This is a genomic window from Enterobacter sp. T1-1 (assembly GCF_000710795.1).
Classification (GTDB): domain Bacteria; phylum Pseudomonadota; class Gammaproteobacteria; order Enterobacterales; family Enterobacteriaceae; genus Enterobacter; species Enterobacter cloacae.
The window spans coordinates 1-57671 of sequence record NZ_JALW01000031.1; the positions used below are offsets into that span (position 1 = coordinate 1).

50 protein-coding genes and 2 pseudogenes (1 of these 52 running past the window's edge) are annotated in these 57671 nt (G+C 56.6%); 24 read left to right on the forward strand and 28 right to left on the reverse strand.

The window, feature by feature from the left end; translation table 11 throughout:
• The 6 genes and pseudogenes from AK59_RS0111965 to rhtA all read right to left on the reverse strand — a co-directional run.
• Positions 1 to 303, reverse strand: a pseudogene (locus tag AK59_RS0111965) (mechanosensitive channel protein); the annotation flags it as partial.
• A gap of 129 nt (positions 304 to 432) precedes the next feature.
• A complete protein-coding gene (gene glnQ, locus AK59_RS0111970; RefSeq protein ID WP_013097465.1) occupies positions 433 to 1155 on the reverse strand; it encodes a glutamine ABC transporter ATP-binding protein GlnQ in 723 nt (240 codons plus the stop codon).
• Positions 1152 to 1811: a glutamine ABC transporter permease GlnP gene (glnP, locus tag AK59_RS0111975; RefSeq protein WP_003858462.1), complete on the reverse strand. Its 660-nt coding sequence runs from the start codon at positions 1809 to 1811 to the stop codon at positions 1152 to 1154. The genes glnQ and glnP overlap by 4 nt, the downstream gene beginning before the upstream one ends.
• A gap of 93 nt (positions 1812 to 1904) precedes the next feature.
• Entirely contained in the window at positions 1905 to 2648 is a 744-nt protein-coding gene (glnH, locus tag AK59_RS0111980; protein WP_013097464.1) for a glutamine ABC transporter substrate-binding protein GlnH, read from the reverse strand.
• 361 nt (positions 2649 to 3009) lie between these two features.
• Entirely contained in the window at positions 3010 to 3513 is a 504-nt protein-coding gene (gene dps, locus AK59_RS0111985; RefSeq protein WP_013097463.1) for a DNA starvation/stationary phase protection protein Dps, read from the reverse strand.
• A gap of 299 nt (positions 3514 to 3812) precedes the next feature.
• Complete coding sequence (rhtA, locus tag AK59_RS0111990) at positions 3813 to 4700, reverse strand: threonine/homoserine exporter RhtA (RefSeq protein ID WP_013097462.1); 888 nt, start codon at positions 4698 to 4700, stop codon at positions 3813 to 3815.
• A gap of 354 nt (positions 4701 to 5054) precedes the next feature.
• Between rhtA and ompX the strand changes: the two genes are divergently transcribed.
• A complete protein-coding gene (gene ompX / locus AK59_RS0111995; protein ID WP_013097460.1) occupies positions 5055 to 5573 on the forward strand; it encodes an outer membrane protein OmpX in 519 nt (172 codons plus the stop codon).
• A gap of 149 nt (positions 5574 to 5722) precedes the next feature.
• Here the strand turns inward: ompX and AK59_RS0112000 are convergent, their stop codons facing one another.
• Both AK59_RS0112000 and mntS read right to left on the reverse strand, forming a co-directional pair.
• Positions 5723 to 7306 (reverse strand): phosphoethanolamine transferase, encoded by a 1584-nt coding sequence (locus tag AK59_RS0112000; RefSeq protein ID WP_013097459.1) that lies wholly within the window; start codon positions 7304 to 7306, stop codon positions 5723 to 5725.
• A gap of 283 nt (positions 7307 to 7589) precedes the next feature.
• Positions 7590 to 7718, reverse strand: coding sequence for a manganase accumulation protein MntS (gene mntS / locus AK59_RS01000000123715; protein WP_013097458.1), 129 nt, complete (start codon positions 7716 to 7718; stop codon positions 7590 to 7592).
• Positions 7719 to 7901: 183 nt separating this feature from the next.
• On the opposite strand from mntS, the gene mntR reads away from it, so the two are divergent.
• The 9 genes from mntR (at position 7902) to AK59_RS0112050 (ending at position 18545) form a co-directional block, all read left to right on the forward strand.
• Positions 7902 to 8375 carry a manganese-binding transcriptional regulator MntR gene (mntR, locus tag AK59_RS0112010; RefSeq protein ID WP_013097457.1) on the forward strand — a complete coding sequence of 158 codons (474 nt, stop codon included), beginning with the start codon at positions 7902 to 7904 and terminating at the stop codon, positions 8373 to 8375.
• Entirely contained in the window at positions 8372 to 9481 is a 1110-nt protein-coding gene (locus AK59_RS0112015; RefSeq protein WP_029882856.1) for an anion transporter, read from the forward strand. The genes mntR and AK59_RS0112015 overlap by 4 nt, the downstream gene beginning before the upstream one ends.
• A gap of 101 nt (positions 9482 to 9582) precedes the next feature.
• Positions 9583 to 10677 carry an HlyD family secretion protein gene (locus AK59_RS0112020; protein ID WP_029882857.1) on the forward strand — a complete coding sequence of 365 codons (1095 nt, stop codon included), beginning with the start codon at positions 9583 to 9585 and terminating at the stop codon, positions 10675 to 10677.
• Positions 10674 to 12245, forward strand: a complete 1572-nt coding sequence (locus tag AK59_RS0112025; RefSeq protein ID WP_029882858.1) for a DHA2 family efflux MFS transporter permease subunit — start codon at positions 10674 to 10676, stop codon at positions 12243 to 12245. The genes AK59_RS0112020 and AK59_RS0112025 overlap by 4 nt, the downstream gene beginning before the upstream one ends.
• Positions 12245 to 13768, forward strand: coding sequence for an efflux transporter outer membrane subunit (locus tag AK59_RS0112030; RefSeq protein WP_029882859.1), 1524 nt, complete (start codon positions 12245 to 12247; stop codon positions 13766 to 13768). The genes AK59_RS0112025 and AK59_RS0112030 overlap by 1 nt, the downstream gene beginning before the upstream one ends.
• A 106-nt stretch (positions 13769 to 13874) precedes the next feature.
• The gene (locus tag AK59_RS0112035) at positions 13875 to 14915 is read left to right on the forward strand and encodes an aldo/keto reductase (RefSeq protein WP_029882860.1); all 1041 of its coding nucleotides are present in this window, start codon (positions 13875 to 13877) and stop codon (positions 14913 to 14915) included.
• 147 nt (positions 14916 to 15062) lie between these two features.
• The gene (locus tag AK59_RS0112040; protein ID WP_029882861.1) at positions 15063 to 16439 is read left to right on the forward strand and encodes a glycoside hydrolase family 1 protein; all 1377 of its coding nucleotides are present in this window, start codon (positions 15063 to 15065) and stop codon (positions 16437 to 16439) included.
• A 51-nt stretch (positions 16440 to 16490) separates the two neighbouring features.
• Positions 16491 to 17813 (forward strand): PTS sugar transporter subunit IIC, encoded by a 1323-nt coding sequence (locus AK59_RS0112045; RefSeq protein WP_029882862.1) that lies wholly within the window; start codon positions 16491 to 16493, stop codon positions 17811 to 17813.
• A 15-nt stretch (positions 17814 to 17828) separates the two neighbouring features.
• Complete coding sequence (locus AK59_RS0112050) at positions 17829 to 18545, forward strand: GntR family transcriptional regulator (RefSeq protein ID WP_013097449.1); 717 nt, start codon at positions 17829 to 17831, stop codon at positions 18543 to 18545.
• Between the two features lie 42 nt (positions 18546 to 18587).
• Here the strand turns inward: AK59_RS0112050 and ldtB are convergent, their stop codons facing one another.
• Positions 18588 to 19508: a L,D-transpeptidase gene (ldtB, locus tag AK59_RS0112055; protein ID WP_020689864.1), complete on the reverse strand. Its 921-nt coding sequence runs from the start codon at positions 19506 to 19508 to the stop codon at positions 18588 to 18590.
• A 221-nt stretch (positions 19509 to 19729) separates the two neighbouring features.
• Here ldtB and AK59_RS0112060 point away from each other — a divergent pair, with 221 nt between their 5' ends.
• The gene (locus tag AK59_RS0112060; RefSeq protein ID WP_013097447.1) at positions 19730 to 21325 is read left to right on the forward strand and encodes an ABC-F family ATPase; all 1596 of its coding nucleotides are present in this window, start codon (positions 19730 to 19732) and stop codon (positions 21323 to 21325) included.
• A 92-nt stretch (positions 21326 to 21417) separates the two neighbouring features.
• Here the strand turns inward: AK59_RS0112060 and AK59_RS0112065 are convergent, their stop codons facing one another.
• Positions 21418 to 23781 carry a glycoside hydrolase family 31 protein gene (locus tag AK59_RS0112065; RefSeq protein ID WP_029882863.1) on the reverse strand — a complete coding sequence of 788 codons (2364 nt, stop codon included), beginning with the start codon at positions 23779 to 23781 and terminating at the stop codon, positions 21418 to 21420.
• 17 nt (positions 23782 to 23798) lie between these two features.
• The gene (locus tag AK59_RS0112070; protein ID WP_023621974.1) at positions 23799 to 25100 is read right to left on the reverse strand and encodes an MFS transporter; all 1302 of its coding nucleotides are present in this window, start codon (positions 25098 to 25100) and stop codon (positions 23799 to 23801) included.
• A gap of 286 nt (positions 25101 to 25386) precedes the next feature.
• Here AK59_RS0112070 and AK59_RS0112075 point away from each other — a divergent pair, with 286 nt between their 5' ends.
• Positions 25387 to 26460, forward strand: coding sequence for a LacI family DNA-binding transcriptional regulator (locus AK59_RS0112075; RefSeq protein ID WP_029882864.1), 1074 nt, complete (start codon positions 25387 to 25389; stop codon positions 26458 to 26460).
• Here AK59_RS0112075 and AK59_RS0112080 read toward each other — a convergent pair.
• The 4 genes from AK59_RS0112080 to AK59_RS0112095 form a co-directional block, all read right to left on the reverse strand.
• The gene (locus AK59_RS0112080) at positions 26457 to 27713 is read right to left on the reverse strand and encodes a DUF1479 domain-containing protein (RefSeq protein ID WP_029882865.1); all 1257 of its coding nucleotides are present in this window, start codon (positions 27711 to 27713) and stop codon (positions 26457 to 26459) included. The genes AK59_RS0112075 and AK59_RS0112080 overlap by 4 nt on opposite strands.
• Before the next feature lie 151 nt (positions 27714 to 27864).
• The gene (locus AK59_RS0112085) at positions 27865 to 28680 is read right to left on the reverse strand and encodes a Cof-type HAD-IIB family hydrolase (protein ID WP_029882866.1); all 816 of its coding nucleotides are present in this window, start codon (positions 28678 to 28680) and stop codon (positions 27865 to 27867) included.
• Positions 28681 to 28845: 165 nt separating this feature from the next.
• On the reverse strand, positions 28846 to 31278 hold the full coding sequence (locus AK59_RS0112090) for a formate C-acetyltransferase/glycerol dehydratase family glycyl radical enzyme (RefSeq protein WP_029882867.1): 2433 nt from the start codon (positions 31276 to 31278) through the stop codon (positions 28846 to 28848).
• 4 nt (positions 31279 to 31282) lie between these two features.
• Positions 31283 to 32182, reverse strand: coding sequence for a glycyl-radical enzyme activating protein (locus tag AK59_RS0112095; protein WP_029882868.1), 900 nt, complete (start codon positions 32180 to 32182; stop codon positions 31283 to 31285).
• 128 nt (positions 32183 to 32310) lie between these two features.
• On the opposite strand from AK59_RS0112095, the gene fsa reads away from it, so the two are divergent.
• Positions 32311 to 32973, forward strand: coding sequence for a fructose-6-phosphate aldolase (fsa, locus tag AK59_RS0112100; RefSeq protein WP_029882869.1), 663 nt, complete (start codon positions 32311 to 32313; stop codon positions 32971 to 32973).
• A 62-nt stretch (positions 32974 to 33035) separates the two neighbouring features.
• Here the strand turns inward: fsa and moeB are convergent, their stop codons facing one another.
• Together moeB and moeA are read right to left on the reverse strand one after the other, a co-directional pair.
• Positions 33036 to 33788, reverse strand: a complete 753-nt coding sequence (moeB, locus tag AK59_RS0112105) for a molybdopterin-synthase adenylyltransferase MoeB (RefSeq protein ID WP_029882870.1) — start codon at positions 33786 to 33788, stop codon at positions 33036 to 33038.
• A 1-nt stretch (position 33789) separates the two neighbouring features.
• Complete coding sequence (gene moeA, locus AK59_RS0112110) at positions 33790 to 35022, reverse strand: molybdopterin molybdotransferase MoeA (RefSeq protein WP_029882871.1); 1233 nt, start codon at positions 35020 to 35022, stop codon at positions 33790 to 33792.
• Positions 35023 to 35211: 189 nt separating this feature from the next.
• Here moeA and iaaA point away from each other — a divergent pair.
• The 5 genes and pseudogenes from iaaA to gsiD all read left to right on the forward strand — a co-directional run bounded on the left by iaaA (position 35212) and on the right by gsiD (position 41434).
• Positions 35212 to 36175, forward strand: a pseudogene (iaaA, locus tag AK59_RS0112115) (beta-aspartyl-peptidase).
• Complete coding sequence (gene gsiA, locus AK59_RS0112120; protein WP_029882872.1) at positions 36162 to 38033, forward strand: glutathione ABC transporter ATP-binding protein GsiA; 1872 nt, start codon at positions 36162 to 36164, stop codon at positions 38031 to 38033. Before iaaA ends, gsiA begins: the two are co-directional and overlap by 14 nt.
• Positions 38034 to 38056: 23 nt before the next feature.
• A complete protein-coding gene (gene gsiB, locus AK59_RS0112125; RefSeq protein WP_029882873.1) occupies positions 38057 to 39595 on the forward strand; it encodes a glutathione ABC transporter substrate-binding protein GsiB in 1539 nt (512 codons plus the stop codon).
• Positions 39596 to 39600: 5 nt separating this feature from the next.
• The gene (gene gsiC / locus AK59_RS0112130) at positions 39601 to 40521 is read left to right on the forward strand and encodes a glutathione ABC transporter permease GsiC (protein ID WP_020689877.1); all 921 of its coding nucleotides are present in this window, start codon (positions 39601 to 39603) and stop codon (positions 40519 to 40521) included.
• 1 nt (position 40522) lies between these two features.
• Positions 40523 to 41434 (forward strand): glutathione ABC transporter permease GsiD, encoded by a 912-nt coding sequence (gsiD, locus tag AK59_RS0112135; RefSeq protein WP_029882874.1) that lies wholly within the window; start codon positions 40523 to 40525, stop codon positions 41432 to 41434.
• A 63-nt stretch (positions 41435 to 41497) separates the two neighbouring features.
• Here the strand turns inward: gsiD and rimO are convergent, their stop codons facing one another.
• Positions 41498 to 42823 carry a 30S ribosomal protein S12 methylthiotransferase RimO gene (rimO, locus tag AK59_RS0112140; RefSeq protein ID WP_013097432.1) on the reverse strand — a complete coding sequence of 442 codons (1326 nt, stop codon included), beginning with the start codon at positions 42821 to 42823 and terminating at the stop codon, positions 41498 to 41500.
• Positions 42824 to 43039: 216 nt separating this feature from the next.
• On the opposite strand from rimO, the gene bssR reads away from it, so the two are divergent.
• The gene (gene bssR, locus AK59_RS0112145; protein ID WP_013097430.1) at positions 43040 to 43423 is read left to right on the forward strand and encodes a biofilm formation regulator BssR; all 384 of its coding nucleotides are present in this window, start codon (positions 43040 to 43042) and stop codon (positions 43421 to 43423) included.
• Positions 43424 to 43529: 106 nt separating this feature from the next.
• Positions 43530 to 44648: a PQQ-dependent sugar dehydrogenase gene (locus AK59_RS0112150; RefSeq protein ID WP_013097429.1), complete on the forward strand. Its 1119-nt coding sequence runs from the start codon at positions 43530 to 43532 to the stop codon at positions 44646 to 44648.
• Here AK59_RS0112150 and AK59_RS0112155 read toward each other — a convergent pair whose 3' ends face one another.
• Positions 44649 to 45275: a glutathione S-transferase family protein gene (locus AK59_RS0112155; protein ID WP_013097428.1), complete on the reverse strand. Its 627-nt coding sequence runs from the start codon at positions 45273 to 45275 to the stop codon at positions 44649 to 44651.
• Between the two features lie 241 nt (positions 45276 to 45516).
• Between AK59_RS0112155 and dacC the strand changes: the two genes are divergently transcribed.
• Positions 45517 to 46722, forward strand: a complete 1206-nt coding sequence (gene dacC, locus AK59_RS0112160; RefSeq protein ID WP_014831210.1) for a serine-type D-Ala-D-Ala carboxypeptidase — start codon at positions 45517 to 45519, stop codon at positions 46720 to 46722.
• 67 nt (positions 46723 to 46789) lie between these two features.
• On the opposite strand, the gene deoR is transcribed toward dacC, so the two are convergent.
• The 3 genes from deoR to AK59_RS0112175 all read right to left on the reverse strand — a co-directional run bounded on the left by deoR (position 46790) and on the right by AK59_RS0112175 (position 48960).
• Positions 46790 to 47548 carry a DNA-binding transcriptional repressor DeoR gene (gene deoR / locus AK59_RS0112165; protein WP_013097425.1) on the reverse strand — a complete coding sequence of 253 codons (759 nt, stop codon included), beginning with the start codon at positions 47546 to 47548 and terminating at the stop codon, positions 46790 to 46792.
• Positions 47549 to 47615: 67 nt separating this feature from the next.
• Positions 47616 to 48224: an undecaprenyl-diphosphate phosphatase gene (gene ybjG, locus AK59_RS0112170; protein WP_020689884.1), complete on the reverse strand. Its 609-nt coding sequence runs from the start codon at positions 48222 to 48224 to the stop codon at positions 47616 to 47618.
• A 7-nt stretch (positions 48225 to 48231) separates the two neighbouring features.
• A complete protein-coding gene (locus AK59_RS0112175) occupies positions 48232 to 48960 on the reverse strand; it encodes a phosphatase PAP2 family protein (protein WP_029882876.1) in 729 nt (242 codons plus the stop codon).
• A gap of 167 nt (positions 48961 to 49127) precedes the next feature.
• On the opposite strand from AK59_RS0112175, the gene AK59_RS0112180 reads away from it, so the two are divergent.
• Positions 49128 to 50360: an MFS transporter gene (locus tag AK59_RS0112180; RefSeq protein WP_013097422.1), complete on the forward strand. Its 1233-nt coding sequence runs from the start codon at positions 49128 to 49130 to the stop codon at positions 50358 to 50360.
• Positions 50361 to 50418: 58 nt separating this feature from the next.
• On the opposite strand, the gene AK59_RS0112185 is transcribed toward AK59_RS0112180, so the two are convergent.
• Positions 50419 to 51231: a Cof-type HAD-IIB family hydrolase gene (locus tag AK59_RS0112185; RefSeq protein WP_023620241.1), complete on the reverse strand. Its 813-nt coding sequence runs from the start codon at positions 51229 to 51231 to the stop codon at positions 50419 to 50421.
• Entirely contained in the window at positions 51221 to 52435 is a 1215-nt protein-coding gene (locus AK59_RS0112190; RefSeq protein ID WP_029882877.1) for an MFS transporter, read from the reverse strand. Before AK59_RS0112190 ends, AK59_RS0112185 begins: the two co-directional genes overlap by 11 nt.
• An 82-nt stretch (positions 52436 to 52517) precedes the next feature.
• Between AK59_RS0112190 and AK59_RS0112195 the strand changes: the two genes are divergently transcribed.
• The gene (locus tag AK59_RS0112195; protein WP_029882878.1) at positions 52518 to 53069 is read left to right on the forward strand and encodes a TetR/AcrR family transcriptional regulator; all 552 of its coding nucleotides are present in this window, start codon (positions 52518 to 52520) and stop codon (positions 53067 to 53069) included.
• 15 nt (positions 53070 to 53084) lie between these two features.
• Here AK59_RS0112195 and arsC read toward each other — a convergent pair whose 3' ends face one another.
• The 4 genes from arsC to AK59_RS0112215 all read right to left on the reverse strand — a co-directional run bounded on the left by arsC (position 53085) and on the right by AK59_RS0112215 (position 57114).
• The gene (gene arsC / locus AK59_RS0112200) at positions 53085 to 53516 is read right to left on the reverse strand and encodes a glutaredoxin-dependent arsenate reductase (protein WP_013097418.1); all 432 of its coding nucleotides are present in this window, start codon (positions 53514 to 53516) and stop codon (positions 53085 to 53087) included.
• Positions 53517 to 53528: 12 nt separating this feature from the next.
• Positions 53529 to 54818, reverse strand: a complete 1290-nt coding sequence (locus tag AK59_RS0112205) for an arsenic transporter (RefSeq protein ID WP_029882879.1) — start codon at positions 54816 to 54818, stop codon at positions 53529 to 53531.
• A gap of 35 nt (positions 54819 to 54853) precedes the next feature.
• Positions 54854 to 55174: a metalloregulator ArsR/SmtB family transcription factor gene (locus AK59_RS0112210; protein WP_029882880.1), complete on the reverse strand. Its 321-nt coding sequence runs from the start codon at positions 55172 to 55174 to the stop codon at positions 54854 to 54856.
• 254 nt (positions 55175 to 55428) lie between these two features.
• On the reverse strand, positions 55429 to 57114 hold the full coding sequence (locus AK59_RS0112215; RefSeq protein ID WP_014169303.1) for an aspartate:alanine antiporter: 1686 nt from the start codon (positions 57112 to 57114) through the stop codon (positions 55429 to 55431).
• A 270-nt stretch (positions 57115 to 57384) separates the two neighbouring features.
• Between AK59_RS0112215 and AK59_RS0112220 the strand changes: the two genes are divergently transcribed.
• Positions 57385 to 57671 carry the 5' portion of an inner membrane protein YbjM gene (locus AK59_RS0112220; RefSeq protein ID WP_013097375.1) on the forward strand. Its footprint extends 97 nt past the window's final position, so the window shows 287 of its 384 coding nt (coding positions 1–287); it begins with the start codon at positions 57385 to 57387; its stop codon lies off the right edge, out of view.

Here is a 57671-nt window from a genome sequence, read left to right on the forward strand (position 1 = left end):
CTCAGTCACATTTTCCAGCACCGTTTTTTGCTCTTCTACCGGCGGCGGGGTGATGGTTGGAACGGGCTCCTGGGGCGGTGTGGCGGCAATTTTTCGCAGCTGATCGACTAACTCTTGCCGGGAGGTGTCGTTTTCCAGCACATCGGCAAGGGCACTGTAGGCGGCTTTTTTCTCTTCTGCATCCGGTTCCGGTGGAGGCGTTTTTTGCTGCGCAGTGGACGTTCCGGTGGTGACGCCGGGGATAGCAACGGCTATCGATGGCGCACTAAACAAGCTAAGCAACAACAGCAGGATCCACGGCACGGTGCCCTCCGGTGAAAATGTCGAACAAAATGATAAGTATAGAGGGCAGGGAGCGAAGGGCGTGTTTTGGGAACAATCTGGCGTAAAAAAGCCGGGCATGCCCGGCTTTGCATTTCAGAGGTCTGGTAATCAGGAGACGTGCTGCAGGAACTCCTGCAAACGCTGGCTTGGCGGGTTTGCAATCAGCGCCTGCGGGTTACCGTCTTCTGCGATACGGCCTTTATCAATGAAGATAAGGCGGGATGCCACTTTCTCAGCGAAGCCGATTTCGTGGGTCACGATCACCATCGTCATGCCTTCTTCGGCCAGATCCTGCATGACTTTCAGCACCTCGTGGCGCAGCTCCGGGTCGAGTGCGGAGGTTGGCTCATCAAACAGCATCATTTTCGGTTTAACCGCCAGCGCGCGGGCGATAGCCACACGCTGCTGTTGTCCACCGGAAAGTTCTGAAGGGTAGTGGTGAGCACGTTCTGCGAGGCCCACTTTCGCCAGCAGATCTTTAGCCAGCGCTTCCGCCGCCGCTTTGTTGGCACCGCGTACGCGCAGCGGGCCAAACATCACGTTTTCCAGCGCCGTCAGGTGCGGGAACAGGTAAAACTGCTGGAACACCATGCCCGCTTCCTGACGAATCAGACGGTCATCCACTTTCGGATCATTCACTTTCAGACCATCGACGATCAGATCGCCACTGGTGATCTCTTCCAGCTTATTGATGCAGCGCAGCAGCGTGGATTTACCGGAGCCAGAGGGCCCGATAATCACAACCACTTCACCCTGTTTGATGCTCAGATCGATATTGTGCAGCACCTGGGTTGGACCAAAGTGCTTGGATACGTTTTTAAATTCAATCACAGGATTTTCATCCTTCTTTCAAGACGACGCAGAACGAAGCTCAGAACCAGAGTGATAATCAGGTAGACAACGGCTACCGCACTCCAGATTTCCAGCGCACGGAAGTTGCCAGCAATGATCTCCTGGCCCTGGCGGGTCAGTTCAGCAACGCCAATAACGATGAACAGCGACGTGTCTTTGATACTGATGATCCACTGGTTGCCCAGCGGCGGCAGCATGCGGCGCAGCGCCAGAGGCAGAATTACGTGACGGATGGTTTCGCGACGCGAAAGACCTAACGCCAGACCCGCTTCACTGAAGCCTTTATGAATCGACAGCACCGCACCGCGCGTAATTTCCGCGATGTAGGCACCTGAGTTGATCATAATGGTCACGACGGCGGCGCTGAACGGGTCGATGCGCAGGTCGGTGAAGGCCATTGGCAGGGCGAAGTAGATGAACATGACCTGTACGACAATAGGCGTGCCGCGGATCACTTCGATGAAAACCAGTGCGATGTGGTTTGCAATCCAGCCACCGTAGGTGCGGGCGAAACCGGCGACAAGACCGATAATCAACCCGCCAACCAGACCGAGGACCGAAATCCACAGGGTCATTTTAGCGCCTTCAAGCAAGAGAGGAATGGCAGGCCAGATGGCGCTCCAGTCAAACTGCATGATGTATTCCTGTATACCGTGGTGAAAAACGAAAAACGTAGGCCCGGCAAGCATGAGCGTCACCGGGCGTTACAAACCTGAATTCAGGTAAAATTATTTAGGCTCGGTACCGAACCATTTTTTGTAGATTTCGTTATACGTGCCGTTCTCTTTCAGGGTTTTCAGCGCACCGTTAACTTTCGTACGCAGGTCGTCGCTGCCTTTCGGGAAGGCAATACCGTACTGCTGTGCTTCCAGAGACTCACCGACCGCTTTGAACTTACCGTTGCCTGCGGTTTTGATGAAATAGAGGATGTTAGGCGTATCGTGCAGAACCGCGTCAGCACGGTTGGTGCCAAGTTCCATATAGGCGTTATCGATGTTCGGGAACTGGCGCAGATCTTTGGTTTTGATGTTCGCTTTCGCGTAATCAACGGAGCCGGTGCCGCTCTTCACCGCCACCACTTTACCGTCGAGATCTTTCACGCTTTTAACGTCGTTATTGTCAGCTTTGACCATCACCAGCAGGCCGCTTTTGTAGTAGCCGTCAGAGAAGTCGATCGCTTTTTTACGCTCATCAGTAATGGTGATGCCTGCCAGGGCCAGGTCTACGTTTTTGGTTTGCAGTGCCGGGATGATACCGCTGAAGTCCATTGGCTTCAGGGTGTAATCCAGTTTGAGTTCTTTTGCGATTGCGGCCCACAGATCCACATCAAAACCAACGTATTTATCACCCTGTTTGAATTCAAACGGAACAAACGCCGTGTCGGTGGCTACAACCAGTTTATCGGCGGCCTGAGAAGAGACCGCAAAAGCCAGGGTAAGTGCAGCCAGTGAAACTTTTAATACAGACTTCATAGCATTTCCTTTTATATCCACGGGGCGATCCCCTGCGAGAACGACAGGCACAATGAAAAAATCGTGCCAACTTTACAAGCTGTTGTTTTGCAAAGGGGAGGATGTCATGCATTGCACAATAAGCGTGGCAATGATGTCTGATTGCACCAAGGTGGAGCACCGTTTTGGTGCGCGTCGTTTGGCTCAACTGACGGGGAGATATTTAGCGCAAATAATGATGAAAAAACAATCTTCCGTTAACGGTTGTGTGAGGTGATTATTACATTTCTTTCACGTTTGCAGCGTCTCAGTGGAAAAGTGTGCACCATAAATGTGCAAAACCCTCACCAGAGGCGAGGGTTTGATAGAAAATTCGTATGGATTATTCGATGTTAGATTCGATAAACCACAGGAATTGATCCAGGTCGCGAGACGCGGCGGTGAAGATATCCGCAGTATCTTCGTCTTTAGCCTGGCTAATTGCTTTACGCACGTCGTTAGCCACAATCGCATAACGGTCTGCCAGCTCTTTCAGGTGATCCTGAACGGTGTGAATATCCAGCGGATAGCTTTTCAGTGGCGTTTTGCTGTTAATCACCTGCGTGGTACCCAACGCCACACCGCCTAACTGCACGGCGCGTTCGGCCATGGTGTCCAGGTGGGTGACCAGTGCTGTGCGGAAGCCATCCAGCATTTCATGAACGGCAATAAAGTTTGCACCGCGCATATTCCAGTGGGCCTGTTTGGTGATCAGCGAAAGATCGATGAACTGGATCACCTGGCGATTCAGCAACTCAATCGTTGCTTTTTTGTCGCTGTCCGATACATCGTTACGGGTATAAAGCAGATTAGACGCTTTCGTTTTCACCAGTTTAGCGGTACTCATAATCTCATATCCTCTTGATGTTTATGTCCCAGGTAATTACGGAACTAAGTATAGCACCGGATTTTTTCCCTGCGGTTTGGCTGTGCCTATTGGTTTAATAGCAAGAAGGGAGTTGAATTATTAACTGGTTGAACCATATGGTATTTTTTAAAATTGACACAGATCAATCTTAATTCTCTATTTCCCATTAAGGGCGAGAGAAATATGACTTTTCGATGACGAAGAATGTAAGAAATTATAAATAATACAGAACTGGCCTTTATTCTGCATGGCACCGAGGCCATGCAGAATATACGGTATTAGCGGATGTCCACTTTCTCAACTTTTGGCTCAGGGCGCATGGTGAGCGTTGACCCCATCGACGCCGCAATAATGGAGCACAGCGCCAGCGTCTGGGTAAAGGTGAGGGTTTCCCCAAGGAATACCATACCGGAGATGGCGGCCAGTGCAGGCTCCATGCTCATCAGGGTACCGAAGATGCGCGTCGGCAGCCGCGTGAGGGCAATCATCTCCAGTGAATAAGGCAGAGCCGTTGAGAGGATGGCGACAGCAAAACCCACCGGCATTACTGACCACTGCCAGATAGAGTCCGTCGCCTGAGCCATACCCAGCGGAACAAAGATGATGGCGGCAATGAGCGAGCCCAGCGCCACGGTCGCCGGGCCGTGCTCTTCGCCGGCGCGCTGACCCGTGAGGATATACACTGCCCAGCAGGCTCCGGCGCCCAGAGCCAGCGCGGCACCCGTCAGGTCGATTTCAGAGACGCTCTGGCCAAGCGGCAAGAGGAACCACAACCCCAGAACGGCTAACACCACCCAGATAAAATCGACAGGCCGTCGGGAGGAGAAAAGGGCCACCGCCAGCGGGCCGGTAAATTCCAGCGCGACGGCAATCCCCAGCGGAATGGTCTGGATAGAGAGATAGAACATATAATTCATGGCCCCCAGCGCCAGCCCGTAGAAAAGCAGCGGGAGGCGCTGCTCTTTTTTGACGCGCAACCGCCAGGGTTTAAAAATGACCACGAGGATCAGGGTACCCAAAGCGATACGCAGGGCAGTCACCCCCGGTGCGCCTACCAGTGGAAAGAGCGATTTCGCGAGGGACGCGCCACTCTGTATAGACAGCATCGCAATCAGAATTACAGCAACCGGCATCCAGACCGATGACGTGCGGGATATCCCTGGCATCCTTTCTCCTGTCAATTTTTGTCAAATAGGGTAAAAGCCGCAGTGTAATTGAAATATGGCGCAACGGTTGAGCTACTGTTGAAAAAAAACCAGGGAAAATCCGTAAAATGGATAAGCGTTGCTGGTTTTATCGCCTGTCAGATTAGGAATAATCTGGATGAATGTAACGGCGTTGACGCGCAGTATGAGTATTTAGCAACAGAAATCCTTTGTGATTTGAACAAGATAACTGATGCTGGAAACGTTCTGTTACAGGAAAGGTCCCGTTAGACATCACGAATCACAAAGAGTTTCGCAAATTTTTTTGATATATTTAAAACTTACGGATTTACTTGAAGCACATTTGAGGTGGTTATGAAAAAAATTGCATGTCTTTCAGCACTGGCCGCTGTACTGGCTGTTTCCGCAGGTACCGCTGTAGCTGCTACTTCCACTGTTACCGGTGGTTACGCTCAGAGCGATATGCAGGGCGTAATGAACAAAGCTAACGGTTTCAACCTGAAGTATCGTTACGAGCAGGATAACAACCCACTGGGCGTGATCGGTTCTTTCACCTACACCGAGAAAGATCGTTCTGAAAACGGCGCATACAACAAAGGCCAGTACTACGGCATCACCGCTGGTCCAGCTTACCGTATCAACGACTGGGCAAGCATCTACGGTGTTGTAGGTGTTGGCTACGGTAAATTCCAGCAGACCGAAAACCAGGGTCTGAACCGCACAGCAAGCAACAGCGACTACGGCTTCTCCTATGGCGCGGGTCTGCAGTTCAACCCAATCGAAGACGTTGCTCTGGACTTCTCCTATGAGCAGAGCCGTATCCGCAACGTTGACGTTGGCACCTGGATCGCGGGCGTAGGTTACCGCTTCTAATCACTTCGGTGAGCCAGTAAAAAATCCGCCCATGTGGCGGATTTTTTTTTGCATGGTAAAAGCAAAACGGCAACCAAGGGTTGCCGTTTTTAGTGTTTTTTCCCTCTCCTGTGAGAGAGGGCCAGGATGGGGGCATCAGACCGCACAGCTTACTTACTCTTTATATCGAAAATATCCGTACCCAAATGGTTATAGTCAACTTTCTGTAACTTGAAGTTGGTAACGTACACTGGGGGAGCTTTCTTGTTTGAGATAAACGGGTAAGCATTTTTGATCTGCTCTGCTGAAATCCCCGTCCACTGCGAGAAGAACGTCAGGAAATCATTGGCCGAGCGGCGCGCGGTGATAATACGATGCTTCTTGTCATCACTCGATAACACCATAAACGGTACCTGGAAGTTTTGCTGGAATTTATCGTCGTGCGCCAGATACTGCACCTCTTTACCGCGCTCTTTAAACGCCAGCCCGTGATCCGAGAAATAAACCATCGAGAAACTCTCACCCGTATTACGTAGCTGATCGTACAGCTTGCTGAGCAGTTCGTCGGTTTGCGTCATGGTGTACAGATAGCAAGAGGTCTCTTTAGATTGCACAAACTCGGCGTATTTCCCCTGCGTGCGGTCACAGGCCTGAGGGTGCGAACCCATCAGGTGCAGGACGATCAGTTGTGGCTGCGTGCGCTGCGTGGCAAAAACCTGTGCCGTCATCTTGAGCAATGCTTCGTCTTTGGTATTTTTATCGGCTTCAAAATCCCCGTTTTTCAGGAACTGCACTTCATCGGCACGCTTCGCGATGCTGGCAATGGCGGTATCGTATTCGCCAATTTGCCCCTGATTAGAGAACCACCACGTCTGAAAACCGGCACGGTTTGCCAGCGTGACAAAGTTATCCTGATACTGTGGTTTGCCGTCGACAACGCGGTTCAGGGTCAGGCCGAGCGATTTCTGCGTCGAGCCGCTGGCCGCAATATAATCGGTAAACAGGGTACCGTTGACGGAGCTGGCGAACGGCGTGTTATCCCAGTGTCCGCCGAACGCGCCCATCGCATCGCGGCGTGCGCTTTCGCCGATGACGACCACATAGGTATGGTACTTCGGCTTCACCGCCAGCACGTTCCAGGTGTCTTTCATATTGGAGAGCTCAGCCATTCGCGCCTGCTCGTCGAGAACTTCCTGGTTATTAACGACAACGTCTTTTACAAAGCGGAACACCGGGTAGCCGGTATCCTTCAGCTTGAACACGCCGCCCCAGGCCAGGTTTTGCACGGGGGTGACAAAGAAGGTCACTACGCTGAATGCCAGGCACAGCGTCTCTATTTTTCCCCACGCTTTTTTCTCTTCGGGTTTACGACGCACCGCTATAACGCCAAGCGCAAAAATAAAGAGGCCGACCACGTAGCTGTACCACGGGAAGATCGTCAGGATCTCGGTCGACTCTTCCATGTTGGTCGAGTGCAGCGCCAGCAGGGTATTAAAGTTTGGCGAACCGTAAGCCTGACCAAACGGGAAATAGAGCGCTGCAATCAGGGAGCAGATGCCCACTAACGTTTTTTGCGCGCGCGGCGCGGTACGCCACAGCAAATGCAGAATGCAGGTAAACGCAACGGCATACAGCAGGCTGAAGGGGTAACCCAGCGCAAAGTTAATCAGCAAGGATTGTAAAAAGTAGAATGCCGTCCACGGACTTAAGGCCCGACTGCGCGTAACAACGGTGTCTATCAGGGTTAAATTCATAGGTCACTATCATGCATAAAAACGCCATGTGCTCACCCTGGCGTCAAGGGTCATAACCTGCCTGACAGTGCGTGGAGAGGGAATGAGGGTCCGCTTCAGCGAGCCGCAAATTGTGCAGGGCTGCAAGAAGATAGTGCGAGCGCTAAATAATATCAACCGTTGCTAAGCAGATGTTTTGCGAAGAGGATTGCAAATCCGTAAAAAAAACCGGGAATAGGGCGGCCGGAGGCCAGTTTACAGCGGGAATATGACGGCAAAATGAAGCGGCGTACCGCAACGCCGCTTAGTGGGAAGGTTTGTCGTCCTGATGTGGCTTGTTGTTAAACATATCGCACAGCATGTTCAACAGCATTAAGCGCACCCTGAAGGGGGAGTGAGTAAACACGGTCATACACCTCTTGAATTCGTTCATAAGACCTCCTGATTTTTGATCCCTTCGATCCGTGAAGGGTGACTGCATTACATACAGATATAGCACAGGCTATATTGTATAGCTATGGCTATTTCGTTAATTTTTTGTGCTTGTAGAGGTATGGTTTACAATGTGCGCTCTCGATACCGGGCGCTGGAAGCGTCACCCCACTGAGGAAGTACAATGAACCGTCGCGCAGGTAAGCCAACAATCAGAAAAACGACGCAACTGGTGAATGTGGAAGAGCACGTCGAAGGTTTTCGTCAGGTGCGTGAAGCCCACCGACGTGAACTGATTGATGATTATGTTGAGCTGATTTCCGATCTGATTCGCGAGGTCGGGGAAGCACGTCAGGTTGATATGGCGGCCAGGCTGGGGGTTTCGCAGCCAACCGTTGCGAAGATGTTAAAACGTCTGGCCTCCGTCGGCTTAATCGAAATGATCCCGTGGCGCGGCGTCTTTCTGACGCCGGAAGGGGAGAAGCTGGCGCAGGAGAGCCGCGAGCGCCACCAGCTGGTGGAGAACTTTTTGCTGGTGCTGGGCGTAAGCCCGGAGATTGCCCGTCGGGATGCGGAAGGAATGGAACACCATGTCAGCGAAGAGACGCTGGTGAAGTTTCGTGAGTTTACGCTTAAATATGGTTCCTCCGCTGAATGAAAATCCCTGGACTGCAGGCCCTCACGCGCGATCGCTTCTTTCATCTCTTATTGATTATTGGTGTAGGTTTAAGCCTTTTTGTGCCGTTTGCGCCCCAGGCCTGGCCTGCGGCGATTGACTGGCGCACTATCATTACCCTGAGCGGGTTAATGATGCTCACCAAAGGGGTGGAGCTGAGCGGCTACTTTGACGTGCTGGGGCGCAAAATGGTGCGCCGGTTTGCCACCGAACGCAGGCTGTCGTTGTTTATGGTGTTCTCCGCCGCGGTGCTGTCGACCTTTCTCACCAACGATGTGGCGCTGTTTATCATCGTGCCGCTGACGCTCACCCTGCGTAAGCTGTGCGAGATCCCGGTGAGCCGGTTGATCATCTTTGAAGCGCTGGCCGTCAACGCGGGCTCGCTGTTAACCCCTATTGGTAACCCGCAAAACATTCTGCTCTGGGGACGTTCAGGGTTATCGTTCGCCGCCTTTACCTGGCAGATGGCGCCGCTGGCGCTGGTGATGATGGCGTCGCTGCTGGCGGTCTGCTGGTTTGCCTTCCCGGATAAAAAACTGCAATACCACAGCGGCACAACCGGCCCGCAGTGGCAGCCTCGTCTGGTCTGGAGCTGCCTGGGGCTGTATATCGTCTTTCTGTTTGCGCTGGAGCTGCGGTATGAACTGGCGGGCGTGCTGCTCGTGGCGGCTGGTTTTGTCGTGCTGGCGCGACGCGTGCTGGTGAGCGTGGACTGGACGCTGTTGCTGGTCTTTATGGTGATGTTCATCGACGTGCATCTGCTTATCCAGCTCCCGGTGCTGCAACACGTGCTGCACAGCGTCAGCGGTCTGTCTCAGCCGGGGCTGTGGCTGACGGCGATTGGCCTCTCGCAGGTCATCAGCAACGTGCCTTCTACCATTTTACTGCTCAACTATGTTCCGCCGGACTCGCTTCTGGCCTGGGCGGTTAACATCGGCGGGTTTGGTCTGCTGCCCGGCTCGCTGGCCAACCTGATTGCCCTGCGGATGGCGAACGATCGCCGCATCTGGTGGCGCTTCCATCTCTGGTCGATCCCCATGCTGCTCTGGGCTGCGGCGATCGGTTTCGGATTATTCCTTCTCATATAGTGCGCAATTTGTCAGTTTTTCCTGGCAAACGTATAGCAACGTCCTAGTTTTAGTGAACGGCATAGTGTGATGCCGCTCACTGACAGGACCGTTGCTGAACTATGGCTGAAGAACAAAACCCGCCTGCTGACGAGCAGGACAAAAACAATAATGAGCGTAAGCGTCCGGGCAAAAAACCGTTAATTATCCTCGGCATTGTCGTGGTGGTGATGGTCATCGTGGCGCTGGTCTGGTGGTTTTTAACCCGTAACGAAGAGACAACTGACGACGCCTTTACCGACGGCGATGTGGTGACGATTGCCCCTAAAACGGCGGGTTATGTCACGGCGTTACATGTGCGTGATAACCAGCGCGTGAAAAAGGGCGATCTGCTGGTGGTTATCGATCCGCGTGATACCACCGCCCAGCGCGATCAGGCTCAGGCCCAGCTTGGCCTGGCTATTGCGCAGCTGCATCAGGCCCAGGCACAGCTGGCGCTCTCGAAAGTGCAATACCCCGCCCAGCGCGACGAAGCCAAAGCGCAGGTGCTGAAAGCGCAGGCAGACCTCGCCAACGCGCAGGCGGAGTATCGCCGCCAGCGCGGGGTCGATCCGCGTGCCACCACCCAACAAAGCATTGATTCCGCCAACGCCCAGCTGCGAAGTGCACAGGCCGCTCTGGCAAGTGCGCAGGCCCAGCTGGAAGTGGCGGAGCAGGTACAGCTGCAAATCCGCCAGCAGGAGACCAACGTCGAAGCGCGTGAGCGCCAGGTCGATCAGGCTAAAGCGCAGCTGGAAACCGCTAACCTCAACCTCTCTTACACCGAAGTTCGCGCCCCGTTCGACGGGTTTGTCACTAAGCGCAACGTGCAGCCGGGTACGCTGGTGCAGGCGGGCACGGCGCTGTTCTCGCTGGTCTCACCCAACGTCTGGGTGGTGGCCAACTTTAAAGAGTCTCAGCTTGAGCGCATGAAGCCAGGCGATAAGGTGGAGGTGTCCGTCGATGCCTGGCCAGATATGGCGCTTGAAGGCCATGTCGACAGTATCCAGCAGGGCAGCGGCTCGCGTTTCTCGGCGTTCCCGTCGGAAAACGCCACCGGCAACTTTGTTAAAATTGTCCAGCGCGTGCCGGTGAAAATTGTGATTGATAAAGGGCTGGATCCGAACAAACCGCTGCCGCTGGGGCTGTCGGTGGAACCGAAGGTCACCGTGGAATGACGGATCACAGCCACGACAACTGGAAGCCCGCCAGCAATCCGTGGGCGGTGGCGATTGTCGTCACGCTGGCGGTGTTTATGGAGATCCTCGACACCACCATCGTCAACGTGGCGCTGCCGCACGTGGCGGGTTCGCTCTCGTCCAGCTATGACGAGTCCACCTGGGTATTAACCAGCTACCTGGTGGCTAACGGCATCGTCCTGCCCATCTCGGCGTTTCTCAGCCGGGTGTTTGGCCGCAAGCAGTTCTTCCTGATTTGCATCGTGATGTTTACCGTCTGCTCGTTCCTGTGCGGGATCGCCACCGAGCTGTGGCAAATCATCTTGTTCCGTGTGATGCAGGGCTTTTTTGGCGGCGGCCTGCAGCCCACGCAGCAGTCGGTGCTGCTTGACTACTTTAAACCGGAAGACAGGGGCAAAGCGTTTGGTCTCTCCTCCATCGCCATTATCGTTGCGCCGGTACTCGGCCCGACGCTCGGGGGCTGGATCACTGACAACTACTCCTGGCGCTGGGTGTTCTTTATCAACATCCCGGTGGGGATAGTGACGGTGCTGGCGATCTACCAGCTGCTGGAAGATCCACCCTGGGAGAGTAAAGCCAAAGAGAAGCTGACTATCGACTGGACGGGGATCGGCCTGATCGCGCTTGGCCTCGGCTGTCTGCAGGTGATGCTCGACCGGGGCGAGGATGATGACTGGTTCTACTCGAACTTTATTCGCACCTTTGCGGTGTTAACGCTGGTCGGCATCATTGGCGCCATTTACTGGCTGATGTATGCCAAAAAACCGGTTGTTGATCTGCACTGCATGAAGGACCGCAACTTTACCATCTCCAGCCTGCTGATGGCGGGGATGGCGATGATCCTTTACGGCAGCTCGGTGGTGATCCCGCAGCTGGCGCAGCAGGATCTGGGCTATACCGCCACCTGGTCCGGGCTGGTGCTGTCGCCCGGCGCAGTGTTGATTGTATTGACCATCCCGCTGGTCCTGAAGCTGATGCCGGTGGTGCAGACGCGCTGGATCATCGCCTTTGGTTTTACCTGTCTGGCTGTGTCGTTCTTCTGGTCGCGCACGCTCACCCCGGATATCGACTTCGAAACGCTGGTGCTGTTCCGCAGCGCCCAGTCGATTGGGCTGGGGTTCCTGTTTGTCCCGCTGACCACCATTGCGTTTATTTCTATCCCGAGGCGGCTGAACGCGGATGCCGCGGCGCTGTTCACCATGTTCCGTAACGTTGCGGGCTCGATTGGCATATCGCTTTCCACGGCGGCCATCACCGAGCGCTCGCAGGCCCACAGCGCGCACCTTGCGTACCACGCCTCGCCGTTTAACGAGCAGTTCCAGCAGGCGATCCGCGAAAGCGCGCAGGCGATCCAGAACTTTACCACTCAGGTCGGCGACCCGACCGGCATTGCCACCGGGCGCATGTACCAGACCATGATTGAGCAGTCGCGCTTCCTGGCCTATATCGACGTATTCACCATTCTGAGCGTGGTGGCGCTGGTCCTGATTCCGTTTTGTTTGTTGCTCTCGCCGGTTAAGAGCGAGGGGAGTGCAGGAGCACATTGATGATACACAGACGTTTACACCCCCTGATGATAATGATGCTGCTGGCAGGTTGCGCCGTGGGGCCGGATTACCAGCCGCCTGCACCGCCTGCCGTCACGCACTGGAACGATAAAGGCGACAGCACGGTGAAATCACAAACCACCTCCGCTGCGACTAACCCGCGCTGGTGGAAAACGTTCGGCTCGCCGCAGCTCGACAGTCTGATTGAACGCGCCATCGCCGGGAATTTGTCCCTGCAACAAACGGTGCTGCGCATCGCTGGTGCGCGCGAACAGATTAACCAGGCGGGCGGGGCGTTTTATCCGTCGGTCAACGGTAATCTGCAGGCGACGCGCCAGCAGCTCGGCCTGGAAGGTGAGTTGAAGTCTCATGGGGTTTACGACCAGCTTGATAACGTCGATCCGGAACTCAGGGGTGCGTTAGGACCGCTGACGCAGCCGATCAACCTCTATCAGGGCAGTTTCGACGCCCAGTGGGAGATTGATCTCTGGGGTAAAGTTCGCCGTCAGGTTGAAGCTGCTGAAGCGCAGCAGAAAGCCGCTATTGAGCAGCGTAACGACGCGCTGGTCTCCCTTGAAGCCGAAGTGGCGCGCGCCTGGCTCCAGCTGCGCGGGGCGCAGAGCATTATTGCCACGCTGAACACCCAGATTAAAAGTGCGCAGCAAACGCTGGATCTGACCGAAAGTCGCCAGCGGGGCGGGCTGTCTCCGCAGATGGACGTAGAAAATGCGCGGGCGCAACTGGGCAACCTTGAAGCGCAACTGCCGCAATATCAGGCGCAGGAGCGGCAGGCGATGAACGGCCTGGCGATCCTGCTCGGCAAGCCGCCGGGGGCGTTGGATGTGGAACTGCAGTCCGCCCAGCCGATGCCTGCGCTGCCGGATATCGTGCAAACGGGTATTCCATCCACGCTGGCGCGACGTCGTCCGGACGTGCGAGAAGCGGAAGTGACTCTCCATGCCGCCACAGCGCAAATTGGCGTGTCGGTGGCCGAGCTGTTCCCGAGCTTTACCCTTTCCGGGCAGTTTGGCCTGCGTAACAGCGAATCCAAATGGCTCACCGACTGGAGCAGCCACTTCTACAGTTTTGGTCCGCAGGTCTCCATTCCCATCTTCCAGGGCGGAAGACTGGTCTCCAGCGTGAAAGTGGCGCGTGCGCAACAGGGGGCGGCGGTGCTGGATTATCGCCAGACGGTACTGACTGCGCTGGGGGATGTTGAGAATGCGCTGGTGAGTTACCGCACCGATCAGCAGCGTGAAGCGGGTCTGGCGAAGACCATCGATGCGCTGCAAAACGCCTTCGATCTGGCCAGCGATAGCTACCGGCAGGGAATTGCCAGCTTTATCGACGTGCTCGACGCCCAACGGCAGCTGGCACAGGCCGAGCAGCAACGTGCCCAGGCGCAGGTGCAAAGCGCGCTCGATCTGGTGGCGCTCTATAAGGCGCTTGGCGGCGGCTGGGAGCCCTATCAGCAGGTGCAGTTACCGGATTACGCCGTCTTTGGCAATGCCCCGCGCGGATAATATTCAGAGGATTGGGCAAGAAACGGACAGGAACGCCACATTCGCATTGGCCAGGGGGCGGGTATAACTATCAGGCACCCATCAAACGACATGTGAGGACTATCTTATGCGTTATCAAAAACTGGGCAATACCGGTCTGTTTGTTTCTGAACTGTGCCTTGGCACCATGACCTTCGGCGGTGAAGGTGGCATGTGGGGCAAGATTGGCCAGCTGCAGCAAAGTGAAGCCGAGCAGCTGGTGGGCCGTGCGCTGGATGCCGGGATCAACTTCATCGACACCGCGAACGTCTATTCCGAAGGCCGCTCGGAGGAGATCACCGGCCAGGCACTCAAGAACCTGAAAATTCCGCGCGAAAACGTGGTGGTTGCCACCAAAGTGTTTGGCGAAACGGGCACGGCGGGGGTGAACTCACGCGGCAGCTCACGCTATCACATTATCAGCAGCGTGAAAGAGAGCCTGCGCCGTATGCAGCTCGACCATATCGATCTCTACCAGCTTCACGGTTTCGACCCCGCAACGCCGATGGAAGAGATGCTTTATGCCCTGGATAACCTGGTGCAGCATGGGCACGTGCGCTACATCGGTGTCTCAAACTGGGCCGCGTGGCAGATCGCCAAAGCGCTGGGCATTTCCGAGCGACTGGGTCTGGCCCGTTTCGCGTCGCTGCAGGCCTATTACACCATCGCCGGACGTGATCTGGAGCGCGAACTGGTGCCAATGATGCAGAGCGAAGGCGTCGGGCTGATGGTCTGGAGCCCGCTGGCGGGTGGCCTGCTGAGCGGGAAATATGGCCGCGACGGGCAAAGTGAAGCCGGTGGCCGTCGTCTGGAGTTTGACTTCCCGCCGGTGGAAAAAGAGCGCGCCTTCGATTGTGTGGATGTGATGCGCACTATTGCCGAAAGCAAAGGCGTCTCCGTCGCGCAAATCGCCCTGGCGTGGCTGCTGCATCAGAAGGCGGTGACCAGCGTCATTATTGGTGCCAAACGGGTCGATCAACTGGATGATAACATCGCCGCAACGGGGATCCGTTTAAGCGAAGACGAGCTGAAACAGCTTGATGCCGTCAGCGCACTGCCGCGCGAATATCCGGGCTGGATGCTGGAGCGGCAGGGGGAATATCGTCGTAATCAGCTCGCACAGCAATAACCCTCCTTTCCCCGGCGGCGCGTCGTTTGCCGGGGCTTTTTTTCCCGCTCTGCTCACAAAATTCGATCCTCCTCTTTGATCGCTTTTACATCTTCGCCTATATGACTAGTCATGAAATTTAAATGACTAGTCATATAGGGAGAGACCATGAATCAATCACTGCCAGCCAACTTTTTATGGGGCAACTCGGTATCCAGCATGCAGACGGAAGGGGCATGGAATGAGGGCGGGAAGGGGATGTCGGTGTACGACATTCGCGAAGCGGGGGAAAACATCTCCGACTGGAAAGTGGCGACCGATTCCTATCACCGCTACCGGGAAGATTTCGACCTGATGCAGGATCTGGGCATGAACTGCTACCGCTTTCAAATCTCCTGGAGCCGGGTCTGTCCGCAGGGCGACGGCGAGTTCAACGATGAGGGCATCGCCTTTTACGACCGCTTTATTAACGATCTCATCGCCCGCGGTATCGAGCCGATGATCTGCCTCTATCACTTCGATATGCCGCTGGCGCTGGCGCAGGAGTACAACGGCTTTAACGATCGTCGCGTCATGGAGGCCTTTATCCGCTATGGCAAAAAGATGATCGACTGCTTCGGCGACCGTGTGAAGTACTGGCTGACCTTCAACGAACAGAACATCTTCCATATGCCGGAAGCGTTTCGTATTTCCGGCTACATGAAAGGTGAGAAAACCCTGCGCGAGCTGTACGAGTTGCAGCATCACACCATGGTGGCGCACATGACGCTGACCGAATACCTGCACCAGACAAAACCGGGTCAGCTGATGGGCGGTATGCTGGCACACCAGCTGGTTTACCCGGCCACCTGCAAACCGCGCGATATCTTCTGCGCCCAGCAGTACGACGAATTCCTCAACCAGAACCTGCTGCGCGTCTTTGCTGGTCAGGGCTATAGCCCGGCGGTGATGGCGGTGGTGGGGCAGGAAGGGTTTGGCGATATCTACCGTGCCGAGGATCTGGCGCTGTTCGCAAGAACCCAAAACGACTTTATGGCCTTCAGCTACTACGCCAGTAAAACGCTGGACAGCGATGCCATTCCGCAGGGAACCCCGGTGAACAATTACCTGCTGTACGGCGATAAAAATAACCCGTACCTGAAAGCCACCGAATGGAACTGGCAGATCGATCCGCTCGGTTTTCGCACCATCATCACCCGCTACGCCAACGACTGGCGCATGCCGGTGTTCCCGATTGAAAACGGCATTGGCGTGATTGAATCCTGGGATGGCGTGAACCCGATTGAGGATACCTACCGCATCGACTATCACCGGGCGCATATCGAGGCCATGAAAGCCGCCATGTTCGAGGATGGCGCAGAGGTAATGGGGTATCTCGGCTGGGGTCTGATCGACATTCTGAGCTCCCAGGGCGACATGCGTAAGCGCTACGGCGTGGTCTACGTCAACCGTGAAAACCACGATCTTAAGGACCTGAAACGCGTGCCGAAGAAGAGCTACGCGTGGTTAAAACAGGTTATCCATACCAACGGACGCGAGATGTAAGCCGTACGCTGCCGGGCCGTTTTTGTGACTGATTGATGGGAACTATCCGCTATGTCTGAAACAAAAATCACACCGCATATGCAGTCCTTTGTCGATAAATTTGTTGAGTTCTCAGCGCGCCTGGCAAACCAGGTGCATCTTCGCTCCCTGCGCGATGCCTTCGCCACGGTGATGCCGATTTTCATCCTCGCCGGACTGGCGGTACTGGTGAACAATGTGGTGTTCCCATGGATTTTTGACGGCGACACGCTCACGCACTTCAAGGTATGGGGCGAGGCGATCATCAATGGCACGCTGAATATCGCCGCGCTGCTGCTGGCGCCGATGATTGCCTGGTCGCTGGCGCGCAACAAGGATTTCGACAATCCGGTCTCGGCAGTGGTTATCGCTGTCAGCAGCTTTATTATCATGATGCCGATGCGTCTGCAGCTCACGCCCATCGGCAGCGACACCACGGTGAATGTCACCCAAGTGCTGACCTTCGCCAACATTGGTTCGACCGGGATTTTCGCCGGGGTGCTGATTGGCTTGCTCTCGACGGAGCTGTTTATCGCCATCTCGCGGCTCAAGGCGCTGCAAATATCACTGGGGGAAAACGTGCCGCCGGCGGTCAGTAAATCTTTTAGCGCCCTGATCCCAACCATCCTGACGCTCTCACTGTTTGCCGTTCTGGCCGCGCTGCTGGCGAACGTATTGCACACGGATCTGATTCACCTGATCACCACCTTTATCCAGCAGCCGCTGCGGCTCATCAATACCAGCCTGCCGGGGACGATTTTTATCTACAGCTTTGGTAACTTCCTCTTCACGCTGGGTATTCATCAGTCGGTAGTCAACAGCGTGGTGCTGGAGCCGTTCCTGTTGATTAACACCAATGAGAACATGCTGGCCTTTGCCAACGGCCAGCCGATCCCGCACATCATCAACAACATCTTCGTGCCGACCTTTGGCATGGTGGGCGGTACCGGTAGCACCATTTCACTGCTGATCGCCATTTTTATCTTCTCGCGGCAACAATCGGCGAAACAGGTGGCACGTCTGTCGCTGGCGCCGGGTCTGTTCAACATCAACGAGCCGGTGATTTTCGGCCTGCCGATCGTGTTTAACCTGCCTTTAATGATCCCGTTTGTCCTGTTGCCCGCCATTGGCATTTACTTCGCCTGGCTCTGCACCACGCTGGGATTAATGTCGCGCTGCGTGGTGATGATCCCGTGGACCACGCCGCCAATTCTGAGCGCCTGGCTGGCAACGGCGGGGGACTGGCGGGCGGTGGTGGTGCAGTTGGCAATCATCGTATTTGGTGTATTCTTCTACCTGCCTTTCCTCAAAATTGCCGAGCGAGTGGCGTTGAAAAACAGCGGGATAGAACATTAAACAGAAGGAAGGACGATGGCGGCGAAGTACATCACCATAGCGCGTGAAATCAAAAAACGCATCATCAGCCAGCAGTATGCCGCCAATGAACCCCTGCCGGACCAGTTTGCGCTGGCGGCGGAGTTCAATACCAGCCGGATGACCATTCAGCAGGCCATGCGTCAGCTGATCGTTGAAGGGCTGGTATATACCCGTCAGGGGCAGGGGACGTTCATCCGCAAAAACTTCCTTCAGCTGTCGCAGTGGGATCTCTCCGGCAGCGACTACTTTGGCGCGACCAAAACCTGGGAGCATCTGGGCACGGTAACGAGCCAGGTGGTGCATTTTGAACTGCGCTTTCCGAACGAAAAAGAGCAGGCCTCGCTGATGATCAATGCCGATACGCCGGTCTATGACTTCATTCGTCTGCGTTTGCTCAACGGTGAACCCATGTCGCTGGACGCGACCGTAATGCCGCTCAACCTGGTGCCCGGGCTGAACAAAAGCCATCTTGAAAGCTCGGTGTTTCGCTATGTGCAGGAGACGCTGGGGCTGAAAATCATGGGATCGTACCGCGTGGTGCGGGCGCTAAAGCCGAATGCGCTGGATATGCAGCATCTGGTCTGCGAGGAGAGCGACCCGGTGCTGGAGGTGGAGCAGGTGATCTATCTGGAAGATGGCACGCCGCTGGAGTATGCGCACTGTCATTATCGTTACGACCACGGCGGGATTGTGATCGTGAATAACGGATAAAAAAAGCGGGCATCGAAGCCCGCTTTTTTCGCTGTATCGCGATTAGTTCAAACGCACCGGCATACCGGAACGGTTCTGCACAGCCTGGTCAACGATAGTCGTTTCCACGTCCGGCTGAGAGGTCACGGACTGCACCGCGCTGGTCAGCGTAATCGGCACGATTTCATTATTGTTGATCTGGTCTTCGCTGGTGGACAGCGGGTTGTGCACTTCAATGTAACGGCTGCCATCCGGCTCAGAGGTCGCTTTAACCGGTTCGTTGATGAACTGGACGCGGGTACCTACCGGCACGTTTTCGAACAGGAATTTGATGTCGTCGTTACGCAGACGCACGCAGCCGTGGCTTACGCGCAGGCCGATACCGAAGTTAGCGTTGGTACCGTGGATGGCGTACAGGCGGCCGATGTACAGGGCGTACAGACCCATTGGGTTATCCGGGCCTGCCGGAACCACGGCTGGCAGCGGTTCACCTGCCGCGATGTATTCCGCGTGCATTTTCGCTGTAGGGGTCCAGGTTGGGCCTGCTTTCTTACGTTCAACTTTGGTGGTCCAGTTCAGCGGGGTATCTTTACCCAACTGACCGATACCGATTGGCAGCACGATTACTGTGTTAGTGCCTTTCGGGTAGTAATACAGACGCATCTCCGCGCTGTTAATCACGATACCTTCATGAACGGTATCCGGCAGGATCAGCTGCTGAGGGATGTTGAGAACGGTACCTGCTTTTGGCAGGTATGGGTCAACGCCCGGGTTCGCTTCCAGCATGTTAGACAGGCCCAGCTGGTACTGAGCTGCAAAATACTCCAGCGGCTGAGTGTTACCCTCAGGCACCGTCACCACCTGGTTTTGACCCACCAGACGGCTACCGTCTGTCGGCAGCGGATAAGTCACCGCAGAAGCGGTTTTGCAAAAACCTACTACGGCTAACGCCGCCGCAAAAAGCGTTGTTAATTTCATGTTCATGTTGTGCGAGGTATCTAAGCCATTCAGGCGTGAGTTGATAAGTCTGAATCTGTGATGGGAGCGCATTATATGTGCATTCCCGCTAACAGGGAATTCAGATGTGTACGAAATCACATTTTTTTCGATTTTGTTAAAGTTTAGCGGAGCGTCGCAACACGGGATCTCAATTCGGAATTGTGGCATAATGCCGTGTTTATCACACTTTTCGCAGGAATCTCCCCGTGTTAGTTACCAGCAACGTCACTATGCAGTTTGGCAGTAAGCCGCTGTTCGAAAACATTTCCGTCAAATTTGGCGGCGGCAACCGTTACGGCCTGATTGGTGCCAACGGTAGCGGTAAATCCACCTTTATGAAGATCCTCGGCGGTGACCTGGAGCCGACGCTCGGCAACGTGTCGCTCGATCCCAACGAGCGCATCGGTAAACTGCGTCAGGATCAGTTCGCCTTTGAAGAGTTCACCGTGCTCGACACCGTGATCATGGGGCACGCGGAGCTGTGGGAAGTGAAGCAGGAGCGCGACCGTATCTACGCTCTGGCCGAAATGAGCGAAGAAGATGGCTACAAAGTGGCCGATCTGGAGACGCAATACGGCGAAATGGACGGTTATTCTGCAGAAGCGCGTGCGGGCGAGCTGCTGCTGGGCGTGGGCATTCCGGTCGAACAGCATTACGGCCCGATGAGCGAAGTGGCACCCGGCTGGAAGCTGCGTGTGCTGCTGGCGCAGGCACTGTTCTCTAACCCGGACATTCTGCTGCTCGATGAACCGACGAACAACCTGGACATCGACACCATCCGCTGGCTGGAGCAGACGCTCAACGACCGTGACAGCACCATGATCATCATCTCGCACGACCGTCACTTCCTGAACATGGTGTGTACGCACATGGCGGATCTGGATTACGGTGAGCTGCGTGTTTACCCGGGCAACTACGACGAATACATGACGGCGGCCACCCAGGCGCGTGAACGTCTGCTGGCGGATAACGCCAAGAAGAAAGCGCAGATTGCGGACCTGCAATCCTTCGTCAGCCGCTTTAGCGCCAACGCCTCTAAATCCCGTCAGGCAACATCGCGTGCCCGCCAGATTGACAAAATCAAGCTTGAAGAGGTTAAGGCTTCCAGCCGTCAGAACCCGTTCATCCGTTTCGAGCAGGACAAGAAACTGTTCCGTAACGCGCTGGAAGTGGAAGCCCTTACCAAAGGTTTTGATGAAGGCCCGCTGTTTAAGAATTTCAACCTGCTGCTGGAAGTGGGCGAGAAGATCGCCATTCTGGGTGCCAACGGCGTGGGTAAATCCACCATGCTGAAAACCCTGGTCGGCGAACTGCAGCCGGACAACGGGAGCGTGAAATGGTCCGAAAACGCGCAAATTGGTTATTACGCGCAGGATCATGAGTATGAATTTGAAAACGACCTGACCGTCTTCGACTGGATGAGCCAGTGGAAGCAGGAAGGCGACGATGAGCAGGCGGTGCGCAGTATTCTGGGGCGTCTGCTGTTCAGCCAGGACGACATCAAGAAGCCTGCTAAAGTGCTCTCCGGTGGAGAGAAGGGCCGTATGCTGTTCGGCAAGCTGATGATGGAAAAACCGAACATTCTGGTGATGGACGAACCGACCAACCACCTGGATATGGAATCTATTGAATCGCTGAACATGGCGCTGGAGATGTATCAGGGCACCCTGATCTTCGTCTCTCACGACCGTGAGTTCGTCAGCTCGCTGGCAACCCGCGTGATTGAAATTACGCCAGAGCGCGTGGTGGACTTCACCGGTAACTACGAAGATTATCTGCGCAGCAAAGGTATCGAGAACTAAAAAAAAAGCCGGGTGGCGGCTTCGCCTTACCCGGCCTACGTTCTGTTCCCTCTCCCCGTGGGAGAGGGTTAGGGTGAGGGCATCAGGCCGCACTACATCACCCACTCACTCCCTTCAATCCCATTCACCAGCAGCCTGCGTTTTTCCCCCGCCGGTAATGACACCTTCAGTGCTTTCCACGCCGGACGATAATCTCCGCGCGCAGCGATCTTCAAATTGATGGTTGCCCCATCGCACACCATTTCCCACTCTACCCACAGCGCATTGCCGTTCTGATAGCCCCAGCTTTCACCGTCATCTTCAAACAGCAGACCGGTGCTGGTACCCACGCCTTTGACCGGGAACAGCTTCAGCTCGCGGGTGTCGTCTTTTTCCGCGCTGACGTGAGTGATGCGTTCGCTGAGCGGCAGACCGGCACCGGCGCGCACCAGCAGCGGCAGTTTTTCCAGCGGTGCATCCAGAGCGATCCACTGCCCGCCCGCGTACCACGCGTGGGTGTAAAAATCGTACCAGCCGGTTTCGTTATCCGGCAGCCAGAGACGGCGCTCGCGCTGTCCGGCCTCCACCACGCTTGCCACCAGCAGGTCCCGGCCCAGCAGGAACTCGTCGCACTCTTCAAAGGTCTGCGCATCGTGTTCGTGGTCGAGGAAGGTTGGGCGCAGCATCGGTTCGTCATCGGCATGTGCCTGCCAGAGCAGGGTGTAGAGATACGGCAGCAGACGATAGCGCAGCTCAATAGCACCGCGAATAGCGGGGGTGACGCCCGGATACATCCACGGCTCGTTTACCGTGTGATCGTCATTCCACGAGTGAATGGTAAAGCGCGGGTGCATCACGCCGTTCTGCACCCAGCGGACAAACAGCTCGGCGTCGGGTTTGTCGCCAGAAAAACCGCCCACGTCATGACCAACGTTAAACAGCCCGGACAGGCTCATACCCAGCCCCATGCGGATGTTATAGCGCAGGGTGTCCCAGTTGGTGCGGTTATCGCCGCTCCAGGTCTGAACGTAACGTTGCATCCCGGCGCAGCCGGAACGGGAGATCAGATACGGGCGCTTTTCCGGGGCAAACCGCTGCTGCGCTTCCAGCGAGGCGCGCATCATCAGCAGCGGCATCACCGGGCGGATGTGTTTGATGGCGATCTCCTTGCCAAAACCATGGCAGCGCGCTTCGCCATCCCACACTTCGTACTCGTTGTTATCGTTCCAGGTGGAGTCGATCCCCATCTCCAGCAACTGCGTGGTGACTCCTTCCTGCCACCATTTCACCGTCTGCGGGTTGGTAAAGTCGAGGTGGGAACCTTCGTCATCCCAGAAGCTGGAGCGTTCTGGTGCGTCGGTTTCTGAATCACGAATGAACAGGCCGTTTTCCGCCACTTCGCTATAGCGCGGGTGGTCCTGCAGCAGGCACGGCTTGATGTTTGCCGCCAGCCGTAGCCCCGCATCGTGGAATGCCTGAGTCATTACCTTCGGTTGCGGCACTTTGTCGTAATTCCAGTTAAAGACATAGCGCTTGCCGTTGATCGAGGTATAACCCGATGAGAGCTGGAACGAGTCGCACGGGATCGCATGCTCTTCGCACAGGCGAATAAAATTCATCAGTTGATTCTGCGCATCCGGCGCGTCGGTGTAGTGCATGGTCGACCCGCTGTAGCCCAGGCTCCACTTTGGCCCGAACAGCGTTTTCCCGGTCAGGCGCACAAAGGCTTTGGTGACATCCAGCACCCGTTTGCCGGTAAAGAGGTAGTAATCGATATCACCCGCTTCCGCCTGCCAGCGACGGTAGGCGGTGTGGTAGTTATCAATCTCGTTGCCCAGATCCAGCCAGCAGCTGCTCAGGTTGTCGTAGAACAGGCCGTAACTCACGTCATCGCGGCGGGTAAGGGTAAACGGGATGTGTTTGTACAGCGGGTCGGTGCTGGCCGCGTTGTAGCCCATGGCGTCGAGGTTGCGCATCTCGAAGCGCTTACCGTTGCGCTGCAGGTCGCCCGCTTTCTCACCCAGGCCGTAAAAACGCTCGTCCTTGCGACGGCTCAGGTAGTGTGCCACCCCGTCGCCGTGAGCGTTCAGCAGATAGGCGCTGGTCGGACGGTCATTGACCAGCGGCTGCCACTCATCAGCGTCATTGCGATAATGCCACTCCAGCCACAGCGGCTGATGAACGGTCACACGCAGCTGTTCGGTAGCAATTGTCAGCCCCTCATCCTGCTGGCTTAGCGTCCAGGCAGGGCAGGTGAAGCCGCTCAGATCGTCGCGACGACGGCCTTCCCACGGCACATCTTCTTCCGGGGCGATGCTCCAGGTGCGGTCCAGCGCCAGTTCGCCTTTACGTTTGATCAGTACGCGGAACAGGTTCTCTTCCAGCACATACAGGCACAGGCGGTGCTGGTTATCCACCAGCAGTTCCAGATGGTTGGCCGACTGCTTATCGACGGTCCAGTTTTTCAGGGTTTTCATATGCAATACATCCACTATCAGGCGCGCTTGGCGCGACGTTCAGCAATAAATGCCACCAGGAAAACAGCGCCAATCAGGTCAAAGAAACCCATGGCAATAAAGAGCGGGTTGAAGCCGATTTTGTCGGCGGTCACACCAATCAACAGCGAGAACAGGAAGCTGGCGATCCACGCCGCCGAGCCGCGCATACCGTTAACGGTCGCCATCTGGCCTTTATCGAACGACTCCACCACCAGGGCGCTGAGCATGCAGGAGATGATCTGATGCCCGAAACCGCCGATGGAGATCAGCACGATGGTGATGTACGGGTCGCGGGTAATGGCGACGACGGCCAGAGAGATCATCAGGAACGCGCCGGTGACGGAGCTTGCCACCACGGAGTTGACGCGGGAGCAGCCAAACAGGCGGGTATACAGACGGGTGAGGTAACCGCTTGCCACGCTGCCGAGATCGGCGGCCAGGAACGGCAGCCAGGCAAACATCGCGATCTGCTTCAGGTCCATGCCGTGCTCTTTGGCGAGATACAGCGGCACCCAGAAACTCAGCACTGCCCAGGCCGGTTCCGCCATAAAGGCCGGGATGGCGATACCGTAGAAGCGTTTGTTTTTTGAGACGGTTTTCAGTGCGGTCAGGAAGGGCAGTTTTACCGCAGGCGGTTCGTTATCCTGCTTGATAAACGCCAGCTCGTCTTTGCTCAGGTTCGGGTGCTGCTCAGGATTGTGGTAGAACGCCCACCACAGGATCACCCACAGCAGCGCCAGCACGCCGGTGAACATAAACGCGCCCTGCCAGCCAAACGAGGCGTGCGCGAAGTAGATGATAGGCGGAGCCAGCATCGCGCCAATGGAGAAGCCCACACCGGCCCAGCCGGCTGCCACAGGACGTTCCGATTTCGGGAACCATTCACCAATGGTTTTGGCGTTTGCGGGCGTGGCGGCGGCTTCAGAAGCCCCCATAAAGAAGCGCAGGATGGCAAGGTGCAGCCAGCTCCCGGCACCCGCGTGGAAAATACACATCAGCGCCCAGATCCCGGCGCAAATCATAAAGCCAATCTTCAGGCCGATCACGTCGATCAGCCAGCCGCACAGAGGCTGGAAAATGGTGTAGGCGATCTGGAATGCCCCGACGATCCAGGAGTACTGCTCGGTGGTGATCCCGAGGCTCTCTTTCAGTTCCGGGGCGAGGATCCCGAGTGAGTTTCGGGTGATGTAGTTAACTGTGACGCCAAGTAAGAACAGCACCAGCACATACCAGCGCAGGTTTTTAATGACGCGACGGGTTTTGCTTGCCGCAACGGTGTTATTAATGTCCTGACTCATTTTACTCTCCACAAGACGGACGGTAAGGGGACGGAAGTTCAGGTGTCACACAGGTTTATGACGTTGATTGTTATCTGTTTTACCGCTTCAAGTTGCTATACAACTAGTATGGAAGTTGTGTGACAAGTTCACCTTAAGGGAGAAAATGAGAGGGCAATAGTGGATTTTGTGCAAAATTTCTCATAACTGAGCGACATCATTTGGCATCATGGCTTTGACATCAGCTATTGCCTGATATCCACGCTATGAAAATTTTGTCATTTCGCAAATGGAGCCAGATCACAAAATGGACAAAAGGCTAAAAATCACCGAAATCGCTGCCCGGACTCAGCTCTCCATCAGCACCGTTTCGCGGGTCCTTGCCGGGAAGGCGAATACCAGTGAAAAAGCACGTGCGAAGGTGCTGGCATGCGCGCGCGAGCTGGGGGTGCTGGACGGAATGGCAGCCGGACGTTTGCTGCTCAACAGTCTCGTTGTCTTCGCCCCACAGCGGGCCTTTGACGAGCGGTCTGACATCTTTTACTACCGTGTGATCCAGAGCGTAAGCAAAGGCCTGGCCTCGTACGATGTTCGCTTGCGTTACTGCGCGCTGGAGGAGAACGACAGCGACGCCCAGTTGTTTCTGGCGCGAATGAACGAGCCGGACACCCAGGCCGCCATCCTCCTCGGCATTGACGATCCACATATCCACGACCTGGCGGTGGATGTCGGTAAACCCTGCATGCTGATTAACTGCCGCGACCGGCATATGCGCCTGCCTGCCGTCGCGCCGGACCATCGGGCCATTGGTGAGCGGGCGGCGGACTATCTGTTTGAAATGGGACACCGTGAGGTGATGAATGTGTTGTGCCTGCGGCGTTACACCATGGAGCTGCGCCTTGCGGGGATCCGCGACGCATGGCAGTCACACAACCTGAAGTTCAACGACAAACGCGATTTGCTGGTGGCGCCGAGCTTCAGCGCTCGCGAAACAGAGCAACTGGTCACCGACTGGCTGAGCCACATGCAGGGGAAAGACTTGCCGACTGCGTTTCTGGTGGGGGGTGACTTTATGGCGGCGGGCACCATCAGCGCCCTGCAAAAACAGGGGTTGCGCGTGCCGCAGGATATCTCGGTGATGAGCATTGACGGCTTTAATCTGGCGGCCATTCAGGATGTACCGTTAACCGCGGTGCATGTCCCGCGTGATGAGCTGGGCACCGAAGCGGTACATATGCTCCAGCAGCGGCTGATGCGCCCGGAGGCGCCGTCAGGCACGCTATTGCTTAACGGCACCCTGACCGTACGGGAATCGGTCCGGCGGATACGTCAGGGGAAACGACGCACCGCCGTTGAGCAGGAAGGGCTGTACGACAGTTAAGCCATGCCCAGCGCACGCTTGCCGTGGATATTGAGATCGGCCACAGTAAAGCGATCCTGCCAGGTTTTTTCATAATCCTCGCGCGGGAAATCACCCGGCGATGCCCCGGTTTCCAGCGCCGCTTTCACCTTCTTCGCGTAGGCGAGGTTCTTCTCGCACATTGGCGCGGCAGGAATGTACATCACGTTGCCCCAGCCCTGTTGATCCTCAACCGGCGCGACGGAGTGGATCACATCGCAGTGCCACCACACCGAATCGCCCGCCTCCAGTGCCGGAATGCTGGTGAGCGCTTCGATAAGCAGCGGGTGCCATTTCTCTGACACCGGCAGAACGCGCCCCGGCGCGACGCCGCACAGTTCGTCCTCCGGCACGTCATCCAGCAGCGGACGCAACAGAATATAAGCCATCGCTTCCGGGATTGGCACCACGTGCAGCAACCCCTGGCCCGGAATCATGTCCGACAGCGCCGTCCAGCCCTGGAAGGTGCGGAACACCGAACATTTGGTGGTGTTATCCACGGTGTACTCTTCCACTTCAGTACGGTGCGCAGCATTCCACGGGTCGTATTTCTCTACGTTGCCATCAAAGACGCGGGCGAAAACCTGCTGATAGGCGGGCAGCAGCCAGCGCTCCAGCGCACCGGAATCGGTATGCGCGCCCAGCCCTTTCGAGGTGGTACCCGGTGGACGACGGCGGATGCGATCCGGGTAAATCACGCTGACGTCCGGGTCGAACCACTGTTTGCCGTTGCTCTCGAATGTCCACAGACGGTTCAGAAACGACTGCACCTGCGCCATCTCTTCACTCTGGCGCGCCTGCATTTGCGCCTGTGACCAGTAGATAGGGTAAATCTCCGGGCGAGACGCCGTTAAGGTACCAAAGAAGTTATCGCCGGGCCCTTTATAGACTTCATCAAACTGGTTGAGATCGAGGTAATCGAGCATCGACTGATCCCATGCCAGCGCCTGCTCGCGCGGGAAATGACCTTTTATTACCGCGCAACCCCGGCGTTTGATCGCCTCACGCTGCGCGGATGTGATGGTGCCATTTTTCACATCCGCAAACGGGATCACCGGCCAGACGGGCTCGCCTTTGTTTTTCAGGGCGTTAATTTCCGCCACGCGGGTCGCGATGGTATCGCTGAGCTTATCGAACACCGCCTGCACATCACCGATTTGCGCCCGTAGCTCGCGCTTCATCTCACGGATTGCGGCTTTGTGATCCGCCGGCAAAGTTTCACTGGTAAACGTCATAACTGCCTCGCATCTTTCATTCGAAAGTGAAAATGTCTACAAGTGATACTTTAAGTTAAAAATTGGTTAATGCAAGTTTAAAAAGTTGACGGGTAGCACAGGATGGAAAAAGAGTAAGGGGTGCCGGAGCGCGGCTCCGGCAGGAAGGGAATCAGGCGTCGAACGGGGAGTGGTGATCCAGCACCGCCTGAATAACGTTCAGCGCGCCCTGGTGGTTGTTGTCGTCGGTGCTGTAGCGGCTTACGTCTCTGATGCTTTCGGCCGCGTTGCCCATTGCAAAGGAGTATTTCACCAGCTTCAGCATCTCTGCGTCATTGCCGCTGTCGCCAATACCCACGCACTCCTGCGGGGAGACTTTCCAGCGTTTCAGCAGACGGCTGATGCCATTGGCTTTGTGCAGGCCGGGGATAATCAAATCGACAAAACCAAAGCCGCTGGTAACCGGCTTCATAATGCCGTCCAGGGAGACATGCAGTTTATCGACCAGATTCGGGATATCGCTGTCCGGCAGGTTCAGGGAGAACTTAAACAACACATCGTTAATGTCGCGGTAGTCGCTGATACGCTTTAAGCGGTGATAGTGCTTTGACATCAGCGCCACGAACGCCTCGGGGGCCTGGTCGCTGACGTAAGCGCTGTCGAGACCGCAGGCCACAAAGTTCAGCCCTTTGTCTTTCAGCAGTTCGCCAATAACGATTTGCGACTCATGACGCGTCAGCTCGCCGTGGAAAATTTGTTCACCGTGATCGAAGACCAGCGCACCGTTTTCCGCCACGAAGGAGATCTGATCTTTCAGTTCCGGGAAGAAGGAGATGAGCTGGTAATACTGGTTACCGCTGGCGACAACAAATTCAATATTACGGGCTTTAAGCTGCTCAAACTGTGCCTGAAAGCGGTCACGATCGTACTGCTTGGCATCATCAAGGAAAGTTCCGTCCATATCGGTGACGATAACTTTAACGGTCATACTGTGCTCCTGGGTCACTGCGTTTTGAAACATTCTAATAACAAGGTGACGGAGAGCACAAATTTAATTTCGAATGAAAGTAGAAAAGCCGGGTGGCGGCTTCGCCTTACCCGGCCTACGGGGAGAATTGTAGGCCCGGTAAGCGCAGCGCCACCGGGCGTTTTTTTACAGAGTATGCTCCGTACGCGCAATGATATCGTCCTGTGCATCCGGCGACAGGGCGGTGAAGAACGCCGAGTAGCCTGCGACGCGTACCACCAGGTCACGATACTGGTCCGGGTGTTTCTTCGCGTCCAGCAGCGTTTCGCGTGAAACGATGTTGTACTGAATATGCCAGCCTTTATGCACCTCGAAGAAGGTACGCAGCAGCACCATCAGCTTCTGGCGGTCGCTGTCGTTTTCCAGCGTTGACGGGTTCAGCTTCTGGTTTAACAGCACGCCGCCAAGAATCGCTTCGGTCGGGAGTTTACCCACGGAGCCGATCACCGCCGTTGGACCGAGATGATCGGTACCGGAGGCCGGACTGGCGCCTTCCGCCAGCGGGGTGTACGCTTTGCGTCCGTCCGGAGTCGCCATTGTCGCTGCACCAAACGGCACGTTTGCGGAGATGGAGGATGTGCCCGCGTAGTAGTTACCGCCAATGGGGCCACGGCCGTAACGCGGGTTGTGATACTGCTTCAGCTCGTCAATGTAGGTCTGATAAGCACGGGTCAGCAGCATGTCCACACTGTCGTCATCGTTGCCGTACTTCGGCGCACCGTTGATCAGACGCTGACGCAGCTGCTCGTGCGTCAGCCCGTCGAAGTCATCCGCCAGCGCCGCCGCCAGCTGCTGCTGACCGATGACGCCCTGCTCGAACACCAGTTTCTTCACCGCCGCCAGGCTGTTACCGAGGTTGGCAATACCTACCTGCAGACCGGAGACCCAGTCATACTTCGCGCCGCCCTGCTTGATGCTTTTCGCCCGCTCTATACAGTCATCCACCAGCGCCGAGCAGAGGATATCGTGGACATTCTCTTCCAGCATGGTGTCCACGACATACTCAATCTCGATGGATTTACGGGTGTAATAGCGGATCTGGGTATCCCAGGCCGTCATCACCTCGTCGAAATTGCCGAAGTTACCGGCAGAGAGCGCTTTCTCCTGCGGCAGGAACACTTTCCCACTGGTGGCGTCGCGGCCGCCTTCCAGCGCGGCGAGCATCACGCGGGCGAAGTTAATAAAGCTCATGCCGGTGCAGCGGTAGCCCCATTTGCCGCCAACGGCGGTTTCGATGCAGCCGATGGCGGCATAGTCGTACGCATCTTCTTTTTCTACGCCGAGCTTGATGAATTCCGGGATCACGATTTCATCGTTGTTGAACGCCGGCATGCCGAAGCCGCAGCGGATCACCTGCACGCAGGCGTCGAGGAAGTCGTTGCTCATCCCTGCGTGATAACGCACGCTCAGGTTTGGCTGGGTGGAGCGCAGACGACCGCAGGACTCCAGAATCGCGTAAGAGAGCGGGTTGACGGCGTCCATTGGCTCACCGTTGACCAGCTTCTGACCGCCGATGGTGACGTTCTGGTACAGCGGGCTGCCTGCGGAGGCTTTGGAGTGCGAGCCGGAGCGGATCTTGTTCACTTCCAGCAACTTCAGCCAGCAGCTGTGGAGCAACTCGATGGCCTGCTCGCGGTCAAGGCTCTGGTTCAGCTCTACGTCGCGACGGTAGTACGGGTAGAGATACTGATCCATGCGGGCGAACGACACGGAGTGGCCGTTGGACTCAATCTGCAGGATAAGTTGAATGAAGTAGCACAGCTGCAGCGCCTGCCAGAAGGTTTTTGGCGGTTCATGGGCAATCGCGTCACAGTTTTCCGCTATCGCCAGCAGCTCGTCGCGGCGGCTGACGCGGGATTCTGTAGCCGCCATTTCACGCGCCAGGGCTGCAAAACGTTCGATATGCAGACTTACCGCCTCCAGCACGATATCAATCGCTTTCAGGAACTGATCGCCGTGCAGGTCGTCCAGCACCGTCAGGTTGATGCGCGAGCGGCGCTCGGCCACTTTAGCGCGCAGGCCGTCGAGCCCTTTTTCCAGCACCAGCGGGAAGTTTACCGCCAGGTGGGCATCGCCGGAGGTCATGTTGCCTTCGGCTTTGATAATGCCGGTTTCCAGCAGGCTTTTCTGCTCGTCGGTGAACATGCCGTAACAGCGATCCTGTACCGTCTGGCCGCGCCACCACGGGCAGATCTCATGCAGAACGCGCTTATTCTCTTCGCTGACCGCAAAGCCCGCGCCGGGACGGTCCGCCAGATCGTCAATCTCTTTCTCAATCCAGGAGACGGTATATTCCGGGAAGATCGGCGCGGCGCGCACTTCGCTTGCCTGGTTACCGACGATCAGCTCATCGTGTTTGATCCAGATGGTGCGCTGCGCGAGATGATGCGCCAGCGCCAGCGCGCGACGCACCGGGATCGGTTTATCCATATGCTGCTGGTACATTTCAGTGTAGTGCTGCGCGCGCTCGGTACAGACCGGCGGCTTCACGATATGCACCAGGGCCATTTTGTGCGCTTTAATGCGCTCGCTGAGGGTGTTGAGATTCAGGGTAGTCATCGTTTTATCCTCGTAAGGTCGCGGTTAACCCTTTCTGGCAGGCATACTGCTGTGCAAAGTCCAGTAGCGCAGGGTTATCCAGCGGTTTGTCAGGGGCAGAGTAAGGTTGGCCGAGCAGTGTGTATTTGTTCATGCCCAGCGTGTGATACGGCAGAAAGTGAATGTCGCGAACGTTCAGTTCGTCGGCGGCGAAATTGGTAATGGCGGTAACAGAGGCTTCATCGGCGTTAAAGCCCGGGATCAACGGCACGCGAATGATGATTTTTTTCCCGGCCGCCGCCAGGCGTTTCAGGTTGTCCAGGATGCGTTTTGCCGAGCCGTCCGTCCACTGTTTGAACACCTCTGCATCCACATGCTTCAGGTCGGCGAGGAACAGATCGACATACGGTAGTGAAGGCGCGATATAGTGCCACGGCACGTGAAGGCAGGTTTCGACGGCGGTATGAATACCCTGTTCATGGCTGGCTTTAAACAGCGCCAGTGCCAGATCGGGGTTCATAAACGGCTCGCCGCCGGAGAGGGTGATTCCGCCGCCGCTGCGGTCGTAAAACGGCTTATCGCGCAGGACGGTCGCCATGATCTCCTCCACCTGACGTTCTTCACCACACACGGTGAGCGCCTGTGTCGGGCAGCAGTCGGTAAGGGCGTTAAGCGTCTGTTCGTCTAGTTTCTCTCGGTGGATGACCAGACCGTTCAGCGCACGTTCGATACTGCCCGGTGCCGCCTGCTGGCACAGATCGCAGCCGTCCAGGCAAAGACGTGCATCAAACAGCACGTCCCGCGTGCGGGCCCGGCTTTCCGGGTTCTGGCACCAGCGACAGCCCAGCGAGCAGCCTTTCAGGAACACCACGGTACGGATCCCGGGGCCATCGTGGGTAGAGTAACGCTGAATATTGAAGATCATGATTTTGCCTCTCATCTTGCATATGAAGATTAAATTACTTTCGAATGAAAGTTATCTTGATGCAGGTCAACTCCTGAGCAGGTTTTGTCGTGATAGGGTAAGTGCAGGCTAAAATTGAGGGCGACATCATGGAACTTTATCTCGACACTTCTGACGTTGCGGCAGTGAAAAAGCTCGCACGCATCTTCCCGCTGGCGGGCGTAACCACCAACCCCAGCATTGTGGCGGCAGGCAAAACGCCGCTTGAGGTTCTGCTGCCAGAACTGCACGACGCGCTGGGTGGCAAAGGCCGTCTGTTCGCGCAGGTGATGGCCACGACCGCCGAAGGCATGGTGGACGATGCGCGTAAGCTGCGTGCCATCATTAACGACCTGGTGGTGAAAGTGCCGGTGACGGCGGAAGGGCTGGCGGCGATCAAAATGCTGAAAGCAGAAGGGATCCCGACGCTAGGGACCGCGGTATATGGTGCCGCACAGGGGATGTTGTCCGCGCTGGCGGGGGCAGAGTATGTCGCGCCTTACGTTAACCGCGTGGATGCGCAGGGCGGAGACGGGATCCAGACCGTTGTGGAATTACAGCAGTTGCTGACGCTGCATGCCCCGCAATCAAAAGTGCTGGCGGCGAGCTTCAAAACCCCGCGTCAGGCGCTGGATTGCCTGCTGGCCGGCTGTGAGTCCATCACGCTGCCGCTGGACGTGGCGCAGCAGTTTATTACCTCTCCGGCGGTGGATGCGGCGATCGTGAAGTTTGAGCAGGACTGGCAGGGGGCGTTTGGACGGACGGCTCTCTGACGCGTTATCTCCCTCTCCCGGTGGGAGAGGGCCGGGGTGAGGGCATCAGGCCGCAACGAGGTTTAACCGCTGCACACCTCACACCCCGGATTACGCATCAGCTTCATCTCGCGGAACTGGCAGGTCATTGCGTCATACATCACAATTTTCCCCGCCGCTGGCGTACCGTAACGGGTCAGCACTTTGATCGCTTCCATCGCCTGCAGTGACCCGATCACGCCGACTAACGGCGCCATCACGCCCGCCTCGACGCAGGTGAGCGCATTCTCACCAAACAGGCGGCTCAGACAACGATAGCACGGTTCGCCTTCAGCATAGGTAAAGACGCTGATCTGTCCTTCCATGCGGATTGCCGCGCCAGAAACCAGCGGCGTTTTGTGGGTAAAACAGCCGGCGTTTAGCTGGTTGCGGATGGCGACGTTATCAGTACAGTCCAGCACCAGATCGTGCTTTGCGATTTGCGCGTATAACGCCTCGTCATCCAGCATCGCGTTAATCGGCGTGAACTGAACGTGGGGGTTGATGCGCGTTAACGCTGCGCGGGCAGAGTCCACCTTCGGCTGGCCGAGTGTCGCATCGCTGTGCAGCGTCTGGCGCTGCAGATTTGACACCGACACGGTATCAAAGTCCAGCAGCGTCATCTTGCCCACACCCGCCGCGGCGAGATATTGCGCGGCGGCGCAGCCCAGACCGCCCAGGCCGACGACCAGCACGCTGGCCGCCTTGAGCGCTTCCTGGCCTTCAAAATCAAAACCGCGCAGGACAATCTGGCGGTTATAGCGCATCATCTCTTCATCGCTCAGTTCCGCCGCCATCTCAGCCTCCGAACAGGTGGTTAAAGCGCTCCACCTCAACCCATTCGCCTGCTTCCACATTGCCACGCTCGCGCTCCAGCACGATAAAGCAGTTGCCCTGGCTGAAGGAGCTGAAAATGTGCGAGCCCTGATGGCCGGTGGTGCTCACCTCCAGCTCGCCCTCCGCGTTGCGCGTCAGAATACCGCGCTGGAAATCAAGACGACCGGGGGATTTCTTAAGGCGCGTAGCGGCACGCACGCGCTGGCGTACCGGCAGCGGACTGGCACGGTTGCCCGAAAGCTTCGCCAGCAGCGGGATCACCAGCTGGTAGAAGGTCAGGGCGGCAGAGACCGGGTTACCCGGCAGGCCGCAGAACCAGCTGTGCTGAAGCTTGCCAAAAGCGAACGGTTTGCCCGGCTTGATGGCCAGCTTCCAGAAGGCGATTTCACCCAGCTCTTCCAGGATGGTTTTGGTGTAATCCGCTTCACCCACCGAAACACCGCCGGAGCTGATCACTACGTCGGCCGCGTTGTCTGCCTCAATAAAGGCGGCGCGCAGTTTTTCCGGGTCATCAGGAATAATGCCAAGGTTGATCACTTCACAGCCCAACTGTTCCAGCATCAGGTGTACCGCCAGACGGTTGGTGTCGTAAATCTGCCCGTCCTGCAGCGGCTGTCCCGGTAGCTGCAATTCATCACCGGTAGAAAAGAGCGCGACGCGCACCTGACGGATCACCTCAATGTCCGCGATACCAAGCGAGGCCAGCACCGGCAGTTCACCTACCGTCAGCTTCTGCCCCGCAGCGAATACCGTTGCGCCAAGAGCAATATCTTCGCCGATGCGGCGGATGTTCTGGCCTGCTTTGACGCTGGCGGTAAAGCGCACGCCATCAGCGGTCTGTTCGGTCTCTTCCTGCATCACTACCGCATCGCAGCCTGCGGGAACCGGCGCGCCGGTCATGATGCGTACGCAGGTGCCCGCTGGCCATTCTCCGTCAAACGGTTGACCGGCGAAGGCTTTTCCTGCGACAGGCAGCGCCTGGCCCGTCTGGAGATCCGCCAGGCGTACCGCGTAACCGTCCATCGCTGAGTTATCAAACCCCGGCACGTTAAGCGGGGAAATGATGTCGCGTGCGGCAATACGACCAAAACAGCGCGCCAGCGGCAGCGTCTCTACGTCGTGCAGCGGGGAAAGTCGGTCAAGCATCTGCGTGAGTGCCGTCTCAAGCGGCATCAGTCCGGCGGTAAAATCCATGGTGGGCTCCAGCACAGTAACAACGAAAGCGCTCATTATGGCAGAAAAGTGCGGCTAACTGTATGACCCACCATGAGCACCCTTTACATCGCAGTTGCGTCTTTCTATATTCAAAAATTATCTGAAGAATCATCAACGATAATGATATTTATAGAAAAAGCCGCCATGCAGGCTGACAGGTGAGGCGAAATGGTTAATGCGGTAATCGCAATTCATGGCGGCGCCGGGGCTATTACCCGTGCACAGCTCAGTCCTGAGCAGGAGAAGCGCTACATTGATGCGCTCTACGCCATTGTCGAAACGGGCCAGCGAATGCTGGAGGCGGGCGAAAGCGCGCTGGATGTGGTGACCGAAGCGGTACGTCTGCTGGAAGAGTGTCCGCTGTTCAATGCGGGGATAGGTTCCGTGTATACGCGTGACGAGACGCACGAGCTGGATGCCTGCGTGATGGATGGCGTCACCCTGAAAGCAGGGGCCGTGGCGGGCGTGAGCCATCTGCGCAACCCGATTCTGGCGGCGCGACTGGTGATGGAAGAGAGTCCTCATGTGCTGCTGACGGGCGTTGGGGCGGAGAACTTTGCCTTCGCACACGGGATGGAGCGGGTATCGCCGGATCTTTTTTCCACTGACGAGCGCTACCAGCAGCTGCTGGCAGCCCGTACGGCGGGCATGACCCAGCTGGATCACTCCTCACCGCTCAATGAAACCACCAAAATGGGCACGGTTGGCGCGGTGGCGCTTGATAAGGCTGGTAATCTGGCGGCGGCCACCTCAACCGGCGGCATGACCAACAAGCTACCGGGCCGGGTTGGCGACAGTCCGCTGCCGGGCGCCGGGTGCTATGCCAATAACGCCACGGCGGCGGTCTCCTGCACCGGGACCGGCGAAGTGTTTATTCGCGCGCTCGCCGCATACGACATTACCGCCCTGATGGATTACGGCGGGCTCAGCCTGAGTGAGGCCTGCGAGCGTGTGGTTATGGAAAAGTTGCCCGCGCTGGGCGGTGAGGGTGGACTCATTGCGGTGGACCGTGAGGGTAACGTAGCCCTGCCGTTCAACAGCGAAGGGATGTACCGCGCCTGGGGCTATGCCGGTGATGAACCCAGCACCGGGATCTATCGTGAATAAGGGGGCAACGCGTGCCGCACAGTGAAGAGCTGGATAACCGCGAAGTGCTGGCTGTCCATCAGCTGAATATTGCGTTTCAGGAGGAGCGGCAGTTCATCCCCGCAGTAGAGAATTTATCGTTCTCACTCAACCGCGGCGAAACGCTGGCGATTGTGGGGGAGTCCGGCTCCGGGAAATCGGTCACCGCGCTGGCGCTGATGCGCCTGCTGGAACAGACGGGCGGGCAAATCAGCAGCGAGAAGATGCTTCTGCGCCGTCGCAATCGTCAGGTCATTGATTTAAACGAGCTGAGCGCAGCACAGATGCAGGGCGTGCGCGGGGCGGATATCGCGATGATCTTCCAGGAGCCGATGACCTCGCTGAACCCGGTCTTCCCGGTTGGAGAGCAAATTGCCGAATCCATCCGCCTGCATCAGGGACTGAGCGGCGATGAAGCCCTTCTGGAAGCCAAACGGATGCTGGAGCTGGTACGTATCCCGGAGTCGCAGTCCATACTCGGCCGCTATCCGCATCAGCTCTCCGGCGGGATGCGTCAGCGGGTGATGATTGCCATGGCGCTCTCATGCCGTCCGGCGGTATTGATTGCGGACGAGCCGACGACGGCACTGGATGTCACCATTCAGGCGCAGATCCTGCAGCTTATCAAAGTGCTGCAGCAGGAGATGGAGATGGGGGTGATGTTTATCACCCACGATATGGGCGTGGTCGCGGATGTTGCCGATAGCGTGCTGGTGATGCACCAGGGCAGGGCGGTAGAAACCGGCACGGTAGAGCAGATTTTCCATGCGCCCGCCCACCCATACACCAAAGCGCTGCTGGCGGCGGTTCCGCGTCTGGGAGCGATGAACGGCAGCGATCTTCCGCGCCGTTTCCCGCTGATTTCCCTTGAGGCGGCGGGCCGCCAGGAAGAGGAAACCGAGCAGGACACCGTGGTCCCCGGCAAGCCCATTCTTGAGGTGCGGGATCTGGTGACCCGTTTTCCTCTGCGCAGCGGCATTTTCAACCGCGTAAAGCGTGAAGTGCACGCGGTTGAAAATGTCAGTTTTGATTTATGGCCAGGCGAAACGCTGGCGCTGGTGGGGGAGTCGGGCTGCGGCAAATCCACCACCGGACGCGCGTTACTTCGGCTGGTGGAGTCGCAGGAAGGGAGCATTACCTTTAACGGCGAACGTATCGACACCCTTCCTGACAGTAAGCTTCAGGCGGTGAGGCGGAATATCCAGTTTATTTTTCAGGATCCGTATGCGTCTCTGGACCCGCGCCATACGGTGGGGTATTCGATTATGGAGCCGTTGCGGGTGCATAACCTGCTCGACGGCGAAGCCGCACAGCGTCGGGTGGCGTGGCTGCTGGAACGCGTGGGGCTGAAGCCGGAACATGCCTGGCGTTACCCGCATGAGTTTTCCGGCGGTCAGCGGCAGCGAATTTGTATTGCCCGCGCGCTGGCCCTGAACCCAAAAGTGGTGATCGCAGACGAATCTGTCTCGGCGCTGGATGTCTCTATCCGCGCGCAAATCATCAATTTATTGCTCGACTTACAGCGGGATCTGGGGATTGCCTTTCTCTTTATTTCCCACGACATGGCGGTGGTGGAGCGCATCAGCCATCGCGTGGCGGTGATGTATCTGGGGCAAATCGTCGAGATTGGTCCGCGGCGGGCGGTGTTTGAGAACCCGCAGCACCCATACACCCGTAAGCTGATGTCTGCAGTACCGGTTGCCGATCCCGAACACCGTCACGGGCAGCGCGTGCTGCTGCAGGATGAGATGCCGAGCAATATTCGTAAACGGGGTGAGGTCATGGAGCGGGTCACGCTGCGTGAAGTGGGCCCCGGACATTTTGTTGCCCCTCCGCGTCAGGACAATGCATTTTCGCGGTTATAACGTACAACAGGCAGGAGAACACAATGGTTAAATTTGTTGCTCGTACATGGCTGTTAGCCGCGAGCGTGACGGCAGCCCTGGCCGCCTCTCCCGCGTTCGCTGCCAAAGATGTGGTGGTTGCCGTCGGCTCCAATTTCACCACCCTCGATCCCTATGACGCCAACGATACGCTGTCGCAGGCGGTCGCCAAGTCGTTCTACCAGGGGCTGTTTGGCCTGGACAGAGAGATGAAGCTGAAAAATGTGCTGGCAGAGGGGTACACCGTCTCGGATGATGGGCTGGTCTATACCATTAAGCTCAGAACCGGCGTGAAGTTCCAGGATGGCACCGATTTCAACGCGGAGGCGGTGAAGGTTAACCTCGACCGCGCCAGCAACCCGGAAAACAGCCTCAAGCGCTACAACCTCTATAAAAATATTGCCAGCACCGAGGCCGTCGATCCGACAACGGTAAAAATTACCCTGAAAGAGCCGTTCTCGGCCTTTATTAATATTCTGGCGCATCCGGCGACGGCGATGATCTCGCCTGCGGCCCTGAAAAAATACGGGAAAGAGATTGGGTTCCATCCGGTCGGTACCGGCCCGTATGAGCTGGTGACCTGGAACCAGACGGACTTTGTAAAGGTGAAGAAATTCGCCGGCTACTGGCAGCAGGGGCTGCCGAAGCTCGACACCATCACCTGGCGTCCGGTGGTGGATAACAACACCCGCGCGGCGATGCTGCAAACAGGCGAAGCGCAGTTTGCCTTCCCGATCCCGTACGAGCAGGCGGCGATCCTGCAGAAGAACAGCAAGCTGGAGCTGGTGGCCAGTCCGTCCATTATGCAGCGTTACATCAGCATGAACGTGACGCAAAAGCCGTTTGATAATCCCAAAGTGCGCGAGGCCATCAACTACGCGATTAACCGTCAGGCGCTGGTAAAAGTGGCCTTCGCGGGCTTCGCCACCCCGGCCACCGGCGTGCTGCCACCGGCTATTGCCTATGCGCAAAGCTATCAGCCGTGGCCATACGATCCGGCGAAAGCCCGTGAACTGTTAAAAGAGGCGGGCTTCCCGAACGGCTTTAGCACCACGCTATGGTCATCCCATAATCACAGTACCGCGCAGAAAGTGCTGCAGTTTACCCAGCAGCAGCTGGCGCAGGTCGGTATTAAGGTGCAGGTCACCGCGATGGATGCCGGGCAGCGTGCAGCAGAAGTGGAAGGGAAAGGGCAGAAAGAGAGCGGCGTGCGGATGTTCTACACCGGCTGGTCGGCCTCTACCGGTGAGGCTGACTGGGCGCTGTCGCCGCTGTTCGCCTCGCAGAACTGGCCGCCGACCCTGTTCAACACGGCGTTCTACAGCAACCCACAGGTGGATAAAAATCTTGCCGATGCGCTGAAAACCACCAAACCGGATGAGAAAGCGCGCCTCTACAAAGACGCACAGGATATCATCTGGAAAGAGTCGCCGTGGGTACCGCTGGTGGTGGAAAAACTGGTTTCGGCGCATAACAAAGCGTTGACCGGGTTTTACATCATGCCGGATACGGGCTTTAGCTTTGACGATGCGGATTTAAAATAACACTCATGCTCAATTATGTTTGTAAACGCCTGCTGGGGCTTATCCCGACGCTGCTGATTGTGGCGGTACTGGTGTTTTTGTTTGTCCATCTGCTGCCGGGCGATCCGGCGCGTCTGGTGGCCGGGCCAGAGGCGGATGCCACCGTCATTGAACTGGTGCGCAAACAGCTTGGTCTCGACCAGCCTCTGTACATGCAGTTTCTCCATTATATTTGCAACGTGCTGCAGGGCGATTTTGGTATCTCGATGGTGTCGCGTCGTCCGGTGTCGGAAGAGATTGCCAGCCGGTTTATGCCTACGTTCTGGTTAACGATTGCCAGCATGTGCTGGGCGGTGGTGTTTGGGCTTGGCGCCGGGATTGTCGCTGCCGTCTGGCGCAACCGCTGGCCGGACAAGCTCGGCATGGCGCTGGCGGTGACCGGGATCTCTTTCCCTGCCTTTGCGCTGGGGATGCTCCTGATGCAGATTTTCTCCGTGGAACTGGGCTGGTTGCCCACCGTCGGGGCCGATACCTGGAAGCACTACATCCTGCCGTCCATGACGCTGGGCGCGGCCGTATCCGCGGTGATGGCGCGCTTCACCCGCGCGTCGTTCGTTGACGTGTTGAGTGAAGATTATATCCGTACCGCACGGGCGAAAGGGGTGAGCGAGAAGTGGGTCATCCTCAAGCACGGTTTTCGCAACGCGATGATCCCGGTGGTGACCATGATGGGGCTGCAGTTCGGCTTCCTGCTGGGGGGCTCTATCGTGGTGGAAAAGGTCTTCAACTGGCCGGGGCTGGGGCGCCTGCTGGTGGATTCGGTCGAGATGCGCGACTATCCGGTCATTCAGGCGGAAGTTCTGCTCTTCTCGCTGGAATTTATTCTTATCAATTTAGTGGTGGATGTGCTGTACGCCGCCATTAATCCGGCCATCAGGTATAAGTAAGATGCGATTGTTGAACTGGCGTCGTCAGGCCATTGTAAACGCTATGCCGGGGCTGAAGCCGGACCATATCCGCACTCCATGGTTTGAATTCTGGCGGCGCTTTCGTCGCCAGCCTGTTGCCATGACGGCGGGGCTGTTTGTACTGCTGCTGATTGTGGTGGCCGCCATTGCGCCGTGGGTGGCACCGTATGATGCGGAAAACTACTTTGATTACGACCGTCTGAATGACGGACCGTCGATGATGCACTGGTTCGGCGTGGACTCTCTGGGGCGCGATATTTTTAGCCGCGTGCTGATGGGCGCGCAGATATCGCTCGCCGCCGGGGTATTTGCGGTGCTTATCGGTGCGGTCATCGGGACCGTTCTGGGTCTGGTGGCAGGGTATTACGAGGGCTGGTGGGACCGGATCATTATGCGCATTTGCGACGTGCTGTTTGCCTTCCCCGGCATTTTGCTGGCAATTGCGGTTGTCGCCATTATGGGCAGCGGCATGGCAAACGTCATCATCGCCGTCGCGGTCTTTTCGATCCCGGCGTTTGCCCGCCTGGTGCGCGGTAATACGCTGGTACTGAAGCAGCAGACCTTTATTGAATCCGCCCGCAGTATGGGGGCCAGCGACGCCAACATCCTGTTCAGCCATATTCTGCCGGGTACGGTGTCGTCGATTGTTGTCTATTTTACGATGCGTATCGGCGTGTCGATAATTTCCGCCGCCAGCCTGTCGTTTCTGGGATTAGGGGCCCAGCCACCGACGCCGGAGTGGGGCGCGATGCTCAACGAGGCGAGGGCAGATATGGTGATTGCGCCGCACGTGGCGATATTCCCGAGTCTGGCGATTTTCCTGACCGTGCTGGCGTTCAACCTGCTGGGGGATGGGCTGCGCGATGCGCTGGATCCGAGGATTAAGGGGTAGGGCAGTGGAATGTGCCGGGTGGCGGCTACGCCTTACCCGGCCTACAAAACAGGCGCTGGGTATTTAAACCCGGCTACCCCACAGGTCGTACTCGTCGGCGTTTTCCACTTTCACGCGAATGATGTCACCCGGCTTAACGTTGGTTTCCCCGTTCAGGTACACCGCGCCGTCGATTTCAGGGGCATCCGCCATGCTGCGGCCAATCGCGCCTTCTTCGTCAACTTCGTCGATGATGACCATAATTTCGCGGCCCACTTTCTCCTGCAGACGTTCAGCAGAGATCTGCTGTTGCAGCTGCATGAAGCGGTTCCAGCGCTCTTCTTTTACCTCTTCCGGCACCTGATCCGCCAGCTCGTTAGCGGTTGCGCCTTCAACCGGGCTGTACTTGAAGCAGCCTACGCGGTCCAGACGGGCCTCTTTCAGGAAGTCGAGCAGCATCTGGAAGTCTTCTTCGGTTTCACCCGGGAAGCCAACGATGAAGGTCGAACGTAGGGTCAGATCCGGGCAGATTTCACGCCACTGCTTGATGCGCGCCAGCTGGCGGTCAACGGAGCCTGGGCGTTTCATCAGCTTCAGGATACGCGGGCTGGCGTGCTGCAGCGGGATATCCAGGTACGGCAGGATTTTGCCTTCGGCCATCAGCGGGATGACGTCGTCAACGTGCGGATAAGGGTAAACGTAGTGCAGACGCGTCCAGATGCCCAGTTTAGCGAGCTGTTCGCACAGGCCGACCATGCTGGTTTTCACCGGCTCGCCGTTGTGGAAACCGGAACGGTGCTTCACATCCACGCCGTAGGCGGAGGTATCCTGGGAGATCACCAGCAGCTCCTTCACGCCCGCATCGGCCAGACGTTTGGCTTCTGCCAGCACTTCGCCAATCGGGCGGCTCACCAGATCGCCACGCATGGACGGGATAATGCAGAAGGTGCAGCGATGGTTGCAGCCTTCGGAAATTTTCAGGTAAGCGTAGTGACGCGGCGTCAGCTTCACCCCCTGTTCCGGCACCAGGCTCAGGAACGGGTTGTGCTTAGGCTTGGGTACGTAGTGATGAACATGTTCCAGCACCTGCTCGTAGCTGTGTGGACCGGTGATCTCCAGCACCTTCGGGTGCACTTCACGGATCTGGTCCTCTTTTGCGCCCAGGCAGCCGGTCACAATCACTTTGCCGTTTTCCGTCAGGGCTTCACCAATGGCTTCCAGGGATTCCTGAACCGCGCTGTCGATAAACCCGCAGGTGTTCACGATCACCATGTCGGCGTTGTCGTAGCTTGGCACCACGTCGTAGCCCTCGGTGCGAAGTTCGGTCAGGATGCGTTCAGAATCCACCAGGTTTTTCGGGCAGCCCAGGGAGACAAAGCCGATTTTCGGCGGGTGCGTAACATTGCTCATAGGTTAAAAATTCATCAATTATGGAGTTATCAGGGCGGGATTTTACAGCGTATCGCGGGGGATTTATACACTCTTTGCAGTGCAGATGATGTCCGCGCAAGTTGTAACATTGTAAATAATGTTAATCAGTTAAGAATAATTGATCTCAGGCATTAAACTGTACAAAAAATAACCTTATTCTGACTGTGCACAGGGGCTGACAGAGGAGGAATGAGCATGTCCGTTGACAGACTGAAACGCGATCTGCTGAACAAGCTGATCAACGCCCGAATCGACCTTGCCGCATATCTGCAGCTGAGGAAGGCGAAAGGGTATATGTCAGTCAGCGAAAGCGAACATCTGCGTGATAATTTCTTTGAACTTTGCAATTTCATGCGTGAAAAAGCACCCATCCTGAAAGCGGAATACGCCGAAAGCGAATGTATTGCGCTGCGCCGCGCCGCCGAGGTGCTCTCCATTGCCGGGGTTTGTCTGATGAACGGACGCCATGACTGCCCGACTTTTATCGCAGTAAACGCGGAGAAGCTTGAAAACTGCCTGACAACGCTCTCTCTATGCATCATGTGTCTGAACGAGCACGCGAAGCTTGAACAGCACTGATTCCGGGGGAGGCAACTCCCCCTTCTGATTAAGCTTTTGTAAAAGTGATAACGCGCCCGGACGTAGTGGCTAATCTTTATGCCATATGCCGATAAAGGAGCGCGTTATGCACCGATCCTCGCTGATTTTCCTGCCTGCGTTGTTATTTCCGTTTTCGCTCCTTGCTGCACCTGATGCGGTTAAGGTTGAGGTATTGCAGAACAAACTCGAACACCCCTGGTCGCTGGCGTTCCTGCCGGATAACAAAGGGCTGCTCGTGACGTTGAAGGGCGGCCAGTTGAAACACTGGCAGGCCGGGAAAGGGCTGTCAGACCCGATAACAGGGGTGCCCAAAGTCTGGGACAACGGACAGGGAGGGCTGCTGGACGTGGTGCTTGCGCCGGATTTTGCCACCTCGCGCCGCGTCTGGCTGAGCTACGCCGAGGCAGGCGCTGACGGCAAAGCCGGAACGGCAGTGGGTTATGGGCGCTTAAGCGACGATCTTTCCCGCCTTGAGGCGTTCCAGGTGGTGTTCCGTCAGATGCCGAAACTCTCCACCGGTCACCACTTTGGCGGAAGGCTGGTGTTTGATGGCAAAGGCTATCTGTTTATTGCGCTGGGCGAAAACAACCAGCGCCCGACGGCGCAGGATCTGGATAAACTCCAGGGGAAAGTGGTACGCCTGACGGTGGATGGCAAAGTCCCGCCGGATAACCCCTTTGTGAACACCGCCGGTGCGCGGCCGGAAATCTGGTCTTATGGCATTCGTAACCCGCAAGGGATGGCGATGAACCCGTGGAGCGACACGCTGTGGCTTAACGAACACGGCCCGCGTGGCGGGGATGAGATCAACATCCCGGAGAAAGGGAAAAACTATGGCTGGCCGCTGGCGACCCACGGTATCAACTACAGCGGATTAAAAATTCCTGAGGCGAAAGGTGAACACGTTGAAGGAACCGAAAAACCGCTGTTTGTCTGGAAAGTCTCGCCCGCCGTGAGCGGAATGGCGTTTTATAACAGTGACGTATTCCCGCAGTGGAAAAACAAGCTGTTTATCGGGGCGCTGAAAGAGAAGGATGTGATCGTGCTGAGCGTGAACGGCAACACGGTGACCGAGGACGGGCGGATCCTGGGCGACCGGAAACAGCGCATTCGCGATGTGCGCGTCGGTCCGGACGGCTATCTGTATGTTCTGACCGATGAAACGGACGGGCAGTTGCTGAAAGTCAGCCCGTCCGGGAGGTGATCAGCTTACCGGAATCATCACCACGTTACGGTAGGCCGGGCGTTCGCTCAGCTGTTTAAGCCAGCGCGCCAGGTGAGGGCGCGGCGTCCACGTCAGACCGAGGTTGGTCAGGTTCCAGACAAATGGCGCAACGGCAATGTCGCCCACGCCGAAGTCGGCACCCGAGAACCAGGCGTGTTTCGCCAGCTCATCGTCCATCATCGCAAACAGATTTTCACAGGCGTCCTGCGCCGCATGAATGGCGGGATAGTCGCGCTCGGCTTCGGGGGTTCTGACCAGCCCCATCAGGATCACGCGGTGCGTGGGGGAGAGCGTCTGGTTGGCCCAGTCCATCCATTTTTCCCCCTGCGCGCGGCGGGCCGGATTTTCTACCCACAGACGGCCTTGTCCATACTGGGCGGCCAGGTAGCGGACAATGGTGTTGGATTCCCACAGCGTGGCGTCCGTCTCATCATCGCGCAGCAGCGGCACCAGGCCGTTCGGGTTCATCGCCAGGTAGTCGGCGTCTTTATTAACCCCATACTGCAAACCCGCCATTATCTGGTTAAACGGTAAATCCAACTCCTCCAGCGTCCAGAGCACTTTTTTGACGTTGGTCGAATTATTCCTTCCCCACAGCGTAATCATAATTACTCCCGATAAGATGTGAATCCGAGTCAGCTTTTCGCCATGGTGAGATAAACCTAACAATTACGCAACAGAAGAGAAAAAAATCGCTTTAATCAAAGCGTATCTGAATGTTATTGCATAAACTTTAATAACTTTACCCTCGTTGGGTTTCATTAACCGTTTTAGTGCGCTATTACTCATCGCTTCTTGCGACACGGTGATGTGACGTAATTTTTGAATGGACACTCGGGTGGCATTTATGACGCGAAAAATGACTTCTCTGCGCAGCCTGGCGGCAGGCTCCGCGCTCCTTTTCCTGTTTGCACCAACTCTCTATGCGGCTGAGCAGGCTGCGCCCGAAGCGCCGCCGGTAGATGCGCGTGCCTGGATCCTGATGGATTACTCCAGCGGTAAAGTGCTGGCGGAAGGCAATGCGGATGAGAAACTCGACCCGGCCAGCCTGACCAAAATCATGACCAGCTACGTGGTTGGCCAGGCGTTGAAGGCGGGTAAGATCAAGCTCGACGATATGGTCACTATCGGGAAGGACGCCTGGGCGACCGGCAACCCGGCGCTGCGCGGGTCATCGGTAATGTTCCTGAAACCGGGCGATCAGGTTTCCGTTTCCGATCTGAATAAAGGGGTGATTATCCAGTCCGGCAACGATGCCTGTATCGCCCTGGCAGATTATGTTGCGGGAAGCCAGGACTCGTTTATTGGCCTGATGAACGGCTATGCGCAAAAGCTGGGTCTGACCAACACCACCTTTAAAACCGTCCACGGTCTGGATGCGCCGGGCCAGTTCAGTACCGCGCGCGATATGGCGCTGCTCGGCAAGGCGCTCATCCACGATGTGCCGGACGAATATGCCATCCACAAAGAGAAAGAGTTTACCTTTAATAAAATCCGCCAGCCGAACCGCAACCGTCTGCTGTGGAGCAGCAACGTCAACGTTGACGGGATGAAAACCGGCACCACGGCCGGGGCGGGTTATAACCTGGTGGCCTCCGCGACCCAGGGTGACATGCGTCTGATCTCGGTGGTGTTGGGCACCAAAACCGACCGTATTCGTTTTAACGAGTCAGAAAAACTGCTGACCTGGGGCTTCCGCTTCTTTGAAACCGTGACGCCGATTAAACCGGATGCCACGTTCGTCAGCCAGCGCGTCTGGTTTGGTGACAAGAGTGAAGTGAACCTGGGGGCCGGTGAAGCCGGGTCGGTGACCATTCCACGTGGTCAGCTGAAAAACCTGAAAGCGAGCTATACCCTGACCGATCCGCAGCTCACCGCGCCGCTGAAAAAAGGCCAGGTGGTCGGGACGATTGATTTCCAGTTAAACGGTAAGTCGATTGAACAGCGTCCGCTGATTGTGATGGAAGCGGTCGAAGAGGGCGGCTTCTTCAGCCGGATGTGGGACTTCGTGATGATGAAATTCCATAGCTGGTTTGGCAGCTGGTTTAGTTAAGTCTTCCAGCTTTTCACCCTCTCCCAGTGGGAGAGGGCCGGGGTGAGGGCATCAGACCGCACCCCTCTCAATACATTAACTTCACCTGCTGCGCCTTCGCGTAGGTCACGTATTCTTCATCCGGGCGGCAATCGCTGACGATGGCATTGAACTGTGCCAGCTCGCCCATCCGTGCCGGACGCACCTTGCCGAACTTGCTGTGATCCACCACCAGCACATGGTACTGCGCGGCGCTTAATGCCCAGTGTTTTACCGGCAGCTCTTCCAGGTTAAAACAGGTCGCCCCCTGACGGGTACTCACGCCCGCCGCGGAGTAAAACGCGATATCCGGACACAAATTGCTGAGCGTGTCCTGAAGATTGAGCGGCTTAAAAATGGCGTTGCTGGCGTGGAACTCACCGCCGCAGAGGATCACCCGGCACTCGGGTTTCTCCTGAAGGGCCAGGAAGGTGTTCAGCGAGTAGCACACGGCGGTAAAGGGGATGCTGCTGTCGATGGCTTCGATTATCCACGGCGTGGTGGTGCCGCAGTCAAAAAACAGCGTCTGGTGCGGTTGTACCAGAGAGGCCGCCAGACGGGCGGCTTTGCGTTTCTCTTCAACCAGGCGTGTCTTTTGATCGCTGATCAGATAATGACTGGCGCTACGTGGCTCCAGCACAATATAGCCGCCCAGCAGCACGACGGGCGCGCTCTCGCTGTTCAGGTCACGGCGAATGGTCATCTCTGAAACGCCGAGGAGGGTAGCGGCTTCCTTAAGATGAAGCTTATCACTGCGCTTCAGCGCCTGTATCAACTGAGCTATGCGGTCATCGCGGCGTGTTTCCATAGATCCTCAGGATGAAAAAGTGAGCCCCCGCAGGGCGGGGGCTCAAGTGTAACCTGTCATACCGGGGTTAGTCACGTATCCAGCCTTTGCGGATCGGGATAGCGAAAAGGGTGCGATAGAGAGACGAGAGTCCGCGATACAGCGCCAGCCCGAAGAGGTTCCACAGGATCGCCGCGCTGACGCAGCCGATCAGCCCCACCAGGAAGCCGCCTACCATATCCAGCGGCCAGTGTACGCCCAGATACACGCGAGACCAGGCAATGGCGACCGCAATGGCCATCAGCAGCGCACCTGACCACAGGCGATGCCAGAACAGGAAGGCCAGCGCAAAAGCAAAGATCACCGTACCGTGATCGCTTGGGAACGAGTCATCCGGCGCGTGGTGCAGGAAGGTATAGCCGACGTGTTCGACAAAAGGACGATCGTGCGGGAAGGCGAGACCCAGAACATAGCTGACCAGCACGCTGACCCCGAGCGTCATCGCCACTTTGATCACCAGCTGACGCTGCGCGTTGACCTGGCTGCGCGGTCCCCACAGCCAGAGGATAGCCGCCAGCACAGGCACAATACTGATCAGATCTTTTGCCAGGAAAGTGGCCAAATCGATCATCCACTCAGGCGAGGCCGGGGTGGCGTTGATCAGATAAAACAGCTGGTAATTCAGATTCTCTAACATAGCGTTTTTACTCTTTAGCAAACCAGGCAGAAACGAGGCCGTAGACCGCTACCTGGGAAAACCAGACCCACCACCCAGCCCACAGGTTGTGAGAGAAAAAATGCGCCCCGCGCATGACCTGACCAAAGCCCATCGCCAGACCTAACACCACGCCGAAGGCCACAAAGCTCCAGGCGAGACGCGGACGCTCGCGCCAGAAGGCAAAGAACAGACCCATCACCATAAAGCCGCTGGACGCATGGCCGCCGGGGAAGCAGCGGCCAGGACCGCTGTCTGCCGGAGCGGAACTGAACAGGGGGTAAGAGACGGCTTTACCGCCATACTCCACCAGATCCCACGGGCAACTGTGATGGCTCAGGCTTTTCAGCACGCCAACCACCAGCGTGCCAAGCCCCATCAGCAGTGCGGCAGTGACCAGTCTCGCATTGCGCTTCCAGGCACCGTAAAACAACGCACCCACCGCCATGGCAATAGCGATGTACTTCGCCAGCCGGTGGTTCAGCAGATCCAGCAGCGGGTTTTTCTGCAGCGGGAAACGGTGTGTTGCCGCGTCATACCAAAAGCCAGTGATCCATTTATCAAGCGTTTCGCCACGAGAAAGCCAGGTAAACACCACGGCAAGGGCGATCAGCACTAAAAGCTGATAACCATAAAAGCGCACAGGCAGGCGGTAAAGTTGTTTTGTCTTATTTGTCTGTAACTTAGACAATTCTGAACGAGGGGATATGCGGGTCATAGAGTTGGTTGGCAGCGTGAAATATGGCTATCATATTGGTGTCAACTTAAGGAAACCTTAAACAACGACGATAAATGCTTTATTTCTGTTTCTTCTGGATAATTTGCTATCTCAGACAGCGGCAATTCATTACACTCATCGCGATTTTTTCATCATAAAGAGATTGCATGTTAAACCGTTCTTCTTCGGGTACGCGTCTGGGTCGTCAGGCGTTACTTTTCCCTCTGTGTCTGGTGCTTTACGAGTTCTCTACCTATATCGGCAACGATATGATTCAGCCCGGTATGCTGGCCGTGGTGGCGCAATACAACGCAGGTATTGAATGGGTGCCGACCTCTATGACCGCCTATCTGGCTGGCGGCATGTTTTTACAGTGGCTGTTAGGGCCGCTGTCGGATCGTATTGGCCGCCGTCCGGTGATGCTGACGGGCGTGGTGTGGTTTATTGTGACCTGTCTCGCCACGCTGCTGGCGCAAAACATTGAACAGTTCACCCTGCTGCGTTTCCTGCAGGGGGTAAGCCTGTGCTTTATCGGTGCCGTGGGGTATGCCGCTATTCAGGAGTCCTTTGAGGAGGCGGTGTGTATCAAAATCACCGCGCTGATGGCGAACGTGGCGCTGATTGCTCCGTTGCTGGGGCCGCTGGTGGGCGCCGCGTGGGTGCATGTGGCACCGTGGGAAGGCATGTTTGTGCTCTTCGCCGTGCTGGCCGCCATCGCATTCTTCGGCCTGCACCGCGCAATGCCGGAAACGGCCACCCGACTGGGTGAGACGCTGTCGCTGAAAGAGCTGGGACGGGATTATAAAGCAGTGCTGAAAAACGGCCGCTTTGTGGCAGGCGCGCTGGCGACGGGCTTTGTTAGCCTGCCGCTGCTGGCGTGGATCGCCCAGTCACCGGTCATTATCATCAGCGGTGAACAGCTCAGCAGCTACGAGTACGGGCTGCTGCAGGTGCCGATTTTTGGCGCACTGATTATCGGTAACCTGGTGCTGGCGCGTCTGACATCACGACGCACGGTGCGCTCGCTCATCATCATGGGCGGCTGGCCGATTGCGGCGGGCCTTACCGTGGCCGCGGTGGCGACGGTGGTATCATCTCATGCCTATCTGTGGATGACGGCGGGGTTGAGTATTTATGCCTTCGGTATTGGCGTGGCGAATGCCGGGCTGGTGCGTCTGACGCTGTTTGCCAGCGAGATGAGCAAAGGCACCGTTTCGGCGGCGATGGGGATGCTGCAGATGCTGATTTTTACCGTCGGGATCGAGGTGAGCAAGCACGCTTATGCGCTCGGCGGCAACGGTCTGTTCAGCCTGTTTAACCTCGCCAACGGCGTGCTGTGGGTTATCCTGATGGTGATGTTCCTGAAAGACAAACGCGTCGGGAACGCCCTGCAGCCATAATTCTTATTCCCTCTCCCGGTGGGAGAGGGGCAGGGTGAGGGCACCAGAGCGCACGGAATCAATTAAACGGTGCTTCTCTGTTGAGCACCTTATCAATCACATCCAGTACGCCTTCCTCGTTATTATGCGGCGCTTCAAACCGCGCCGCTGCTTTAATATGCGGTCTGGCATTCGCCATCGCAAAGCTGAAGCCTGACTGGCGCAGCATCTCCACATCGTTCCCGCTGTCACCGAAAGCCACCACCTCGCTGTCGTCAATGCCCCAGCGCTGTTGCAGGATCCGCAGGCCGTTGGCTTTATGCACGCCGGGGATAATCAGGTCAATACTGCCGTGGCCGGTCGTGACGGGCACCATAATGTCGTTGAGTTTTTCGTGCAGCATGGCCTGTATGCGCGGGATTTCATCGTCAGAAACGTTGAGCCCGAACTTGAAGAAAATATCGTTCAGGTTGTCGAAATCACTCACCATTTCGAGGCGATGATAGTACTTCGCGGCGATAGCTTTGAACTCATCGTCATAGGCTTTGAGCGTATAGGCACTGCCTTTGCCGCAGGCGATAATCTCAATGCCGGGAACGTCGTTTAGCACGGCAGCAACGGTGTCGAAGTGCGTTTTCGACAGTTCACCGTTAAAAACATCTTCTCCGGCGCTGACCACCCAGCCACCGTTTTCGGCGACAAACGCAATCTCATGCGCAATCTCCGGGAAGAAGGAGATCAGCTGGTAATACTGATTACCGCTGGCCACCACAAAGCGAATACCTTGCTCCTTCATACGCGCATACTGCGCCAGAAAACGTTCGCGATTGTAGGTTTTCGCGTCGCTCAGGAAGGTGCCATCCATGTCGACTGCAATCAGTTTAACGCTCATATCCCTTCTCCAGTGTCGTTTGTTCTTTTTCCGGCTTCGCCACGGCGCGCGCCACCAGCGCCGCAATCATGACCAACCCTAACACCACCAGCATGGCGCTGCGCAGCCCGTAGTGCTCACCCAGGAAGCCCAGCAGCGGCGGCCCGACCAGGAAGGCCAGATAGCCTGTGGTTGCCACCACGCTGACGCGCGTCGGGGCATCCGGGCCGGTATCGCTGGCGGCGGAGATGGTCAACGGGAAGCCAAGTGAGGCACCCAGGCCCCAGAGGATCACCGATACGCCGGCAATCCAGTCCACATCCACGAAGATGATCATCGCAATGCCCAGCCCGCCGAGCAGGGCGCTGGCGCGCACCACTGCCACGCGGCTGTAGCGGTCAATAAACCAGCCGCCGGTAAAGCGTCCGACGGTCATCCCAAGCGTAAACCCGGCGTAGATCAGCGAGCCAGAGGTCGGGCTAAACCCATGTCCGTCCACCATCAGCAGCGGCAGCCAGTCGTTGGCGGAGCCTTCGGCAAATGCCATCGCCAGCACCACCACGCCGATCAGCATCAGCTGGAAATCACGGTAGAACGGCAGCCCTTTTTCCGCCGTTTTGTGTTCATCAGCGGTGTTCTTGCCCGTGCCGTCCGGAATGGCGCGGATACCGGTCAGCACCGGCACAACAGAGATCAGCGCGGCCAGCAGGATATGCAGATTCGCGCTCACGCCGGAGGCCGTCAGCGCCATGCCCACGCCCGCACCGGCCAGCGTGCCAAGGCTGTAAAAGCCATGCATCATTGGCAGCACGGTTTTATTCATCTCGCGCTCGACCGCAGCCCCTTCAACGTTAATGGCCACTTCCGCCGCGCCAAAGCTGCCACCAAAGATCAACAGACCCAGGGCAAACATGACCGGCGAGGCATACCACAGCGCCACGCTGAGCACCAGCATCCCCAGTATTGCGCAGCACATGGTGGTGCGGATCACCGCCCGGGTACCAAAGCGCTTCACCAGCCACGCCGAGCAGAGAATACCGCTCATTGAGCCTATCGACAGGCCAAACAGCACAATGCCCATCTCCGCGGTGGAGACCGACAAAATATCGCGGATCGCCGGGGTACGCGTGGCCCAGGACGCCATCAGCAGACCCGGAATAAAGAAGAACATGAAAAGCGCCCACATGCGCAACCGCAGGGCCTTACGGGGTGAGGTCAGAGTCATTGAGATAAGCACCAGAAGCACAACAATAGCGACAACACTAGCAAGTTTGTGTACATTTGTACACAAATCAGATGAGGCATGTATGAGCAGACCACCAAACGATCCGCATCGCCGGGAGAAGATCCTGCAGGCGACGCTGGACACCATTGCTGAGCACGGTATCCATGCCGTCACGCACCGTAAAATCGCCAGCTGTGCCGGGGTTCCGCTGGGGTCGATGACCTACTATTTTGACGGCATGGAGTCGCTGCTGGAAGAGGCGTTCACGTGGTTTACCCGGCAGATGTCGCAGCAATACCGTGATTTCTTCGCGGGGGTAACCAGCCCGGAGATGGCGTGTGAATCTATCACCACGCTGATCCACAGCTCGCAGGTGACGACGCCGCACAACATGGCGCTGATGTACCAGCTCTACACTTTTATGCACCGCAGCGCGGCGCTGAAAACGGTAATGCAGGACTGGATGCAGATGAGCCAGACGACGCTTGAACAGTGGTTTGACCCGGTCACCACCCGCGCGCTGGACGCCTTTATCGAAGGAATGACGCTACACTTTGTCACCGACAGAGCGCCGCTAACGCGTGAGGAGATCCGGGCGATGGTGGGAAGGATTGCAGGCGAGGGGGAACGCTAGCCTGCAGGCCCGCCTCTATTTCTGAGTGATTTTTTTCCCGCTGGCATCCACGACGGCTTCACCGTCCTCTTTCGTAAATGCCCCTTTCTGCGCATCCGGCAGAATATCGAGGACCACTTCAGATGGGCGGCACAGGCGGGTGCCCAGCGGCGTCACCACAATCGGACGGTTAATCAGGATCGGGTGTTGCAGCATAAAACCGATAAGCTGGTCGTCAGTGAACGTCTCTTCTGCCAGACCCAGTTGCTCATAGGGCTCCACGTTTGTACGCAGCAGCGCCCGCACCGAAATGCCCATGTCGGCAATCAGTTTGATCAGTTCATCGCGTGACGGCGGATTTTCCAGATAGAGAATGATCTCTGGCTCGGTGCCGCTGTTGCGGATCATCTCCAGCGTGTTGCGCGAGGTGCCGCAGGCGGGATTGTGGTAAATGGTGATGTTGGTCATATCAGTGGCTCATTACAGTGTGAAGGAGAGACGTAACGCCAGCGCGGCGAGCGTCACAAACAGAACCGGCAGCGTCATGATGATGCCCGTCCGGAAATAGTAGCCCCAGGTAATGGTCATGTTTTTTTGCGCCAGCACGTGGAGCCAGAGCAGGGTGGCGAGACTACCGATAGGCGTGATTTTTGGCCCCAGATCGCAGCCAATCACGTTGGCGTAAATCATCGCTTCTTTAATCAATCCTGTTGCCGTGCTGCCATCAATAGAGAGCGCGCCAATCAGCACCGTGGGCATATTGTTCATTATGGATGACAGGAAGGCGGTGATGAACCCGGTTCCCAGAGTAGTCACCCATAAACCGTGGGTGGACAGCGCATTCAGCACGCCTGAAAGGTATTCGGTTAACCCGGCGTTACGCAAACCGTAGACCACCAGATACATCCCCAGTGAGAAGATGACGATCTGCCACGGTGCGCCGCGCAGCACTTTTCCGGTATTAATCGCGTGTCCGCGTTTTGCAACGGCGAATAAAATCAGCGCGCCAGCTGTTGCAATGGCGCTGACCGGAATGCCGAGAGGCTCAAGCACAAAGAAGCCGACGAGAAGAAGCAGTAGCACTATCCAGCCTGTTCTGAACGTCGGGAGATCGTGAATGGCCCGGGCGGGCTCCCGGAGTTTCGCAAGATCATATTCCGGTGGAATTTCCTTGCGAAAGAACAGATGCAGCATCACCAGCGTGGCAGCAATCGCGGCGATATCAACCGGGATCATCACCGAGGCGTATTCGCTGAACCCCAGCTTAAAGAAGTCTGCCGACACAATGTTGACCAGGTTCGAGACAATCAGCGGCAGGCTGGCGGTATCGGCGATAAAACCTGCCGCCATCACAAACGCCAGCGTGGCCTGCTTGCTGAACCCCAGCGCCAGCAGCATGGCGATGACGATAGGTGTCAGGATCAACGCTGCACCATCATTAGCAAACAGCGCCGCAACGGCCGCACCCAGCAGCACGATATAAGTAAAGAGCAAACGCCCCCGACCGTTTCCCCAGCGGGCGACATGCAGCGCCGCCCACTCGAAAAAGCCGGACTCATCCAGCAGCAGGCTGATGATAATAACGGCGATAAACGTCGCCGTGGCATTCCAGACGATATTCCACACCACCGGAATATCGTTAAGGTGGATCACGCCGCTGGCCAGCGCCAGCACTGCGCCAATCGTCGCGCTCCAGCCGATACTGAGCCCTTTGGGCTGCCAGATGACCAGTACCAGCGTAAACAGAAAAATTGCCCCTGCCAGAAACATCGCTTACCCCGTTATATCTGTTTTAATGAATGTATTTAACACGTCCCTGGAAGGCTATTCTTTAGCCTTGCACGCGTTTCTTCCCGCAGGCAGTTCCAGCTGTTATCGATGACGGTAGCTGCCCACGCAGGCATGTTCGGAGACAAACGGTAATAGACCCACTTCCCCTCACGACGGTCGATAACCAGCCCGGACTCGCGAAGTAAGGCCATATGGCGCGAGACTTTCGGCTGTGACTCCGTGGTTGCGGAGCAGAGATCGCAGACGCATAGTTCGCCCGCTTCACGCAGAAGCATGACGATGGAGAGCCGCGTTTCGTCGGAGAGGGTTTTGAAAAGCTGGAGCGGGTGGAGCATGGTTGAACCCTGCGGATAGTTTATACATATTTGTTTAAGCATATATGTTTGAGGCGGGGGAGGGAAGAGGGGGATGATGGAGCAGAGAATTTCAGGCAACAAAAAACCCATCAACCTTGAACCAAAACGGCGGGGTTGATGGGCTCCACAAATTGGGGACATCAAAGAAAAGCAGTGGCACTAGTTATGACTGCCCCCTGATAAAAAAGTTCTGCGCGTAACGAAAATTTTTTCGTTACGCGCAAAGTTAAGAGTTATCCGAGTCCAGGCCAGATGATGATGATCAGCGTACCTGCCAGCGTAAGCAGTACGTTAGCGATAGCGTAGGTACCCGCATAACCCAGCGCCGGGATGTTGCTGCGGGCGGTATCGCTGATGATTTCCATCGCTGGCGCACAGGTACGTGCACCCATCATTGCCCCGAAGAGCAGGGCGCGGTTCATGCGTAGCACATAGGCACCAAACAGGAAACAGATCACCACCGGTACCAGGCTGACGATAAGTCCGGAAACCAACATTTGCCAGCCGACGGCGCCCAGGCTGTGGCCAATGCCGCTACCGGCGCTTAAGCCGACACCCGCCATAAAGACCATCAGACCGAACTCTTTCACCATGTTCAGCGCGCCCTGCGGAATGTAGCCGAAGGTTGGGTGGTTCGCTCGCAGGAAGCCCAGCATAATCCCGGCAAACAGCAGCCCGGCGGCGTTACCGATGCCAAAGCTAAAGTTGCTGAACTGGAAAGTGATCATCCCAATCATCAGGCCAACAATAAAGAAGGCGCAGAAGGCCAGCAGGTCGGTGACCTGGCTGTGAATGGAGATAAAACCGATACGGTCAGCGACGGTTTTTACGCGGCGTGCGTCGCCGCTGACCTGCAACACGTCACCTTTATTCAGGACGACATTATCGTCGATAGGCATCTCAATCTGGCTGCGGATCACGCGGTTCAGGAAGCAACCGTGGTCGGTCAGTTTCAGTTGCGCCAGACGACGTCCGACGGCGTTGTGGTTTTTCACCACAATCTCTTCGGTGACGATACGCATGTCGAGCAGGTCGCGGTCGAATACCTCTTTACCGTTACGGAAGCTTGGGTCCAGCCGCGCGTGGGCATCCGGGTAACCCACCAGCGCGATGTCGTCGCCCATCTGCAGTACCGCGTCGCCGTCCGGGTTCGCCAGAATGCCGTTACGACGGATACGTTCGATATAGCAACCCGTCTGGCGGTAAATCCCCAGCTCGCGCAGATTTTTACCGTCCGCCCAGGCGACCAGCTCTGGCCCGACGCGATAAGCGCGGATCACCGGAAGATAAACTTTTCGTTTGGAGTCCGTGTCCAGACCACGCTCGCGGGCGATTTGCTGGGCGCTGGTCTGCAGATCCTGATGCTGCAGTTTCGGCAGGTAGCGCGCGCCCACAATCAGGCTCACCAGACCAATCAGATAGGTCAGGGCATAGCCCAGGCTCAGGTGATCGAGTGCGGTAGAAAGCTGTGCCCCGGCCATACCGGAATGGCGCAGGGTATCGCCTGCACCCACCAGAACCGGCGTCGAGGTCATGGAGCCTGCCAGCATACCGGCCGTTAACCCGATATCCCAGCCAAACAGTTTACCCAGCCCTAACGCGATCAGCAGCGCACTGCCGACCATCACCAGCGCCAGCATCAGATAATTTTTGCCGTCGCGGAAGAAAATGGAAAAAAAGTTAGGACCCGCTTCCACACCAACACAAAAAATAAACAGCATAAAACCTAAGTTAAGCGCGTCTGTGTTAATGCTGAAATGCTGCTGACCTAATAATAAGGAGACGACTAAAACGCCAATGGAATTACCAAGTTGTACTGAACCCAGGCGCAATTTACCCAGGCAAAGGCCCAGCGCCAGTACCACAAATAATAACAGGATGTAATTCCCATTTAACAAGTCTGCGACGTTTATATTCACGGAGGCTAACTTCTTGTTTACCAGTAAGTTGTTGAATGAAAGGACATTTTGGGCTACTGTTTTCAGTGCCAGGGAATACTTCTACACTCCCTGCGGCCAAAAAAATTCCCTAAGACAATAGCAGCTGGATAGTTTAATCGCATTAGCTACCAACGGCTACTCATTATCGCATAACCGTATGCGGGTTTTGGCAAGGATTGCCGCATAACTTTATCCGATCGGGTGTCCACGCGACGAAACTTTATTTGATAGAGAAGTCAGGAGGATAATTTGAACATTAAAGGAAAATGGGCAGGGGCGATAAGCTGTTTCTTACTGTTCACCGTTGTCTGTATGTCATTAGCGTTTAATGTTAAGGGGGCATTCAGAGCCTCCGGGCATCCGGAACTGGGACTGCTCTTTTTCATTCTGCCTGGCGTGGCCGCGAGTTTTCTCTCGCGCGAAGGCGAGGTTGTTAAGCCGCTGTTAGGGGCAATGCTGGCGGCACCGCTGTGCCTGGTGCTGATGCGGTTGCTTTTTGTGTCCACGCGAAGCCTCTGGCAGGAGCTGGCCTGGCT

Excerpts from the sequence above, each read along its gene's own strand:
- AK59_RS0112025 (WP_029882858.1), top strand. The coding sequence starts at position 10,674 with ATGACGGATCACAGCCACGACAACTGGAAGCCCGCCAGCAATCCGTGG.
- gsiB (WP_029882873.1), top strand. The coding sequence starts at position 38,057 with ATGGTTAAATTTGTTGCTCGTACATGGCTGTTAGCCGCGAGCGTGACG.
- arsC (WP_013097418.1), bottom strand. The coding sequence starts at position 53,516 with ATGACCAACATCACCATTTACCACAATCCCGCCTGCGGCACCTCGCGC.
- AK59_RS0112030 (WP_029882859.1), top strand. The coding sequence starts at position 12,245 with ATGATACACAGACGTTTACACCCCCTGATGATAATGATGCTGCTGGCA.
- dacC (WP_014831210.1), top strand. The coding sequence starts at position 45,517 with ATGACGCGAAAAATGACTTCTCTGCGCAGCCTGGCGGCAGGCTCCGCG.
- AK59_RS0112205 (WP_029882879.1), bottom strand. The coding sequence starts at position 54,818 with ATGTTTCTGGCAGGGGCAATTTTTCTGTTTACGCTGGTACTGGTCATC.
- AK59_RS0112020 (WP_029882857.1), top strand. The coding sequence starts at position 9,583 with ATGGCTGAAGAACAAAACCCGCCTGCTGACGAGCAGGACAAAAACAAT.
- AK59_RS0112095 (WP_029882868.1), bottom strand. The coding sequence starts at position 32,182 with ATGATCTTCAATATTCAGCGTTACTCTACCCACGATGGCCCCGGGATC.
- mntR (WP_013097457.1), top strand. The coding sequence starts at position 7,902 with ATGAACCGTCGCGCAGGTAAGCCAACAATCAGAAAAACGACGCAACTG.
- AK59_RS0112085 (WP_029882866.1), bottom strand. The coding sequence starts at position 28,680 with ATGACCGTTAAAGTTATCGTCACCGATATGGACGGAACTTTCCTTGAT.
- AK59_RS0112000 (WP_013097459.1), bottom strand. The coding sequence starts at position 7,306 with ATGAATTTAACCCTGATAGACACCGTTGTTACGCGCAGTCGGGCCTTA.
- AK59_RS0112040 (WP_029882861.1), top strand. The coding sequence starts at position 15,063 with ATGAATCAATCACTGCCAGCCAACTTTTTATGGGGCAACTCGGTATCC.
- moeB (WP_029882870.1), bottom strand. The coding sequence starts at position 33,788 with ATGGCGGCGGAACTGAGCGATGAAGAGATGATGCGCTATAACCGCCAG.
- deoR (WP_013097425.1), bottom strand. The coding sequence starts at position 47,548 with ATGGAAACACGCCGCGATGACCGCATAGCTCAGTTGATACAGGCGCTG.
- gsiC (WP_020689877.1), top strand. The coding sequence starts at position 39,601 with ATGCTCAATTATGTTTGTAAACGCCTGCTGGGGCTTATCCCGACGCTG.
- rimO (WP_013097432.1), bottom strand. The coding sequence starts at position 42,823 with ATGAGCAATGTTACGCACCCGCCGAAAATCGGCTTTGTCTCCCTGGGC.
- AK59_RS0112070 (WP_023621974.1), bottom strand. The coding sequence starts at position 25,100 with ATGAGTCAGGACATTAATAACACCGTTGCGGCAAGCAAAACCCGTCGC.
- moeA (WP_029882871.1), bottom strand. The coding sequence starts at position 35,022 with ATGGATTTTACCGCCGGACTGATGCCGCTTGAGACGGCACTCACGCAG.
- AK59_RS0112150 (WP_013097429.1), top strand. The coding sequence starts at position 43,530 with ATGCACCGATCCTCGCTGATTTTCCTGCCTGCGTTGTTATTTCCGTTT.
- glnP (WP_003858462.1), bottom strand. The coding sequence starts at position 1,811 with ATGCAGTTTGACTGGAGCGCCATCTGGCCTGCCATTCCTCTCTTGCTT.
- fsa (WP_029882869.1), top strand. The coding sequence starts at position 32,311 with ATGGAACTTTATCTCGACACTTCTGACGTTGCGGCAGTGAAAAAGCTC.
- ldtB (WP_020689864.1), bottom strand. The coding sequence starts at position 19,508 with ATGAACATGAAATTAACAACGCTTTTTGCGGCGGCGTTAGCCGTAGTA.
- AK59_RS0112045 (WP_029882862.1), top strand. The coding sequence starts at position 16,491 with ATGTCTGAAACAAAAATCACACCGCATATGCAGTCCTTTGTCGATAAA.
- AK59_RS0112175 (WP_029882876.1), bottom strand. The coding sequence starts at position 48,960 with ATGACCCGCATATCCCCTCGTTCAGAATTGTCTAAGTTACAGACAAAT.
- AK59_RS0112065 (WP_029882863.1), bottom strand. The coding sequence starts at position 23,781 with ATGAAAACCCTGAAAAACTGGACCGTCGATAAGCAGTCGGCCAACCAT.
- mntS (WP_013097458.1), bottom strand. The coding sequence starts at position 7,718 with ATGAACGAATTCAAGAGGTGTATGACCGTGTTTACTCACTCCCCCTTC.
- glnH (WP_013097464.1), bottom strand. The coding sequence starts at position 2,648 with ATGAAGTCTGTATTAAAAGTTTCACTGGCTGCACTTACCCTGGCTTTT.
- ybjG (WP_020689884.1), bottom strand. The coding sequence starts at position 48,224 with ATGTTAGAGAATCTGAATTACCAGCTGTTTTATCTGATCAACGCCACC.
- AK59_RS0112190 (WP_029882877.1), bottom strand. The coding sequence starts at position 52,435 with ATGACTCTGACCTCACCCCGTAAGGCCCTGCGGTTGCGCATGTGGGCG.
- dps (WP_013097463.1), bottom strand. The coding sequence starts at position 3,513 with ATGAGTACCGCTAAACTGGTGAAAACGAAAGCGTCTAATCTGCTTTAT.
- AK59_RS0112015 (WP_029882856.1), top strand. The coding sequence starts at position 8,372 with ATGAAAATCCCTGGACTGCAGGCCCTCACGCGCGATCGCTTCTTTCAT.
- AK59_RS0112195 (WP_029882878.1), top strand. The coding sequence starts at position 52,518 with ATGAGCAGACCACCAAACGATCCGCATCGCCGGGAGAAGATCCTGCAG.
- AK59_RS0112075 (WP_029882864.1), top strand. The coding sequence starts at position 25,387 with ATGGACAAAAGGCTAAAAATCACCGAAATCGCTGCCCGGACTCAGCTC.
- gsiD (WP_029882874.1), top strand. The coding sequence starts at position 40,523 with ATGCGATTGTTGAACTGGCGTCGTCAGGCCATTGTAAACGCTATGCCG.
- AK59_RS0112035 (WP_029882860.1), top strand. The coding sequence starts at position 13,875 with ATGCGTTATCAAAAACTGGGCAATACCGGTCTGTTTGTTTCTGAACTG.
- AK59_RS0112180 (WP_013097422.1), top strand. The coding sequence starts at position 49,128 with ATGTTAAACCGTTCTTCTTCGGGTACGCGTCTGGGTCGTCAGGCGTTA.
- AK59_RS0112090 (WP_029882867.1), bottom strand. The coding sequence starts at position 31,278 with ATGACTACCCTGAATCTCAACACCCTCAGCGAGCGCATTAAAGCGCAC.
- AK59_RS0112155 (WP_013097428.1), bottom strand. The coding sequence starts at position 45,275 with ATGATTACGCTGTGGGGAAGGAATAATTCGACCAACGTCAAAAAAGTG.
- rhtA (WP_013097462.1), bottom strand. The coding sequence starts at position 4,700 with ATGCCAGGGATATCCCGCACGTCATCGGTCTGGATGCCGGTTGCTGTA.
- AK59_RS0112050 (WP_013097449.1), top strand. The coding sequence starts at position 17,829 with ATGGCGGCGAAGTACATCACCATAGCGCGTGAAATCAAAAAACGCATC.
- AK59_RS0112210 (WP_029882880.1), bottom strand. The coding sequence starts at position 55,174 with ATGCTCCACCCGCTCCAGCTTTTCAAAACCCTCTCCGACGAAACGCGG.
- AK59_RS0112185 (WP_023620241.1), bottom strand. The coding sequence starts at position 51,231 with ATGAGCGTTAAACTGATTGCAGTCGACATGGATGGCACCTTCCTGAGC.
- AK59_RS0112080 (WP_029882865.1), bottom strand. The coding sequence starts at position 27,713 with ATGACGTTTACCAGTGAAACTTTGCCGGCGGATCACAAAGCCGCAATC.
- ompX (WP_013097460.1), top strand. The coding sequence starts at position 5,055 with ATGAAAAAAATTGCATGTCTTTCAGCACTGGCCGCTGTACTGGCTGTT.
- bssR (WP_013097430.1), top strand. The coding sequence starts at position 43,040 with ATGTCCGTTGACAGACTGAAACGCGATCTGCTGAACAAGCTGATCAAC.